Below are 57,671 nucleotides of genomic sequence, written 5' to 3' on the forward strand. Positions count from 1 at the left end.
TGGTGTTGCAATCGATGCTGACGGTACTACTCCGCAGACTCGGTGCAGGGACCGACATCGCGATCGGCGGACCGATCGCGGGCCGCACCGACGACGCGTCGGCCGAGTTGGTGGGGTTCTTCGTCAATACATGGGTGTTGCGCGTCGACGTGTCCGGGAATCCGCGATTCGACAAGGTCCTCGAACAGGTGCGGGGGAAGGCCCTGGGTGCATACGAGAATCAGGACGCGCCGTTCGAGCGGCTGGTGGAGCTCCTGAACCCGACCCGATCGACGGCCTGTCATCCGTTGTTCCAGGTGTCGTTCGCGATGCAGAACAACGCTTTTCCCGACGTCGAGTTCCCCGGCCTGGAATGGGCCACACTGCCGGCGCCGACCGGAACGTCGCGCTTCGACCTGTCCTTCACCCTCACCCCCGACAAGCGGCAGGGCCTGGCCGGGGTCATCGAGTACTCGAGCGATCTGTTCGACCGGGAAACCGTCGAGGGCATCGCAGCCCGGTACGTGCGCTTGTCGGAGCTGATCGTCGCGGATCCGCAGGAGCGGATAGAAGGGTACGAGATCCTCGTACCTCATGAGCGCGAGGTGGTACTCCGGACCTGGAACGACACCGCAGCCCCCTTCTCGGAGACCACCGTCGTGGAACTGTTCGAGCGACGAGCGGCGGCGACACCCGACGCCGCAGCGGTGACCTTCTCCGACCGGAGCTGGACGTACCGAGAAATCAACACCCAGGCGAACCGGCTGGCGCACTATCTGATCGGCGCCGGGGTCGGCCCGGAAACCTTGGTGGCCGTCGCACTGAGACCGTCGGAAGAGTTGGTCGTCGCGTTGTTGGCGGTGCTCAAGGCCGGAGGCACCTACCTTCCCCTCGACCCGAACTATCCCAGTGCTCGTGCCGGGACAATTCTCGCCGACGCCGCTCCGCAGCTGATCCTGTCCGACACAGTCGCCGTGGCCACGCTCCCCGACCACGATAGGGACCAGGTACTGCTCGATGCCGACCTGGACCTCGAAGGGGACGCGACCGTTGTCGGGGGGCGCGCTGATCTCGATCCCGCCGACACCGATCGGATCAGCCCGCTCCGCCCCGGTCATGCGGCGTATGTGACGTACACGTCGGGGTCGACTGGTGCTCCGAAGGGTGTCACCGTAAGCCACCGAAGCGTGGTGTCGTCGGTCGCGGGGACTGGCGACCGTGTGGGTGTGGACGCTACGGATGTGTGGGTCTGGTGCCACTCGGTGGCGTTCGATTTCTCGGTGTGGGAGTTGTGGGGCGCGTTGGTACACGGTGGTCGCGTGGTGGTGGCGCCGTGGGACGTGGTGCGCTCACCGATTGGTTTGTGGGAGTTGGTGGTTCGGGAACGCGTGACAGTGCTCGGTCAGACGCCGTCGGCGTTCTACGAGTTCGCGGAGGTCGAGCGTGTGTACTCTGCGGTGGGGGCTGGTTCGGTGTTGCGGACGGTGGTGTTCGGCGGAGAGGTGCTGGATCCCGCCCGGCTGCGGGGCTGGTATCCGGGCGAGAATTCCCTCCATTCACACGTGAGGTTGGTCAACGGTTACGGCCCGACGGAGACGACGGTCTTCGCGGCACTGTATTCGCTACCCGAATCTCAGGGTGCTCGTGCCCGGGTGAGTGTGCCGATCGGCGATCCGGTGGGCGGGGTGCGGGTGTTCGCGTTGGGTGCCGGGTTGATGCCGGTCCCGGTGGGTGTGGCGGGGGAGCTGTATATCGCCGGGGTGCAGTTGGCGCGCGGCTATCTGGGTCGGCCGGGGTTGACGGCGGAGCGCTTCGTGGCGTGTCCGTTCGGGGAGCCGGGTGCCCGAATGTATCGATCCGGCGATCTGGTGCGCTGGACCGCTGAGGGTGTGCTCGAGTTCGTCGGCAGAGCGGACGAGCAGGTCAAGATTCGGGGATTCCGAGTCGAACCCGCGGAGATCGAGTCGGTTCTCCTGCAGCATCCGGCCGTGTCGCAGGCCGCGGTGATCGCTCGGGAAACCCTGATCGGCATCGAGTTGGTGGGGTATGTGGTTCTCGATTCCGGGACCGGCACCGACTCCGCGGGGTTGCGGGAGTTTGTGGCTGGGTTGTTGCCGGGGTTCATGGTTCCGGCGGTGGTCACGGTGGTCGAGGGGCTGCCGTTGACGGTGAACGGAAAGCTGGACCGGAAAGCGTTGCCGGCACCGGAGTTCACCGGTGAAGTGTTCCGTGCGCCGCGCTCGCCGGTGGAGGAGACGCTGGTCTCGCTTTTCGCTGAGGTACTGGACGTTGCGCGGGTGGGGATCGACGACAGCTTCTTCGATCTCGGTGGGCACTCGTTGGCGGCGACACGTCTGGTCGGCCGGATCCGGTCGGTGCTGGGGGTGGAGGTCGCGATCCGGGTGGTGTTCGAATCCCCGACGGTCGCCGCACTGGCGCCGCGACTCGGTGATGGTCCGGTCCGGGTGCCATTGACTCCGCGGGTGCGGCCCGAGCGGGTGCCGTTGTCGTTCGCGCAGGCCCGGTTGTGGTTCCTGCACCGGTTCGAGGGTCCGTCGGCCACGTACAACATTCCCGTGGCGGTGCGATTGACCGGTGACCTCGACACCGCGGCGGTGGCAGCCGCTGTTGCGGACGTCGTCGCCCGGCACGAAAGCCTGCGTACAGTATTCGACGACCCGGACGGTGCACCGATTCAGCGGGTGCTCCCCGCGGAGGAAGTACCAACTCCGGTGCACGTGGAGATGGTCGACCCGCCCAGCGTGATCGCTGCGGTGACGGCAGCGGCGGGGTACCGGTTCGACATCGCACACGAAATTCCCATCCGAACAACATTGTTGGAGACCGGACCCCGGGAGCACATCCTGGTGATGGTCCTGCACCACATTGCGGGGGACGGGGGCTCGTTGGCGCCGCTGGCCCGGGATGTGGCTGTCGCGTATACGGCCCGGACGGACGGACACGCCCCGGGGTGGGTGCCGTTGCCGGTGCAGTATGCCGATTACACGTTGTGGCAGCGGGAAATTCTGGGGAGCGAGGACGATCCGGACAGTCTCCTGACCGCCCAGTTCGAGTATTGGCGGGCCGAGTTGGCGGGACTGCCCGACTGCATCGAGTTGCCGTCTGATCGTCGACGTCCGGCCCAACCGAGTTACCGGGGCGGGACGGTGGAGTTCGCGATCGACCCGGAACGTGTCGCGGCGGTCACCGAATTGGCCCGCAGCAGTGGGGCGACACCGTCGATGGTGTTGCAGTCGGTGTTGGCGGTGCTGCTCCGCAGGCTCGGTGCCGGGACCGATATTGCGATCGGGTCGCCGATTGCGGGTCGCACCGACGACGCGTTGACCGAGTTGGTGGGGTTCTTCGTCAATACGTGGGTGTTACGGGTGGATGTGTCGGGGAATCCGGGATTCGACGAGGTGCTCGACCGGGTGCGGGGGAAGGCGCTGGGCGCGTATGAGAATCAGGATGCGCCGTTCGAGCGGTTGGTGGAGTTGCTGAATCCGACTCGGTCGACGGCCTACCATCCGTTGTTCCAGGTGTCGTTCGCGATGCAGAACAACGCTTTTCCCGAGGTCGAGTTCCCCGGGCTGGGGTGGGAGGTGTTGTCGGCGCCGACCGGTACGTCGCGCTTCGATCTGTCCTTCACCCTCACTCCCGACGGCAGGCAGGGTCTGGCCGGGGTCATCGAGTACTCGAGTGATCTGTTCGACCGGGGCACGGTGGAGACCATCGCGACCCGGTATGTGCGGTTACTCGAACGCGTCGTCGAGGATCCGCAGGGGCGGATCGAGGGGTTCGAGATCCTCGATCCCGACGAGCGCGAGCGGGTACTCCGGAGCTGGAACGGTACGAGCGTACCGATCCCGGACACGACGATCCCTGGTTTGTTCGGACAGCAGGTCGCCGCGACTCCGGACGCGGTGGCGGTGACGTTCGGTGAGGAGAACTGGTCCTATCGGGAGCTGGCCAGTCGAGCGAATCGGCTGGCGCACCGCTTGATCGGTGCGGGGGTGGGCCCGGAGGTGCTGGTGGCGGTCGCGTTGGAGCGATCAGCGGAGTTGATCGTCGCGTTGTTGGCGGTCCTCGAGGCCGGGGGCGCATACCTGCCGATCGACCCCCGCTATCCGAATGCGCGTACCGAGTTCATCCTCACCGACGCCGCGCCACTGCTGATCCTCACGGACACCCCGACCGCACGCACGCTGCCAGACAATGACATCCCCCGGATACTCCTCGATGTCATCCCGGACGAGGACGGACACGACGAGGACGGACACGGAGAGGGCCTCACCCTCGACGACAGTGATCGCACCACGTCACTGCGACCGGGCAACACCGCGTACGTGATGTACACGTCCGGATCGACCGGTACCCCGAAAGGGGTCACCATCGACCACGCCAATGTGGTCAACCTGGCGTTGCACGGGTGGCCGGATGGACCCGGTGACCGAGTGTTGCTGCATTCGTCGATGGCGTTCGATGCATCGGCGTACGAATTGTGGCCGACGCTGCTCGGAGGAGGCCAGTTGGTTGTCGCTCCGCCCGGATCGCTGGACCTCGAGGTGCTCGAGCGGGTCGTCTCCACTCCTCGCGTGACATCGATGTTCGTGACGACCCCGCTGTTTCACCTGTTGAGTGATGCTTCGGAACATGCGAGGGGAGCGCTCGACCAACCACGTCAGGTGGTGGCCGCGGGCGATGTGTTGTCGCCGAGCGCCGTACGACGTGTCCTCGCTCGCCATCCGCAGGTAACCGTGATCAACGCGTACGGGCCGACAGAGGCCACGGTCTGTGCCACCGCGTACTCGATATCCGGTTCGATGGCGTTGGAGGGCAAGGTCAGCGTGCCGATCGGTGTGCCGATCGGCAATGCCCGGGCATTCGTACTGGGCGACGGCTTGATTCCGGTCCCGGTGGGTGTGGTCGGGGAGTTGTATATCGCCGGATCAGGCGTGGGCCGCGGGTACATCGGTCGGCAGGAGTTGACGGCGGAACGGTTCGTGGGGTGTCCGTTCGGCGAGCCGGGCACACGGATGTACCGCTCGGGTGACCTGGTGCGGTGGACCACCGACGCTGTGCTGGACTTCGTCGGCCGCGCCGACGAGCAGGTGAAGATTCGCGGAATCCGAGTTGAACCCGGAGAGATCGACACGCTGTTGGTCTCGCACCCCGCGGTGGGGTCGGTGGTGACGGTCGACCGGGTAGGTCCGTCGGGGCAGAAGGTGCTCGTGTCGTACGTGGTCCCGGCGCCCGGGGCCGAGGTGGACATCGAGGCGTTGCGGGTGCTCGCGGCCGGGCGGCTACCGGACTACATGGTGCCGTCGGCGATCATCGTCGTCGACCGGATACCTCTCACACCGGTCGGCAAACTCGACCGCAGAGCACTTCCCGAGCCTGACCTCGCATCCGACACGCCGTTCCGGGCTCCACGAACCATTGCCGAGCAGACATTGGCGACGGTGCTGGCCGATGTCCTCGGCGTCGACCGGGTGGGCGTCGACGACGACTTCTTCCGGCTCGGCGGGGACAGCATCATGTCGACCCAGGTGGTGGCGCGGGCGCGGGCCCGAGGCGTGCTGGTGTCGGCCCGAGACGTGTTCGAGCGACGGACAATCGCCGGGCTGGCCTCCGTCGCGCATCCGGTGCGGGATGAAGACTCCGTCCGCTTCGAGGACGTACCGTTGCCGAGTCCGACCCCGGAACAGCTGTCCGCCGTCGCGGCGCGATATCCCGAGGCCGTGGACGTGTGGCCGCTCGCACCACTGCAAGCAGGTTTGGTCTTTCACGCGATGTCGGCGTCGGAAGCGCCAGATGTGTATGCGGTGCAGACGGTTCTGGGTCTGACCGGACAGGTGGATGCGGACCGCGTGAAGGCCGCGGCGCAGGCGATGCTCGATCGGTATGCGAATTTGCGGGTCGCGTTCCTCACCGACGGGGTGGACGAGCCGGCGCAGGTGGTGCTCGAGGGCCTCGCGGTGCCGTGGTGGGAAGCCGACATCAGTGATGTCGAGGCCGGCGAGCGAGACGTCGAGTTGGCGCGGCTTCTGTCGGACGATGCGGACACCGGGTTCGACGTGTCGGCGCCACCGCTCCTGCGTTTCGGGTTGGTCACGATGGGCGACGGTGATGTCCGGCTGGTCGTGTCGTATCACCACGTGCTGCTCGACGGATGGTCGATGCCGTTGCTGATGCGGGAGATGCTGACCGTCTATGGTGCCGACGGGGACGGCGCCGTACTGGAACCCGTGGCCCCGTATCGCCGGTATCTGGGGTGGCTCGCGAGGCAGGATCGGCAGCAGTCGCTGGAGGCGTGGGAAGACGCGCTCGACGGTGTGGAGCCTGCGCTGCTCGTTGCGGGGCGTTCGGAATCGGCACGGGGATCGTCCGTGCTTCGGCGTGAGCTCGACGAGGGTTTGTCTTCGGAGATAACGGAGTTGGCGTCGCGGTTGTCGGTGACGGTGAATACGCTGGTGCAGGTTGCGTGGGCGATCGTGCTGGGCATGCTTACCGGCAGCCGTGACGTGGTGTTCGGTGCGACGGTATCGGGTCGGTCCGGTCTGGTACCCGCCATCGAGTCGATGGTGGGCCTGTTCATCAACACGATCCCGGTGCGGGTCCGGCTCGATCCGGAGGAATCCGTTGCCCGGTTGATCGCCCGGGTTCAGGCGGAGCAGGCGACGTTGATCGAGCATCATCATGTTCCCTTGCCGGAGATCCAGCGGGTCGCCGGCAGGGGGGCCCTGTTCGACACCTTGACGGTGTTCGAGTCGTACCCGATCGACCGGCGGAGCCTCGCGTCCCTTGCCGAATCGATCGGCGCCCCCGCGATCACGTCCTTGGATTCGCATGGGGGAACGAATTATTCGCTGACACTCGCGGTGGAAGCCGGTGAGCGGACGTCCGTATCGCTGTGGCACGATCCAGCCTTGTTCGACGACGACCAGGTGCAGCGGATCGCGGACAGGTTCCACCGGGTTCTGGAATCACTGGTGGCTGCGCCGGAGGCCGCGACGGGAGATGTCGACCTCCTCGCCCCGGAGGAACGAACCCTGCTGGTTCCCGTGCGTGGCGCGGCGGCGGAGGCCGTGAGGACTCTGCCGGAGATCCTCGCTGCGGCCGTCGCACACGATCCGGGTGCGGTGGCGGTCGTGTGCGGGGAGCGCTCGCTCACCTACCGCGAATTGGACGCCGAGACGAGTCGTATCGCGCGGGTGTTGATCGCACACGGGGTCGGTCCGGAATCCACGGTGGCCGTGGCCGTGCCACGGTCGGTGGAGTCGGTGCTGGCGGTGTGGGCGGTGGCGAAAGCCGGTGGTGCGTTCGTTCCTGTGGATCCGTCGTATCCGGCGAGTCGGATCGAGCACCTGATCACCGATTCCGCCGCGGGGTTCGGAATCACGGTCGCCGAGTGCATCGGTACCCTGCCGCGAACACTCGACTGGTGGGTACTCGACGATCCGGAGGTGCGAGCCGAGTATTCCCGTCGGCCCGCTGAATGGGTGACGGATGCGGAACGGGTCGCTCCATTGCGGGTCGATCATCCGGCGTACGTGATCTACACGTCCGGGACGACGGGTGAGCCGAAGGGTGTCGTCGTACCGCATCGGGGCCTGGGCAATCTCGCGGTGGAGATGGCGGAGAAGTTCGATGTCACGGCGGATGCACGCGTGCTGCAGGTGGCGTCGCCGAGTTTCGATGCGTCAGTGCTGGAGTACCTGCTGGCGACGGGTTCGGCAGCGGCGACGGTGGTTGTTCCCGCGGGCGTGGTCGGTGGTGAGGAGTTGGGTGGGGTCATCGAGAGTGCGGCGGTGACACACGCGTTCCTCACCCCGACGATGCTGGCCACGGTACCGGTCGAGCGGATGTCGTCGGTGCGATGCCTGCTCACGGGTGCGGAGGCGGTTCCGGTATCGGTGGTGGAGTCGTTCGCTGCGGGACGGCGAATGCACGACCTGTACGGGCCGACCGAGGCGACGGTGGCGGTGGCGATCTCGCCGCCGTTCACACCGCACGGTCCCGTGACCCTGGGCGGTCCGGTGCGGGGTGCGTCGGTCGTGGTGCTGGACACGTGGCTGCGTCCGGTGCCGCCGGGGGTGCCGGGCGAGTTGTACGTGGCCGGGGACCCGCTGGCCCGGGGATATCACCATCGGGTGGGACTGACCGCGGCGCGATTCGTGGCGAATCCGTTCGGCGGACCGGGCGGGCGGATGTATCGCACGGGCGATGTGGTGCGGTGGGTCGAGTCGGAATCCGATCCAGTGCTGGAGTTCCTGGGGCGCATTGATTTCCAGATCAAGGTGCGGGGTCGACGGGTCGAGCCGGGAGAGATCGACGCCGTGCTCGCGGAGCAGTCCGGGGTCGGATCCGTGGTGACGATCGACCGGAAGGGCCCGTCCGGGCAGACAGTGCTGGTGTCGTACGTGGTTCCCGCACCCGGGGGAGCGGTGGACGCCGAGATCGTGCGGACGGCGGCGGCGGGCCGCATGCCGGAGTACATGGTGCCCTCGGCGATCGTGGTGCTCGAGAAGTTGCCGCTCACACCGGCCGGCAAGCTCGACCGCGGGTCGTTGCCGGAGCCGGAGTTCTCGTCGAACCGGGCGTTCCGGTCTCCGCAGACCGAGACCGAGGAGATCCTCGCCCACGTGTTCGCCGAGGTACTCGGCGTGGAGCAGGTGGGGGTCGACGACGGATTCTTCGATCTGGGCGGCGACAGTATCCGGTCGATCCAGCTGGTGTCGCGCGCGAAGGCGCAGGGTGTGGTGTTCACGGCACGGGATGTGTTCGAGCATCGGACGGTTGCGAGGCTGTCCGAGGTCTCAGTCCTGAACCGCGATTCCGATCACGTCGTGCTCGAGGAGTTGCCCGGTGGCGGAGTGGGTTCGATGCCGTTGACGCCGATCGCGCGGTTCCTCCTCGCGCGGGGTGATGGTTTCCGCCGATTCGCGCAGACGATGGTGCTGGAATTGCCCGACGGTATCGATCGAGCCGGGTTGGTCGCCACCCTCGACGCCGTCCTGGTCCGCCATGACATGTTGCGGTCACGGTTGATCACCGATGACGCCGGGGCGCAGAAACTTCGGGTCGATCCGCCGGACACCGTCCACGTGGACCGTCTGATTCGACGGGTCGAGTGTGATGATGCACCGGGTGATCCGGAGTGGCTGCGGCTGGCATCGGCCGAGTGGGATTCGGCGCTGGGGCGGTTGGATCCGGCGGCGGGCGTGATGGTGCAGTTCGTGTGGCTTGACCGCGTGCCCCGACCCGGCGACGAGCCGGCGGATCGTCCGGGCCGGCTGCTCGTCGTGGCTCACCACCTCGTCATCGACGGCGTGTCGTGGCGAATCGTCATCCCGGACCTGGCGGCGGCATGGGCGCGGGTGCGTACCGGCGAACGGCCCGCACTGCCGGTGACCGGGACGTCGATGCGGCGGTGGGCACACGGGCTGGTGGACGAGGCAGTGCGGCCCGAGCGGGTGGCCGAGTTGCCGTTGTGGCAATCGATCCTGGAGGGCCCCGACCCGACGTTGGGTTCGCGCAGGTGCGACCCGATCCTCGATGTGCTGTCCACAGTGCAGCGCGTGCCGATGCAGGTGCCCGCACACGCGACGGCGTCGCTGCTCACCACGATCCCCAAGGTTTTCCATGCGGGAGTCGACGATGGTCTCCTGGCCGGGTTGGCGATGGCGTTGACCCGCTGGCGCCGTCGCCGTGGGGTGATCGAGTCGTCGTCGTTGATATCCCTGGAGAATCACGGTCGCGAGGCGCACGTCCTCCCCGGGGCCGATCTGTCCCGCACGGTCGGCTGGTTCACGACTGCCTTCCCGATACGTCTCGACATCGCCGGCGCCGATCTCGACGACGCGTTCGCCGGCGGGTCCGCAGCGGGCACCGTGATCAAGGCGATCAAGGAACAGGTGCTGGCCCTGCCCGACCGGGGAATCGGTTACGGGCTACTTCGCTATCTGAATGCGGACACCGCCCCGGAACTCGACAAGTATCCGGGCGGACAGATCAGTTTCAACTATCTGGGCCAGATCTCGGCTGCGGATGTTCCCGAGGAATTCCGCGAACTCGGATGGATGCTCGCGATCGACGGAAACGAGCTCTCCGCGACAAGGGAGCCGGACCTGCCGGCGGTGGCCACAGTGGACATCAACGCGATGGTGACCGATGGTCCGGACGGTCCGCACCTCGGCGCGACGTTCGGATTCCCCACCGGAGTGCTCTCCCGCGACGACGTTCAGGAACTGGCCGACCTGTGGTGCGACGCACTTTCGGCGCTGGCGCGGCACGCGGAGGGGCCCGGGGCCGGCGGGCTGACACCGTCCGATGTGCCGCTGGTGCCGGTGTCGCAGCGCGACATCGAGACCTGGGAGGACCGGTACCCGGGGGTGGTGGATGTCTGGCCACAGACCGCCATGCAGTCCGGCGTGTTGTTCCACTCGATGCTGGCCGGTGCGTCGTTCGACGCGTACACCACCCAACTCGTTCTGCATCTCGGCGGAACGGTCGATCCAGAACGGATTCTCGCTGCGGGGCAGGCAGTGCTGGATCGCCACGCGAACCTGCGGACCGCGTTCGTCCACGAATCCGACGGCGGTCCGGTACAGGTGGTCCTGGACTCGGTCGCGTTGCCATGGTGCGAGGTCGACCTGAGGAACTTCCCGGAAGGCGCGCGGGACAGCCAGTTCGAACAGCTTCTCGTCGAGGATCAGGCTGCACATTTCGATCCCGCGACGCCGCCCTTGATGCGGTTCACGCTCGTGACGATGGCACAGGATCGGTACGAGCTGGTGATCACCCATCATCACGTACTTCTCGACGGATGGTCGATGCCACTGCTGGCCAAGGAAATACTCGCGCTGTACGTTTCGGGAGGCGGCGCCGCCGCGTTACCGAGAGCCGCCGGATACCGGAACTTCCTGGTTTGGCTGGCCGAGCGCGACCGCGTCGAATCTTCTCGAATCTGGGCCGAGGCCCTCGAGGGGGTCGACGAGCCGACCCTACTGGCACCCGCGCACCCGGAGCGGGACACCGCTTCGGGGGAGGAACACGTGTCGGTCGAACTACCTCCCGATCTCTCCGCGAGTGTGTCGGCGCGGGCCACCGAACTGGGTGTCACGCTGAACACCGTCATTCAGGGGGCGTGGGGGATTCTGCTCGGCCAGTTGTGCGCCCGGCGGGATGTCGTGTTCGGCGCGACGGTCTCCGGCCGGCCGGCCGGACTGGCCGGCGTCGAGTCCATGGTGGGCCTGTTCATCAACACGCTGCCGGTGCGCGTGCAGTCCAGACCGGGCGACACTGCTGCGGAGTTGTTGACCCGGTTGCAGGAGCAGCAGGCCACCTTGTTCGACCACCACTACCTCGGGTTGACGGAGATCCACCATGCGGCAGGGGTGCGAGAACTCTTCGACACCCTGGTCGTGTTCGAGTCGTACCCGGTCGATCGCGCCGCGTGGGCAGCCGCAATCCCTATCGACGGAATGACCGTCACCGGTGCCCGTGCGATCGACGCGTCGCACTACCCCATGACTCTGATCGCGAGCGTCGACTCCCAACTTCGGTTGACCGTGGCGTATCTACCGAACCTGTTCGGCGCGGCAGAAGTGGACACGATCGCCCGGAGGCTCATCCGTATCCTGCAGGCAATCGCCGCCGACCCCCAGGGTGCGGTCGACCGCATCGACATCTTCGAAGCAGGTGAGCGTCGGCTGGTGCTGGACGTGCGCAATGACACCACGGTCGCCGTGCCGGAGGTGACACTGCCCGACCTGTTCGCGCTCCAAGCGGCCCGCACACCTGATGCGGTGGCCTTGACGTCCGGCGACGAGCAGTTGACATATCGAGAGGTCGACGAGCGAGCGAACCGGTTGGCTCGCAGACTGATCGCGCACGGAGTCGGTCCGGAATCCCTCGTCGGTGTCGCCGTACGACGTTCGATCGATCTCGTGGTGGGAATCTACGCGGTCGTGACGGCGGGTGGAGCGTATGTGCCGATCGACCCCGACTACCCCATCGAACACACCCGGCACGTGATGGAGTCCGCGGCACCGGTGTGTGTGCTGACACTGTCCACCGATCGCGTGCAGATCCCTGGCGACATCCGCGTCGTGGAGATCGACGGCAGGCAAAGAACTGACATCGACTCCTCACCCGTCCGCAACGAGGATCGCATCGCCCCGTTGAAACCGAACAACACGGCGTACGTGATCTTCACGTCCGGGTCGACGGGTCGTCCGAAGGGGGTCGCTGTCAGCCACGCCGCGATCGTGAACCAATTGCAGTGGATGCGTGACCACTTCGGCTTCGACCACCACGACGTGGTGCTGCAGAAGACTCCCGCGACATTCGATGTCTCCGTGTGGGAGATGTTCCTGCCGCTCCAGATCGGGGCACGTCTGGTGATCGCCAAGGCGGAGGGGCACCGCGATCCGATGTATCTCGCGGAGATGATCAGATCACAGAAGATCACCACCGGTGACTTCTCTCCGTCGATGCTCGCCATGATCCTGGACAAACTCGAACGGGCTGATTGCGAATCGTTGCTGCGCGTCCTCTGCGGCGGTGAGAATCTGTCGCCCGCGACGGCACACAATTTCATCGAGCGAAGTGGCACTGCGGTACACAACGTGTACGGGCCGACCGAAACCGCCATTCAGGTCACTCATCACCGATGCGGTCCTGCGGATGCCACGAGCGTGCCCATCGGTACGCCGGTGCGGAACACGCGGGTGTTCGTGCTGGGTCCGGGGCTTGGCCCGGTTCCGGTGGGTGTGGTGGGGGAGCTGTACATCGCCGGGGTGCAGTTGGCGCGCGGCTATCTGGGTCGGCCGTGGTTGACCGCGGAGCGGTTCGTGGCGTGTCCGTTCGGGGTGGCGGGTGCGCGGATGTATCGGTCGGGGGATGTGGTGCGCTGGACCGCTGACGGTGAGCTCGAGTTCGTGGGGCGTGCGGATGCGCAGGTGAAGGTGCGCGGGTTCCGGGTGGAGCCGGGAGAGGTCGAGACGGTGCTGCTGTCACATCCCGTGGTGGCACAGGCGGTAGTGGTCGCCCGCGCCACCGGCAGCGGCGCCGAGTTGGTGGGGTATGTGGTTCTCGAACCGACCGAGACGGTGACAGGTGCAGGGTTGCGGGAATACCTGGCCGGGAGACTGCCGGAGTTCATGGTTCCGGCGACAGTCATGGTGGTGGACGGGTTGTCGTTGACACCGAACGGGAAGTTGGATCGGCCGGCGTTGCCGGCACCGGAGTTCTCCGGTGGCGCATTCCGTGCGCCGAGTACGCCGGTGGAAAAGACTCTGGCGTCGCTCTTCGGTGAGTTGCTCGACGTTGAGCGGGTGGGGATCGACGACAGTTTCTTCGACCTGGGCGGGCATTCGTTGTCGGCGACACAGTTGGTGAGTCGCATCCGGTCGGTGTCGGGTGTGGAGGTGCCGATCCGGATGGTGTTCGAATCCCCGTCGGTGGCGGAGTTGGCGCCCCGACTGGGCGAGGCAGCGGTGGCAAGGCCGCCGCTGCTGCCGCGGGTGCGACCGGATCGGGTGCCGTTGTCGTTCGCGCAGGCCCGGTTGTGGTTCCTGCACCGGTTCGAGGGCCCGTCGGCCACGTACAACATTCCCGTGGCGGTGCGATTGACCGGCGACCTCGATACCGCGGCGGTGACAGCCGCTGTTGCGGACGTCATCGCCCGGCACGAAAGCCTGCGAACGGTGTTCGGCGAGGACGAGGGTGTGCCGTTCCAGCGGATCCTGCCGGCCGATCAGGTTGCCGCGACACTGCCGGTTCCGATCGTCGATGTCGACGACAGCACTGTGCTGGACGCGGTCGCGGAGGCCGTGGGCTGTCGATTCGACTTGTCCACGGAGATTCCGTTGCGGGCGTGCATTTTCAGGGTTTCCGAATCGGATCATGTGCTGGTGATGGTCCTGCACCACATTGCGGGGGACGGGGGCTCGTTGGCGCCGCTGGCCCGGGATGTGGCTGTCGCGTATGCGGCCCGCGCGGACGGACACGCCCCGGGGTGGGTGCCGTTGCCGGTGCAGTATGCCGATTACACGTTGTGGCAGCGGGAAATTCTGGGGAGCGAGGACGATCCGGACAGTCTCCTGGTGGCGGAGTTCGACTATTGGCGGGCCGAGTTGGCGGGACTGCCCGATTGCATCGAGTTGCCGTCTGATCGTCGACGTCCGGCCCAACCGAGTTACCGGGGCGGGACGGTGGAGTTCGCGATCGACCCGGACCGTGTCGTGGCGGTCACCGAATTGGCCCGCAGCAGTGGGGGGACACCGTCGATGGTGTTGCAGTCGGTGTTGGCGGTGCTGCTCCGCAGGCTCGGTGCCGGGACCGATATTGCGATCGGGTCGCCGATTGCGGGTCGCACCGACGACGCGTTGACCGAGTTGGTGGGGTTCTTCGTCAATACGTGGGTGTTACGGGTGGATGTGTCGGGGAATCCGGGATTCGATCGGGTCCTCGACCGGGTTCGGGGGAAGGCGCTGGGCGCCTATGAGAATCAGGATGCGCCGTTCGAGCGGCTGGTGGAGTTGCTGAATCCGACTCGGTCGACGGCCTACCATCCGTTGTTCCAGGTGTCGTTCGCGATGCAGAACAACGCTTTTCCCGAGGTCGAGTTCCCCGGGCTGGAATGGACCACGCTGCCGGCGCCGACCGGTACGTCGCGGTTCGATCTGTCCTTCACTCTCACTCCCGACGGCAGGCAGGGTCTGGCCGGGGTCATCGAGTACGCGAGTGACCTGTTCGACCGGGGCACGGTGGAGACCATCGCGACCCGGTATGTGAGGTTACTCGAACGCGTCGTCGAGGATCCGCAGGGGCGGATCGAGGGGTTCGAGATCCTCGAGCCCGACGAGCGCGAGCGGGTACTCCGGGACTGGAACGGTACGAGTGTACCGATCCCGGACTCGACGATCCCGGACCTGTTCGACGCGCAGGTCGCGGCAACTCCGGACGCGGTGGCGGTGACGTTCGGTGAGGAGAACTGGTCCTATCGGGAGCTGGCCAGTCGAGCGAATCGGCTGGCGCACCGCCTGATCGGTGCGGGGGTGGGCCCGGAGGTGCTGGTGGCGGTCGCATTGGAGCGATCACCGGAGTTGATCGTCGCGTTGTTGGCGGTCCTCGAGGCCGGGGGCGCATACCTCCCCATCGACCCGAATTATCCGGGCGCACGAATCGGGACCATCCTCACCGACGCCGATCCGCTATTGATCATCAGCGATACCATGACCGAAAACGTGTTGCCCGACAACGGCATCCCGCGATTGCTTTTCGATTCCGTGTCCGACGAGGGCGGGCATTCGGAGGAGGGAAGCCCCGACGCCCACGACCGCGCGAGACCGGACAACACCGCGTACGTGATGTACACCTCCGGATCGACGGGTGTTCCGAAGGGTGTCGCCGTGAGCCATCGAAGTGTGGTGTCGCTGTTCGCCGGCACCGCAGGGTGGGCGGGATTCGAGACTGGGGACGTGTGGGGTTGGTGTCATTCGGTGGCGTTCGATTTCTCGGTGTGGGAGTTGTGGGGTGCGCTGCTACACGGTGGCCGGGTGGTGGTCGCGCCGTGGGACGTGGTGCGCTCACCGATCGAGTTGTGGGAGTTGGTGGTTCGGGAACACGTGACAGTGCTCGGTCAGACGCCGTCGGCGTTCTACGAATTCGCGGACGTCGAGCGTGAGGAGCCCGGCGTGGGGGCGGATTCGGTGCTGCGGATGGTGGTGTTCGGCGGAGAGGTGCTGGATCCGGAAGGGTTGCGGGGCTGGTATCGGGGCGAGCGCCCGAATCCACCGATTCTGGTCAACGGGTACGGGCCGACCGAGACAACGGTCTTCGCGGCAACCTTCGTGCTTCCGGACTGGGCTGAACTCGCCGACCGGGCGAGTGTGCCGATCGGGGCACCGGTGGGCAACACGTCGGTCTTCGTACTGGGCGCGGGCTTGATGCCAGTTCCGGTGGGTGCGGTGGGGGAGCTGTACATCGCCGGGGTGCAGTTGGCTCAGCGGTACGTGGGACGGCCGGGGGCGACGGCAGAGCGGTTCGTCGCGTGCCCGTTCGGGGAGCCGGGTGCACGGATGTATCGATCCGGGGATCTCGTGCGGTGGACTGCCTGCGGTGTCCTCGAGTTCGTCGGCAGAGCGGACGAGCAGGTCAAGATTCGGGGATTCCGGGTCGAACCCGCGGAGATCGAGGCGGCTCTGCTGCAACATCCGGCCGTGACTCAGGCCGTGGTGGTTGCCCGGGACACCGCCACCGGCACCGGCCTGGTCGGCTACGTGGTCTCCGACACCGCCGGCCCCGACACCGGTGTCGAGGTCCGTCGATTCGTGGCCGGGATGTTGCCGGACTTCATGATTCCGGCGGCGATCATCGCCATCGACCACCTGCCCTTGACGGTGAACGGGAAACTCGATCGGAGAGCGTTGCCGGCACCGGAGTTCACCGGTGAGGTGTTCCAGGCACCACGGTCACCGGTGGAGGAGACGCTGGCGTCGTTGTACGCCGAGGTGCTCGGGGTTTCCGGGGTGGGGATCGATGACGGATTCTTCGACCTGGGTGGGCATTCGTTGTCGGCGACGCGGTTGGTGGGACGGATTCGGTCGGTGCTGGGCGTGGAGGTTCCGATCCGGATGGTTTTCGAGTCCCCGACGATTGCCGAACTCGCACCCCGACTGGGTGAGGACATCGAACCCGGCCTGCTCGACCCGTTCGCGGTGATCCTGCCGATCCGAAGTGAAGGAACCGGACCGCCGCTGTGGTGTATCCACCCGGGTGGCGGTCTGAGCTGGTGCTACATGGGCCTTCGCGCCCACCTCCCCGACAGGCCCGTCTACGGTCTGCAAGCGCGGGGATTCGATGGAGTCACGCCGCTGCCGGACTCGATCGAGGAGATGGCCGCCGACTATCTCGACCAGATCCTCACCGTTCAGGAAGACGGCCCGTTCCTCCTGCTGGGATGGTCGTTCGGTGGCCTTGTCGCCCATGCGATCGCCACCGCACTGGAACGCCGAGGGCTCGAGGTTGCGCTCCTCGCGATGATGGACAGCGTGCCCGGTGCCGGGGATCTCCCCACCGGCGAGGCGGTGCCGTCGGATGAGGACATTCGACGGTCGATCCGGTCGTGGGCGCAGAGCCGCTACGGTGAGATCGTCGATTCGCCCGACTACGCGCCAATCTGGGACGCCGCACGGGCAATCTATCGGAACGACCTGCGGCTGTCCGTTGACCACGCACCGCAGATCTATCACGGTGACGTGGTGTTTCTCCATCCGACATCGACGGATGACGGATCGATTTCGGACGAGTCCGCGTCCGATAGGTGGCATGCATACGTCACCGGCGACATCGTGACTCACGACATTCACAGCACGCATGCCGATATGGACCAGCCCCGTCCCCTCGCCGAGATCGCGCGGATCATCAACCACGACTTGGCCACACCGGGTCGGCGCACACGACAACCGGAAGGCTGATGACGGGAGGGCCGCTACCGGAGTGCGTGCAGGTTCGATTGGGCAGCCGTATGCGGAATTCTCCGATTTCAGCTGGTTGTAGCGTTGTATCGCACCGTGTACGCCCTGTCCTTGATTTCGCTCGAAACTGATGGATTCCATGAGTTACGCGTGTAATCTGCGAGTTCATGACGGATTCCGACACTCGTCGGTTCTCTGTGATCCATGGCGGCTCGTCTCCGTCGCGAAATGTTGACGCCGACCTGCTGGCCGATCACGACCGCGCCGATGTCGTGGCTCTGCACCGGGTGCGGTTTCGCGGCAGCGGTGGGGATGACGACGAGTATCGGTTCTTCGTCGACACGGTCGCGGAGTACCAGTGGGCGCGTGACGCCGCGGGACTGGCACGCAGAACGCTGGATCACTCGGTGAGTCCGCTCATCGAGGTATGCGACTTTTTCGGTGTGGTGGCGTGGCACCTGACACCACAACAGTCGGACCGCTACTTCTCGGGTCCGGGGAAGGGCTCGCCGAGCACGGTGCGCTCGAAGGTCAGCCGGATCGATGGATACTTCGTGTTCCTCGAACAGCGCTACGCGGGCGAGATCGGCCGCCGATTCGGCGTGTTGGTGGAGTCACCGGTGGACGAGTTCAATCGGCCGGTGCATCGAGGCGACTTCGGCCTGCGTATCCCGCCGTCTCAGGGCGGGCACGCTCACCGTCCCCCGCACACGCAACTGAACGCACACCCTCTACCTCAACGACGTCACTCGCGTGCTGATGCGCCGCTGGCTCTCTCATCGACAGGACAAATGGCCGACCAGCCCCCATCCGCATCTGCTCATCTCGATGTGCGGCGCCCACGCGCCGAACACTCCGCCCCTGGCGCAGCGCACCATCACCCTCATCTTCCGCGGACTGGACCTGCAGGCGCACCGCGTTCGCAGTGACCGCATTCTGTACGAGGCATCCGTCACCGAATATCCCGTCCTCCTGATGCGGGTTTTCGGAATCAGCACTGTGACCGCGATGCGCTACCTACACGCCGCGCATCCACACCGCTCTCAGCCACCCCACTGAACTTCGGAACCGATTCTGGCTGCGACATCTCATGAGTGATCCGGGCACAAGAGATCGGGCGTGACCGTCCATCCGGCTGCGGTGAGCCATCGTTGCACCGGTTTGGTCAGGTCGCCGCTCTTCGCTTTCTCGGCGAGAGTTCCGGCGAGGATGGGTCCGTCGCCGCAGATGCTGCAGGCGATGTCGAATGTTGGTTGTCCGGGTTCGCAATGCCGGCAGTGGTGGCGGCTGGTGACCGTTCCGTGGTGGTCGGGGTCGGGGTGGAGCCAGCCACCGCGAGGTCGGCACGTTGGTGTGCTGCCTCAGCGCGTGTGGTGGGCTCGTGACCGCAGGTTGGGCACGTCCGGGACGTGGGTGCCGCTGGATCCGCGACCAAGGCGATGTCTTGCGTGGCCGGTGCGATGCCCACCCTTCGCTTGTTCAGATGCCCATAGACCGTGGTGCGCGGCACTTTCAGCATGTCGGCGATCTGCGCGACGGTGTGATCGCCTGCGTCGTATAGCCGTTGAGCGAGTTCGATCTGGTCCGGGCTGAGCTTCGAGGGGGCCGGCCGCCCTTCCGGCCGCGGGCCCGGGCATCGGCGAGGCCGTCGCGGGTGTTGGCCACGATCAGCTCGCGCTGGAACTCGGCCAGGACCGACAGCATGCCGAACATCGCGCGCCCCTCGGCGTCGCGGAGTCGATGCCCCGCTCGAGCACCTGCAGGCCGATGCCCCGCTCGCGCAGTTCGGCGCCGAGCGTGATCAGGTGCAGCATCGACCGTCCGAGGCGGTCGAGCCGGGTGATCACCAGGACGTCGTCCTCGCGAAGCCGCCCCAGCACCAGATCGAGTTGGGGCCGTGACGCTTTGGCACCGCCCGCGTGGTCGACATGGGTGTTCTCGGCGGCCACCCCGGCGCGGCGCAATGCGTCGACCTGATGGTCGGGGTTCTGGTCTGTGCTGGAGACCCGTGCGTAGCCGATCAGCATGTGTCGAAAATATCTCACCAAGGGGTTTTTCGACATACTTTCTCGACACGGGCTGTCGACGCCTTTTCAGGCAATTTCCGCATTTCGGAGCGGTTGTCGAATAACCAACAATTCTCGACAGGAATGCACCGAGCACCCATCGGACACCCAGGCCGCCGGAGGGCTGGCAGCGGCCGACGGGGCGGCCACGAATGAACGCTTCGATCCACTAGATGATTTATGTAGACCGCCTGACGGTTTATGTGCTAGCTTCGTGTTATCGGAACATGACCTGGATCACTCCCCACCCCAGCCGGTGGGGGTCCGTCACAGACATGACTTGTCGGGCTGTTTTTACGGAGGAGCACCATGCACTCGACCATCGATCAATCGTCGCTCTCGTCGTCGTCCTTCGAGGCGCCGGTTCTGGTTCGCATGGAGGGCGTGAACAAGTACTTCGGCACCCACCACGTGCTGACGGACGTCGACCTCGACATCACCACCGGCGAGGTGCTGGTGGTGATCGGCCCGTCCGGGTCGGGAAAGTCGACCCTGTGTCGCACCATCAACCGCCTCGAGCCGATCAGCTCGGGCCGGATCCTGCTCGACGGCGTCGAACTGCCCCAGGAAGGCAAGCACCTCGCGCGGCTACGTGCCGAGGTCGGAATGGTGTTCCAGTCGTTCAACCTGTTCTCGCACATGACGATCCTGCAGAACGTCATGCTCGGGCCGACCAAGGTTCTCGGCGTTCCGAAGAAGGAGGCCGAGGCCACCGCCCGCCGGCTCCTCGACCGGGTCGGGGTGGGAAATCAGGCGGAGAAGATGCCGGCCCAGCTGTCGGGCGGGCAGCAGCAGCGCGCGGCGATCGCGCGCGCCCTGGCGATGAAGCCGAAGGTGCTGCTCTTCGACGAGCCGACGTCCGCCCTGGACCCGGAGATGGTCAACGAGGTCCTCGAGGTGATGAAGGAACTCGCCGAGACCGGTATGACGATGGTCGTGGTCACCCACGAGATGGCCTTCGCGAAGTCGGCAGCGAACCGGGTGATCTTCATGGACGCCGGACGCATCGTCGAAGAGGCCGATCCGCACGAGTTCTTCGCCAATCCCCAGACCGAGCGAGCCAAGGACTTCCTGTCGAAGGTCCTGCACTGACCGCCGCACCGTCGACACGAAAAAGGTTGTCTGTCATGAGGTTTTCCCGTAAGGCGATCGTGCCGCTGGTGGCCGTGGTCGCCATCGCCGGCATCGCCCTGTTCGGTACCCGCTCGACCGTGACCACGGGCATCACCCCGGCGGTTGCTCAGTCCCCGCAGTTCGCACCCGGCACGACGATGGACAAGATCGCTCGTGAGGGGGTGTTGCGGGTGGGAACCCGGTTCGATCATCCCGGGCTGTCGGCGCGCAACCTGCGCGGCGAGCAGGAGGGATACGAGATCGATCTGGTCCGGTACATCGCCGGCAAACTCGGTGTCCCCGCCGACCGGATCGAGTGGACCGAGGCAAACTCCGCCAGCCGCGAGCAACTACTGCAGCAGGACAAGGTCGACGTCGTCGTCGCGACGCTGTCGATCAACGACAAGCGACGTCAGGTGATCAGCTTCGGCGGCCCCTACCTCGACATCAACAACGACCTGGTGACGGTGAAGGGCAATCCGAAGAACATCACCGATCCCCAGACCCCGAACGGGGTGACGGTGTGCTCGACCCTCGGTGGGGCGGTGTCGGCGTCGCTGCGCAAGAACTTCCCACAGACGAACCTGATCGAGTTCGACGTCTCCTCCAAGTGCATCGATGCCCTCAAGAACGGGTCGGTCGACGCGCTCGCCACACAGGGGCCCATCGGCGCCGGGTACGTCAGTAAGGATCAGAAGGACATCGAGCTGATCAACAAGCCCTTCGCGGTCGAGTCGTGGGGGGTGGGCATTGCCAAGGGCGATGTCGCGTTCTGCGAGTTCCTCAACAGCGCGATCACCGATTACTACAGCGACGGCTCCGCTGAGGAAGCCTGGGCCGACAGTCTCGGCCGTTACACCAAGCAGCAACCGGTCATGCCGGAACTGCAGCCCTGCACCTAGATCTCTCGTCTCACTTCCGAGGACATCCCATGCACACCGTAGTCGACCATTTCGGCGCCCTGATGGAGGGTTTCGCGGTCACGCTCGCGCTGATCGGCGTCTCCACCGTCCTGGCGCTGATCGGCGGAACGATCCTCGCGTCGTTCCGTGTCTCCCCGATTCCACTCCTGAAATCGATCGGGTCCGGATACGTCGAGACGTTCCGTAACGTCCCCACCGCCGTCATCTACTTCATGACCCTGTTCGCGTTCCCCCAACTCGGCATCAAGATCCCGTTCTTCTGGGCGGCCGTCGCCGCCCTGGCGATCTACTACTCCGCATTCTTCTGCGAGGCCGTCCGCTCGGGCATCAACGCGATCCCGGTCGGGCAGTTCGAAGCAGGACGCTCCATCGGACTCACCTTCGGCGGCTCCTTGCGCTACATCGTGCTCCCGCAGGCGTTCCGCAGTGTCGTGCCCCCGCTGATCAACGTCTTCATCGCACTGACCAAGAGTTCGGCGATCGCCAGCGCGTTCGGTGTCGCGGAACTGCTCACCCGCGCCGAAGGCGTGATCGCCGAGGAGAGCCAGGCGGTGCTGTGGATCCTCGCGGCCACCAGCCTCCTGTACCTGGTGATCACCATCCCCGCCGGGACCATCGCCAACATCGTCGAGAAGAAAGTTGCGGTGGCGCGATGACAACGACAGCAACCAAACCGGCAGCTACCAAACCCATGATCGCCATGTACGACGTACTCGGACCGCAAGGTCAACGGAAAGTCCGCAACGCCACCTGGGTCGGTGCCGCCGTGGTCGCGATCATCGTGGCCCTGGGGCTCTACCAGCTCGGCTCCCACGGTCAGCTCAGTCCCGATCTGTGGTCGGTGCTGCTCGACCGGGACCTGATGCGCAGCGTCCTGAAGGGTCTGCTCGCCACGATTCAGTGCGCGATCGTCTCCATCGTGCTCTCGGTGGTGTTCGGCATGATCCTCGCGGCAATGCGGATGTCCGACAGCAGACTCCTGCGGGGCGTTGTGCGGGTATGGGTGGAGATCTTCCGCGGTCTGCCGCTGCTGGTGCTGATCTTCTTCATCTTCCTCGGCGCACCCCAATTCGGGGTCATCGTCCCGACGTTCTGGGCATTGGCCCTCGGCATCTCGCTCTACAACAGCGCCGTGATGAGCGAGATCTTCCGCGCCGGCATCGCGTCGTTGCCCCGCGGGCAGGCCGAAGCGGCGGCCGCGATCGGCATGCGCAAGACCCAGATCTTCCGCATCATCCTGCTGCCGCAGGGCATCCGGATCATGCTGCCCGCCCTGATCAGCCAGGTCGTGACGATCGTGAAGGAAACCTCCCTCGGCTTCGTCATCGGCTACACCGAACTGCTGCGCAGCGGCCGGGTCGCAGTGGAATACCTCGGCGGACAGTATGCCATCCCGGTCTATGTCTTGATCGCGATCATCTACCTGCTGATGAACGTCGGGCTGTCGAAGCTGGCGCGCCGAATCGACGCCCGCTCGTGAGGTAGGAGCAGCCCTTTCCCTCGGCCGATATTTCCGGGTGGAGAGCGCGATCAGTGCCGGTATCTCGACCGCCCGTACCCCGGTCGAGATACCGGCATTTGTTCTATGCGGAGCCGACGGGGGATGAGCGCAGTACCGGCATCACCTGCCGTGACGCGAATGCGCAGAAGCGACGCATCGAGGCTCGCGCTGGCCGTTGGCGACTCTCGGGGGCCGGGCGCCGTGCCCGGACGGGTTCAGTCCAAACCGGGCAGGCCGATGGCCGAAATCTCCTCTGCCGCGGCCCGGGTGCATTCGATGTAGTGGGGTGTCCGGTCCTCGGTGAACCGGCCGGTGGGACCGCCCAGCGTCAACGCGGCCACGACCGTGCCGTGGAAGTCGATGAGCGGGAAGGACAGCCCCGACGAGCCGAGCTCGCGCTCACCGTGGACGAGCTGATATCCGCGTTCGCGCCCGGCCTCGACCGTCTCACGCAACTGGTCGGCGAAGTCGGGGCCGTGCGGGGAGTCCGCGGCCACCTCGTCGATCAGTTCGGGGGCGGCCAGCAGCAAAATCTTGCCGGCGGCGCCGGCCCACAGCGGGTACGGCACTCCGAGCGGGATGACGCTTCGCACGGTCGCGGTGCTCTCGCACTGGGCGACCACCACCCGGGACAGGCCCTGCCGGATGTACAGGTTCACCGTCTCGCCGGTGTCCGCGCTGAGCTGACGCATGATGTCGACGACCTCTTCCGGCGGCGCCCAGGTCTTGCCCGCCAGACGCACCCAGCGCAGCATCTCCGGGCCGAGGCTGTAGGACCCGTCCGTGCGGCTGGTCAGGACGCTGCGCGCACACATCGTCGCCACCAGGCGGACGACGGTCGTTTTCGGCAGTTTCGTCCCCTCGACGAGTTCCTTGAGGCTGCGGGAGGGGTGCGCTGCGTCGAACAGTTCGAGCAGGTCGATCACCCGGGTGACGCTGCGGACACCCGCGTCGGCGACGGCCGGCTTCTCTGCTGAATCCGTAGGTACTGCAGTCACCCTCTGGTCCTCCCTGCTCAGCGACTCTTCCGATGCACCACTCTACGGTTCGGAGAAACCGATCACCACGGATACGGGCGAATCAACGACCGGGCTAAACCATCAGGCGGTGTACGTAGACCGCTAGATGGTTTGAGTGGTAGGGTTAGGCACGTCACATAACGACACCTTTTGTTTGGTGGGATTCGCCCACGGAAAGGATCTTCCGATGAAGCTGCTCGACGGAATCCGAGTCTTGGATCTCACCAACGTCCTTGCCGGCCCTTACGCGAGCTACCAGCTCTCACTGATGGGTGCCGACGTCATCAAGGTCGAAGTACCCGGCAGCGGCGACCTGGCTCGACAGCTCGGTGCCGACACCGCGCTGTCGAGCCAGATGCTCGGCGCCTCGTTCGTGGCCCAGAACGCCGGTAAGCGCTCGATCACGGTCAACCTCAAGAGTGCGGCCGGCCGGAACGTGTTCGACCGGTTGATCGCCGGCGCCGACGTCCTCGTCGAGAACTTCCGCCCGGGCGTGCTCGCCCGGCTCGGCTACTCCTGGGACGAACTGCACGCGATGAACCCGCGGCTGGTGTACTGCGCGATCTCCGGTTTCGGGCAGACCGGGCCGATGCGCGAACGCCCCGCCTACGACCAGATCATCCAGGGCCTGTCCGGGATGAGCGCGGTCACCGGCACACCCGACACCGCACCGTTGCGCGTCGGTTTCCCCGTGTGCGACACCCTCGGCGGGATGACCGCCGCCATGGCCATCAACGGCGCTCTCGCGTCCCGCGCCCGGACCGGCGAGGGCGTCTACCTCGACGTGTCGATGCTCGAAAGCTCACTGACCGCACTGGGCTGGGTGGTCTCGGACTACCTCATCGCCGGCCGGCAACCCAGCGCGAACGGCAACGAAAACCCCACCGGCGCACCGTCGGCGACGTTCCAGACCGGATCCGGCGCCCTCAACATCGCGGCCAACAAACAGGAACAGTTCGAGATCCTGTGCAAGCTGATCGGCCGCGAAAACCTCATCGACGACCCCCGGTTCGCCCTGCGCGACGACCGCAAGAACCGTCGCCCGGAACTGCGCGTCGAGATCGAGTCCGCCCTCGCCGCCAAGTCCGCCCGCGAGTGGGAGCCCCTTCTCAACGAGGCAGGGGTGCCTGCGGGACTGGTCCTCGACGTCACCGCTTCCCTCGACCTCGACCAGATCACCGAGCGTGAACTGGTCCACCAGGTCGACCTGCCCGACCGCACGGTCAGCGTCCTCGGCACCGGCTTCCACGTCAACGGCCGCCCCCTCGCCCCGGCGTCGGCGCCCCCGACGCTGAGCGAACACACCGACGAACTGCTCACCGATCTCGGCTTCACCGCCGACGAGATCACCGACCTGCACACGGAAGGCGCGGTATGACCACCACCGAACGCCGCCCGGTCCCCGGCGCGGATCAGACCACCATCGACGACGTCACCGGCTGGTGGCGCACCGATATCAGCGACATCTCACCCGGCGTCATCCGCTACCGCGGCTACGCCATCGAGGACCTGATCCCGACCACCTCCTACGCCGGCATGGTCTGGCTGATGATCCGCGGGCAGCGCCCCACCCCCTGGCAGGAACGACTCCTCGACGCCGCCCTGGTCGCTGCCGTCGACCACGGCCCGCAGGCACCCTCGATCGCGGCCTCCCGCATGGCCGCCACCTGCGGGGTCGGCCTCAACAACGTGATGGCCACCGGCGTCGGAATGCTCGGCGACGTCCACGGCGGCGCAGGGGAGCAATGCATGAGTGTGCTCGCCGACATCGTCGAGCAGGCCACCGACCCCACCGATCTGCGCCCCGTCGCCGACCGCATCGTGGCCGACTACCGTTCCGCCAAAAGGTACGTGCCCGGGTTCGGGCACCGATTCCACCCCCGCGATCCGCGCCGCGACCCGCTGCTCTCGCTGGTCGCCGCGGCCCGCGACGAAAGCGCGGTGTCCGGCCAGTACCTGCACGCCGCCCTCGCCCTCGAGCAGTCCCTCGCCGCGGGACGGACCCGACCGGTCCCGATGAACATCGACGGCGCCACCGCCGTGGTGTACGCCGAACTCGGCTTCCCGCCGCCCCTCGGCCGCGGACTGTTCGTCCTGTCCCGCTCGGTCGGCATCCTCGCCCACGGCTGGGAACAGACCCAGCAGGGCGGCCGCAACAAGGGACCGATTCCCCGCACATTACTGCCCACCTACACCGGCCACCCCGCCCGCGCCGTCGATGACACCACCCATGCCGATCGATAACCCCACCACCGGCATACCGGCCGCGCCGACGCGCTCGACCTGGGGACAGTTCCAGACCACGCCCGACCGGGGAATGGCCAACTACGCCGGCCCCGACCACGTTCGCGACGCCGCCACCCTGATCCAGCGGGGAACTGTCTTCGGCCTCGACTACCCCCTCGACGCGTTCGTGCCCTCGCTGGCGACGCTGCGCAGCGCCCCCGAACATCACGTGGTCTCCCGGCACCGCGACCACCGCGACGACTACCTGGACGGATTCTGGCCGCAGGCCGCCAGCCACCTCGACGGGTTGCGGCACCGCCGCCACGCCGAGCACGGCTTCTACAACGGCACCCCCGACGATGCGATCGTCGCCGGCAATCCGGCCCTCGGCATCAACCACTGGTCCCAGCACCCGATCGCCGGCCGAGGAGTCCTCATCGACATCGGCCGCCACCGCACCCACCTCGGAAAACCGATCGATCATGCCGGCGGCGAAGCCCTCGACATCTGCGAACTCGACGACACCTTGGCCGCCCAGGACGTGCAACTGCGCACCGGTGATCTGCTGCTGATCCGCACCGGCTGGGCACAGTGGTTCCTCGACGAGGCCACCGCCGACCAGCGCGCACGGATCCACACCAGCAAGACCTGCACCGGCCTCGCGCAGTCGCAGGCCGCGATCGACTGGTTCGCCGACCATCAGGTCGCCCTCGCCGCCTCGGACACCTTCGCGCTCGAACGCCTGCCCGCAGTAGCTGATTCACCGTTCGGCGGCGACACCGACCACGGCATGATGCACCAGGAACTCATCGCCCTGCTCGGTCTGCCCATCGGCGAGCTGTGGAAACTCGACGAACTCGGCGAGGACTGCGCCCTCGACGGCCGTTACGAATGCCTGCTGACCGTCAAACCCCTCAACCTCACCGGTGGCGTCGGCTCACCCGCCAACGCCACCGCCATCAAGTGACCACCGGGTACCGTGCCGCGGCGCTGTCAACCGAGGACGGATGGACCGAGGTGATCGACGACGGGTTCATCGCGCTGGTCGGCCCCTTCGACACCCGCTCCGACCGCGGAGGCACCGAGGTGGCGGTCGTGTGCCCGGACAAGCACCGCAACCGGCGAGGGATCGTCCAGGGCGGGCTGGTGATGACGTACGCCGCTCCCATCCACGTCGGCGACGTCCTGCGCGCCCGCCCCCACACCGCACCCGGGACCCGGTCGCTGCTGTTCATGCGAACCGACCTCACCGTGGAGGACACCCTGGTCGCGACCGCCACCGGGGTATTCAAACCCCTACGGACCGCACCCCTCGTCGAGGAGTGAGATTCGGCACGACCCTGAGCCCGCAGAAACCATCCGAAGGAGGTGTCGTGGTGCAACCCGACAAGCTCGTCGCAGCGTTCGCCCGTATCCCCACCGCCACCATTGGTGACGCCCAGGACCGCTTCGGCTGCCCGACCGGAATACGGCCCATGTGGCCGGGAGCGACCATCACCGGGCGAGCGTTCACCGTCTGCACCCGAGCCGGAGACAACCTCTACATCCACAAGGCGCTCGACCTCGCCGCCCCCGGCGACATCCTCGTCGTCAACGGCGGCGGCGACGAAACCCGCGCACTCATCGGCGATCTCATCGGAACCCGCGCACGAGCCATCGGGCTGGGCGGCTTCGTGATCGACGGCGCGGTCCGTGACGTCGCCGCCCTCGAGCAAATGGGCATGCCCGTCTTCGCCCGCAGCACCACCCCCGCCGGACCCTACAAACACGGACCAGGCCGACTCGGTGAACCCGTAGCCATCGGCGGAACCGTCGTCCAGGCATCCGACATCGTGATCGGCGACGCCGACGGGATCGCCGTCGTCGCAGCACGCGTCGCGGACGACGTGCTAAACAACGCCAGACAGATCGCCGACAACGAGATCGTCAAACGCACCCGGTACGCGATGTCAGGCGAGGATCGGCAGCGTCCGCCGAGTCCTTGAACGGTAAAGTCAAGGGCTTGCTAACCCAGCCATATTTGGTGGGTTGCGCACCGAATCCGTACGGGTTCATGGTGACGTACGACCGAGAATCCGGGAACTCGCGCGGGTTTCATTACTGGCGATCGCATGGGAATCCAGTGCGAACACCCTCCCGAACAGGAACACTCACACGATGGACACTGTCAGGTTCTTCGAACTCGCAACCGAAGTGTTCGAAGTCCTCGGCGTCCTCGCGATGGTTGTCGGGTTCGTCTTCGCCTTCTTCCTCGCGGTGCGCGCGTGGAGGAGGACCGGCGACGGTGCTCAGGCGTTCAAGACCCTGCGGGAATCGCTCGGGGGCGCGATCCTGCTCGGCCTGGAACTGCTCGTCGCGGCTGACATCGTCAAGACGGTCACCTCCACGCCGTCGCTGACCGATGCCGCCGTCCTGGGAGTGATCGTGCTGATCCGTACCGTGCTGAGCCTGTCCATCGAGATCGAAATCGACGGTGTCGCACCGTGGCGGAAGGCGTTGGTGACCGGTCCGCAGGTGCTCGCCCGCGCGGCACGTTCGTCCGCTGGTCAGGAGCCGGCTTCGGACCGGTGAGTTGCCGGCCCGAACCGGTCACACGGTCTGCGGCCGCTTGCGCAGCCGGGTGTTGAGCACACCGAGCGCCGCGATGACGAGGAACAGGACGCACGTCGAGATCAGCTGGGTGCGGGCATCGGAGTCGAAGAGCATGAGCACGACGAAACCGGCGAGCATTGCGAGCGTGAGGTAGCTCAGCCACGGGAACAGCCACATCCGGACGGTCAGCTTGCCCTCGCGTTCGAGCCGGGGGCGCAGCCTCAGATGCGACACGACGATGAAGATCCAGATGACCAGGAGCGCCGAACCGACGGCGTTCAGGAGAAGTCCCAGGAGGTCGTCCGGCAGCCACCAGTTGAGCAGCACGCTGACGAAACCGAAGAACACCGACAGCAGAACCGCATTGAGGGGCACCCCGGAATTCGAGATCCGCGCCATGAACGCGGGACCGTCGCCGCGCCGGGACAGTGAATACGCCATCCGCGACGTGCCGTAGATGTTGGCGTTGAACGCCGACAGCAACGCGACCACGACTACCAGTTCCATGAACCCGGCCACGTACGGGATGTGCGCCTGGTTGAGGACCGCCACGAACGGTCCGCTCTTCAGGTCCGAGGAATCCCACGGAAGAACGAGGACCATGATCGAGATCGAACCGAGGTAGAAGACGCTGATTCGCCAGACGACGCTACGCACCGCCACGGCGATCGAGCGCTCGGGATCCTCGGATTCGGCGGCGGCGATGGTCACGATCTCGATGCCGCCGAAGGCGAACGCCACGACCAGCAGGCCCGCGGCGACACCGGCGAAGCCTTCGGGCATGAAGCCGCCGTGGCCGAAGAGGTTGGTGGTGCCCACCGGCTCGGTGTCCGGCAGCAGGCCGAACACCAGCAGCACACCGATCACCAGGAACGCGATGATGACGGTGACCTTGATGGCGGCGAACCAGAACTCGAACTCGCCGAAGTTACTGACCTTCGCCAGGTTGACGGCCGCGAAGAAGATCACGAACACGAGGGCGACGACCCATTGCGGAACGCCGGGCAGCCAGCCGCTCACGATGCCGGAGGCGCCGGTGATCTCGGCGCCGAGCACCATGATCAGCATGAACCAATAGAGCCAGCCCATGACGAATCCGGCCCATTCGCCGATGCCGATCCGCGCGTAGTGCGAGAAGGACCCGCTGGCGGGGATCGCCGCTCCCATCTCGCCGAGCATGCGCATCACGAAGACGACGATGATGCCGGCGAGCAGGTAGGAGACGAGGACGGCGGGACCGGCGGTCGCGATACCGACACCGGTACCGAGGAACAGCCCGGCACCGATCGCGGAACCGAGGCCCATCATCGTGAGATGACGGACCTTCAGGCCCCGGCCCAGTGTGCTGGTCGAATCGGTCATGGTGCCGGGTGTTCGCGTACCGCTCACGGGATCAGTCGTTTGCGTGCAGAGCGGCGTTCAGTTCCACGCCGGTGCCCTTCCACGGCACGACCTCGACGGCTCCCGACACGGAGTTGCGACGGAACAGCAGGTTGGACTGGCCGTTGAGTTCCTTGGCCTTCACGACGGTGCCGTCCGGCCCGGTGACCTTGGTTCCCGCGGTCACGTACAGGCCGGCTTCGAGGACGCAGTCGTCGCCGAGCGAGATGCCGAGACCGGCGTTGGCGCCGAGCAGGCAGCGCTTGCCGACGGAGATGGTTTCCTTGCCGCCACCGGACAGGGTGCCCATGATCGAGGCGCCGCCGCCCACGTCGGATCCGTCGTCGACGACGACGCCCGCGGAGATACGGCCTTCGACCATGGAGTTGCCGAGCGTGCCGGCGTTGAAGTTGACGAAGCCCTCGTGCATCACGGTGGTACCGCTGGCCAGGTGAGCGCCGAGGCGGACGCGGTCGGCGTCGGCGATGCGGACGCCGGACGGGACGACGTAGTCGACCATGCGCGGGAACTTGTCGACACCGAACACGGTGACCACGCCGCGGATGCGCAGGCGCGACCGCACCTTCTCGAAGCCCTCGACCGCGCAGGGACCGAAGTTGGTCCACACCACGTTGGACAGCAATCCGAACAGACCGTCGAGGTTGACGCCGTGCGGGGTCACGAGGCGATGCGAGAGGAGGTGAAGGCGCAGGTAGGCGTCGTGGGCGTCGACCGGCGGCGCCGACAGGTCGGCGATGGTGGTGCGCACCACGACCTGGTCGACCTCACGCGCTTCGTCGGGTCCGGCGAGGAGTGCCAGATCGGAGGGGATGTCGCCACCCTCGATCCGCACGGTGCCCGCGGCGTCGAAGTTTCCCAGCTCGGGCGCCGGGAACCAGGTGTCGAGGACCGTGCCGCCGACGGTCACGTTGGCGATGCCTACTGCTGATGCTCCCTGTGTGCTCACGGCAGTAAAGGTTACTGCCTCATTACTCGGGCATTCCCAGCGGTCGTTATCGGGGCGTGATCGAATCGAAACCGAGCGGGTTCCGGCCATGTGGGGGACCATGCACGGGGCACGTGAGACACACCGGGAAAGGTAGTGGGAATGCGCATTTCGCACTGGGGTCGATTCATCGGAGGAGGCGTGCGGGCCGTGGCCGCGGGCGCACTGCTCGCCGGGGCCGTGTCGGTGGTGGCGCCGCAGACCGCGTCCGCCGCTCCGGTGTGCCCGGGCGCCGGCCAGGCACCGGTTCTCGTCGGGCGGGTGCCGGGAGCGGCGCTCGAGGGCGTCGCCGTGGACGGCGGCGGCCGCCTCTACACGACGGACCTTCTGAGCGGGCGGGTGTTCCGCCTCGACGCCCCCGGAGCCCCCGCGGTCCCGGTCGCGACGGTGCCGGACGGCGGCGCCGGGGCGCTGGCCTGGGCGTCGGACGGTTCGCTGCTGGTGGGGTACGGCGCGGACGCCCGCGTGTTCCTCGGCGACATCCTGCGTCCGGGTGCGATCGCGAAGCTGAACACCGCAACGAACGTGCTCACACCGTTCGTCTCGGGCCTGAGCGCGGCGAACGGACTCGACGTCGCCGCCGACGGAACGGCATACGCCACCAACGACTTCGGCACCCAGATCGGGCGGGTGTTCCCCGACGGGCGGGTGGAGCCCCACTGGGCGACTCTGCCCAGCGCCAACGGGGCGGTGCTCGGCGCGGACGACCGGTACCTCTACGTGTCGCGGACGTTCGTGAATCCGGGCGTGAGCCGGATCCCGCTCGCGAACCCCGGGGCGCCCGAGAGCATCCTCGACCTGTCCGGACTCGACAACTTCGCCGCACCCGACGGCCTGGCCCTGGACTCGCGAGGCCGTCCGGTGGTCCCGGCCAACGTGCGCGGCGAGATCTGGCGCCTCGACTCGCCGGGGCAGTACTGCGTGCTCGCGTCCGGTCTGCCCACGTCGAGCATGGTCGTGTACGGGCAGGGATCCGGCGGCTTCTCGGCGGGACGGCTGTTCCGCATCGGCTTCGACGGTGCGATCTACGAGATCCCGGGTGGCTTCGACGGGTAGCAACGCCCGAGCGGGCTGACTGGTCGGCTTAGGGTGGACGGGTGAGCCCACTCGACCTCCACGCCGATCCCATCGACCTCACCGCCGCCCTGGTGGACATCCCGAGCGTCTCGCACGACGAGTCGGCGATCGCCGACGCCGTCGAGTCGGCGCTGCGGGAGCAGACCACCGGTTTCGAGGTCATCCGCAACGGCAACGCCGTGCTCGCCCGGACCGATCGGGGACTGCCGAGCCGGGTGATGCTCGCCGGTCACCTCGACACCGTGCCGATCGCGGACAACGTCCCCTCGCGCCGTGAGGGCGACCTGCTGCACGGATGCGGAACGGTCGACATGAAGTCGGGCGACGCGGTGTTCCTGCATCTCGCCGCCACCACCCGGAACCTCGCGCACGATCTGACCCTGGTCTTCTACGACTGCGAGGAGATCGCGGCCGTCCACAACGGGCTCGGACGGATCGAACGCGAGATCCCCGAGTGGCTGCGCGCGGACGTCGCGATTCTCGGCGAGCCGACCGGAGGTCTCATCGAGGCGGGGTGCCAGGGCACGTTGCGGGTGACGCTGACCACCCGCGGCACCCGCGCGCACTCCGCGAGATCGTGGCTGGGCGACAACGCGATCCACCGCTTCGCCCCGGTCCTGCAGCGCCTGTCGGACTACACCGCGCGGTCGGTGGACATCGACGGCTGCGTGTACCGGGAAGGGTTGTCCGCCGTGCGGATCTCCGGCGGCGTCGCGGGCAACGTGGTTCCCGACGCGGCGGAGATGGACGTGAACTTCCGCTTCGCCCCCGACCGCAGCGCCGAGCAGGCCATCGACCACGTGCGGGAGGTCTTCGACGGTCTCGAGCTGGGTTTCGAGGTCACGGACCTGTCGCCGGGGGCCCTGCCCGGGTTGGGCGATCCGGCGGCTGCGGCCCTGATCGAGGCGGCGGGCGGCGAGTTCCGCGCCAAGTACGGGTGGACCGACGTCTCGCGGTTCTCCGCCCTCGGCATCCCGGCCGTCAACTACGGCCCCGGCGACCCGAACCTCGCCCACAAGCGGGACGAGCACGTGCCCGTGCATCAGATCACCGATGTGACGACGGTGCTGCGCGCCTATCTGAGCGCCCCGTGACTGCCCGGTGCCCCGAACGGGCCACCCGCTAGCCTGGGGCGCATGGCACCCGAGAAGAACACTCACGGCCGGAAGTCCTCGTCCGTGAAGCACCGGGGTCCGGTGCAGTTGAGGCGCGCCCGCAAGGACGACACCACCACCACCGACGAGCGGTTGCTCGACGAGCGGGGCTCGACCGACTGGGTGCACACCGACCCCTGGCGGGTACTGCGGATCCAGAGCGAGTTCATCGAGGGGTTCGGTGCCCTGGCCGAGGTGCCGCGCGCGGTCACCGTCTTCGGTTCCGCTCGCACACCGGACGGTCACCCGGAGTACGAGGCGGGACGAGCGCTGGGTGCGCGCCTGGCCGAGGCCGGCTACGCCGTCATGACCGGCGGCGGTCCCGGCGTCATGGAGGCGGCCAACCGCGGTGCCAGCGAATCGGGTGGTTACTCCATCGGCCTCGGTATCGAGCTGCCGTTCGAGGAGGGCCTGAACGAGTGGGTCGACCTCGGCATCAACTTCCGCTACTTCTTCGCGCGCAAGACGATGTTCGTGAAGTACTCGCAGGCGTTCATCTGCCTGCCCGGCGGGTTCGGGACGCTCGACGAGCTGTTCGAGGCGCTGACTCTGGTGCAGACACGGAAGGTCACGAGGTTCCCGATCGTCCTGTTCGGCACCGAGTACTGGTCCGGGCTCGTGGACTGGTTACGAGGAACTCTCCAACGCAGCGGCAAGATCTCGGAAGGTGACGTCAACCTCTTGCACGTCACGGACGATGTGGAGGAAGCGGTGCAGATCGTCATACGGTCGCAGCAGGGTGTCGACGAAGCTGCCCTGCTCGGGACGGAGGACCAGTGGTGATGCCGGAAACTGTTCCGACACAGACGTTCTCGGTGTGCGTCTACTGTGCGTCCGGCCCCGTGGACGACCACTTCCTGGAACTCGCGGCCCAGGTCGGCGCCGAAATCGGTAAGCGCGGTTGGCAACTCGTGTCCGGCGGCGGCAACGTCTCGATGATGGGCGCGGTCGCCGAGGCCGCCCGCGCCGCCGGGGCGACCACTGTCGGTGTCATCCCGAAAGCCCTGGTGCACAGGGAGGTCGCCGACGTCGACGCGGACGAGCTGGTGGTCACGGACACCATGCGCCAGCGCAAGCAGATCATGGAGGACCGGGCCGACGCGTTCGTCACGCTGCCCGGCGGTATCGGTACGCTCGAGGAGCTGTTCGAAACGTGGACCGCGGGCTATCTCGGCATGCACGAGAAACCGGTGGTCCTCCTGGATCCGCACGGTCACTACACGGGCCTGCTCGACTGGCTCGACGGACTGCGGGGCGGCGGTTTCGTGGCGCAGCGCGCCCTCGACAGGCTGCTCGTCCGGACCGATGTCGCGGAGGCGCTGGACGCCTGCGTCTCCTGAGGCGCCGTCCGGTCCGCGTCGTGGCGCACGTTGTTACCGTGCAGTAAGGTGACCTGACTCATACTGCAGGCCTGAGGGGATGTCATGCGTTCTGAAGCTCGTTCGACGATCGGGGTGGTCGACCTCGCGAAGCGGCTGCCGGCCATGATTCCGGAGCTGCCGATCATGGCGAAGGGGGTCCTCGGCCTGATCCGGACCCCCGACGCGAAGGAGTCGATCGGCCTCGTCTTCCAGCGCGCTGCCGCAGCGCACCCGCGCCGCACGTTCCTGCGGTTCGAGGGCGAATCGCTGAGCTACCGGAATGCCAACATCCGCGTGAACCGCTACGCCCACGTGCTCGCCGACCTCGGAGTGGCACGCGGGGACGTCGTCGGGATCCTGGGCAAGAACTCGCCCGAGACGCTGCTCATCGCACTCGCCGCGGTCAAGCTCGGGGCCGCCGCCGGGATGCTGAACCACAACCAGCGCGGAGACGTGCTCGCGCACAGCATCTCGCTGCTCGACAGCCAGGTCCTGGTGGTGTCCGAGGCGTGCGGCGAGGCCATGGACTCGCTCGACGAACCGCCCGCCGTGCCCTCGGTGCTGTACTTCGACGACCTCGATCGCCTCGCCGAGAAGGCCGGAGACGGCGACCCCGAGGTGTGCGAGCAGATCCAGGCCCGGGAGAAAGCGTTCTACATCTTCACCTCCGGCACCACAGGACTGCCGAAGGCCAGCCTGATGAGCCACTTCCGCTGGCTCAAGAGCATGTCCGGACTCGGCAACATGGGGGTCCGGCTGCGCGGAAGCGACGTCCTCTACTGCTGCCTGCCGCTTTATCACAACAACGCGCTGACGGTGTCCCTGTCCTCGGTGCTCGGGTCGGGTGCGACGCTCGCACTGGGCAAGCAGTTCTCGGCGTCCAAGTTCTGGGCCGACGTCGAACTGAACCGGGCCACCGCGTTCACCTATATCGGTGAGCTGTGCCGGTACCTGCTGAACCAGCCCGAGAAGCCCGGCGACCGCGACAACTCCATCCGGCTGATGGTCGGGAACGGTCTCCGTCCGGAGATCTGGTCCGAGTTCACCACCAGGTTCGGGATCTCCCGGGTGGCCGAGTTCTACGGCGCCAGCGAGTGCAACATCGCGTTCGTCAACGCCCTCAACGTCGACCGGACGGCAGGCATCTGCCCCCTGCCGCACGCCGTGGTCGAGTACGACGAGGACAGCGGATCGCCCCGGCGGCACTCCGACGGCAAGCTGCGGAAGGTGCGCACCGGCGACGTCGGCCTGCTGCTGTCGAAGGTGACGGACCGGGCGCCGTTCGACGGATACACCGACGAGGAGGCCACCGACAAGAAGCTCGTCCGCGACGGCTTCGACGACGGCGACTGCTGGTTCGACACCGGAGACCTGGTGCGCCGCCAGGGCTGGTCGCACGTCGCGTTCGTCGACCGGCTCGGCGACACGTTCCGCTGGAAGGGGGAGAACGTCGCGACCACCGAGGTCGAGGGCGCACTCCTCGCGCATCCCGCGGTCGAGCACGCCGTCGTCTACGGCGTCGAGATCCCCGGGACCGACGGTCGCGCCGGGATGGCCGCGGTGACGTTGCACGAGAACGAGAAGTTCGACGGCTCCGACGTCGCCGAGTTGCTGTTCCAGCGGCTGCCGTCGTACGCGGTGCCGCTGTTCGTCCGCGTCGTCGACTCGTTGGAACAGACATCGACGTTCAAGAGCCGCAAGGTGGAACTCCGCAAGGAGGGCTACGACGTCGAGGACACCGACACGTTGCACGTGCTGTCCGGGCGCGGCGACGGCTACAAGCCCTCGTACGACGGGTACGTCGACGAAGTGGCGAAGGGTTTGCTGCCGAAGGGGTAATGCGGCTACGCCGCCCGTGAGTACTTGTTAACCGCCCGCGGTTAACAAGTACTCACGGGTGGTTTCGATAGTGCTGCGTGCCAATATTGGTGACATGGCCGAGACAGACGTACCGCCCGCGCCCGACCACCCGTCGCCCACGCTGTGCGGGCGCCCCGTGGCGGTCGATCGAGCGCTCGTGATGGCCATCGTGAACCGGACACCCGATTCGTTCTACGACCGCGGTGCCACGTTCACCGACTCCGCTGCCATGTCGGCGGTCGAGCGGGCTGTGGACGAGGGGGCCGACCTCGTCGACATCGGGGGTGTGAAGGCCGGACCGGGTGACGTCGTCGACTCGGCGGAAGAAACCCGGCGGGTGGTGCCGTTCGTGGCCGCGATCCGCGAGCGCTATCCGGAATTGCTCGTCAGCGTCGACACCTGGCGCAGCGACGTGGCCCGGCTGGCCGTCGCCGAGGGCGCCGATCTCATCAACGACACGTGGGCAGGCGCCGACCCTGCGCTCGTCGAGGTGGCCGCGGAGACGGGCGCAGGCATCGTCTGTTCCCACACCGGGGGAGCGGTCCCGCGGACCCGGCCGTTCCGTGTCCGCTACACCGACGTCGTCGCGGACGTCCTCGCGGAAGTCGTGTCGGCCGCCGAGAACGCGGCCCGGCTGGGTGTGCCCGCCGACTCGATCCTCATCGATCCGACCCACGATTTCGGGAAAAACACCTATCACGGGCTCGAGTTGTTGCGGCGAGTGGAAGATCTTGTAAATACCGGATGGCCAGTGCTCATGGCGCTGAGCAACAAGGACTTCGTCGGGGAGACTCTAGGGGTAGATCTCGTCGAGCGGTTGGAGGGAACATTGGCAGCGACAGCGATGGCCGCCGCAGGAGGCGCCCGTGTCTTCCGTGTCCACGAAGTTGCCCCCACGCGTCGAGTGGTGGACATGGTGGCCGCGATTCAAGGCCGGCGCGCACCGTCCCGCACCGTGCGGGGGCTGGCATGAGTGCCGTGGGGGCCCGGGCGGCCCGCACGATGGTGGCGGAGGAGCGAACCCCGCGCAGCTGGGCCGAGGCGAACAGCTGGGACCAGCCGTCGTGGAGCATCGCCGAACTCGAACGGGCGAAGGCCGGACGCACCGTGTCGGTGGTCCTGCCCGCGCTCAACGAGGAGGAGACCGTCGCCGCGGTGGTGGACACGATCCACCCGCTGCTCGGTGGCCTGGTGGACGAGTTGATCGTCCTCGATTCCGGATCGACGGACCTGACGGCGGAACGCGCACGCGCCGCGGGCGCCACCGTCATCAGCCGGGAGGAGGCGGTGCCGGCGTTCCCGCCGGTGGCGGGCAAGGGTGAGGTGCTGTGGCGTTCCGTCGCCGCGAGCACCGGTGACCTCATCGCCTTCGTCGACTCGGATCTCATCAACCCGGATCCGGCCTTCGTCCCGAAGCTGCTGGGACCGCTGTTGACGGCCGACGGCATCCATCTCGTGAAGGGCTACTACCGCCGTCCCCTCCGCCTCAGCGGCACGGAGGACGCCAACGGGGGTGGCCGGGTGACCGAACTCGTGGCGCGCCCCATGCTGGCCTCGCTCCGGCCGGAGTTGACGTGCGTGCTGCAGCCGCTGGGCGGCGAGTACGCGGGCACCCGGGAGTTGCTGTCGGCGGTTCCGTTCGCGCCCGGCTACGGCGTCGAGATCGGGCTGCTGCTCGACACGTACGACCGTCTCGGACTCGGTGCGATCGGCCAGGTCAATCTGGGGGTGCGCAAGCACCGCAACCGTCCGCTGTCCGAACTCGGGGTGATGAGCAGGCAGATCATCGGCACGATGATGCGGCGCTGCGGGGTGCCGGATTCCGGGGCGGGTTTGACCCAGTTCCTGGTGGACGGCGACTCCTTCGTTCCGACGACGACGGACGTCGCGCTGGCCGATCGCCCGCCGATGAACACGGTGTGCCCCTGACCGCGCGCCCCTGAGGGAGGTTGCTGTCGGACGTCCGTGACAGGATCGGGGCATGGTGACAGCCCTGCTCTATCTGCTCGTCATGGCGTTCGTCGGCGCGATGCTGTTCCTCGCCGCCAGTGCGGTGTTCGGCCGTTCCGAGGAACTCGCGCCCCTGCCGCCCGGCACCACACTCACGGCCCTGCCCGCCGAAGGTGTGACGGGCGCCGACGTGGAGGCGTTGCGCTTCCAGCAGACGCTGCGGGGTTACAAGGCCAGCGAGGTCGACTGGGCGCTGTCCCGGCTTGGACGTGAAATCGATTCGCTGCGTGAGCAGTTGGCGGCGGTCGAAGCCGCGTCCGAGCGGCCGGGTGACGCCTCGTGACGGCCGTCGAGGACCGCGTGCGGTGCGCGTGGGCGGTCGACACCGACGGGTCCCGGCTGTACCGGGACTACCACGACCTCGAATGGGGTCGTCCGCTGCACGGCCGTGACGAGTTGTACGAACGGCTGTGCCTCGAAGCGTTTCAGTCGGGACTGTCGTGGATCACGATTCTCCGCAAGCGGGAGGCCTTCCGGGCCGCGTTCGCCGGTTTCGATCCGGAGGCGGTGGCGCGGTACACGGAACGGGACGTGGCGCGCCTGCTCGAGGACTCGTCGATCGTGCGGAACCGGGCCAAGATCGAGGCGTCGGTGAGCAATGCGCGGGCCCTCCTCGAGTTGTCGGACACCGACCTGGACACCCTGCTGTGGTCGTTCGCCCCGCCGCCGCGCCCGAGCCGCCTGGCCACCGTGAACGACGTCCCGGCCGTCACACCGGAGTCCACCGCGATGGCGAAGGAATTGAAGCGCCGAGGGTTCAAGTTTGTGGGCCCTACCACTGCTTATGCACTCATGCAGGCCACTGGGATGGTGGACGACCACGTGGCCGCCTGCTGGGTCCCGATCACTGCCTGAACTGCCGGTGGACCTGCCTATTTGTGACTCAGGTTCCCGGTACTCGTGTCCATAGGGAAGAATGGATGTCACAAGCCTCGCCGAGTGTTGGCGGGGTGCCAAAATTTGTCGAGGCGCAAGCAGGCAGCGCAGATCTGGAGGGAGCAGAGGATGGCGGCCATGAAGCCCCGGACCGGGGACGGTCCCCTCGAAGCAACCAAAGAGGGACGAGGAATCGTCATGCGGGTTCCGCTCGAGGGTGGTGGACGTCTGGTTGTCGAGCTCACCCCGGAGGAAGCTGCCGCACTCGGTGAAGAGCTCAAGGGCGTCACCAGTTAGTCGAGTGCGGAGAGAACCTCACAGGGCAGGCCCCGTCGCCGTTCTCGGTGCGGGGCCTGTTCCGTGTCCGGAACCGGGAGGCGAACGTTCGTGCTGGCCGATGTGACCGACCTGCTGGCGTGCCCGCAGTGCCGGTCCCGCGTGGAACTCGACGAAGGCGCGATCCTGTGCGACCAGGGCCACACCTTCGATGTGGCGCGGCAGGGTTACGTGAGCCTGATGACCGGGGCCGGTGGCAAGTTCGACGGCGACAGCCCCGAAATGATCGCCGCACGTGCAGACTTCCTCGGCGGCGGCAGCTTCGACCCGCTGATGGACGCTGTCGCCGATGCGGTGGTGGCGGGCACCGGGCCCGGCGACGATCCCCGGATCCTCGAGATCGGCGCGGGCACAGGCCACTACCTGGCGCGCGTGCTCGACGCCGTCCCGAGGGGCCGGGGGATCGGCCTCGACGTGTCCAAGTACGCGGCCCGGCGCATCGCCAAGGCACACCCCCGCGCCGGAGCGGTGGTTGCCGACGTGTGGCAACACCTTCCGGTGCGGGACCACGTGCTCAGCCACGTCCTGTGCGTGTTCGCGCCGCGCAACGCCGACGAGGCGCACCGGGTGCTCGCCGAGCGCGGCTCCCTGGTGGTCCTCACCCCCACGGAGCGGCACCTGGGGGAGCTCGTGGACCTGCTCGGCATGGTCCGGGTGGACGACCGGAAGGTCGAACGGCTCGGGGCGGCGATGTCCGGGCGGTTCGAGCGCACCGGCCACGTGGCGGTGGAGCACCCGATGTCGTTGTCGCACCTCGACGTGGCCCGGCTCGTCGGGATGGGGCCGTCGGCGCGGCACCTCACCCCCGACCGGCTCGCGTCCTCGATCGCGGCGCTGCCGCAGGAGTATCCGGTGACGGCGTCGGTGACGGTGTCCACCTACGCCCGGCTCTGAGCTCCTCGGTCAGCGCCGGGACAGCGCGTCCTGGTAGACGTCGAGGGTCTGCTGCGCGATGGCCGCCCAGGAGAACTCGGCGATCGCCCGCGCCCGTCCGGCCTTGCCCATCGCCTGGGCTGTGCCGACGTCGGCGGCGATTGCGTTGACCGCCTCGGCCAGCGCCTGTTCGAACGCCTCGGGCTCGTACGAGTTGTAGTGCACCAGACGGCCGGTCACCCCGTCCTCCACCACCTCCGGGATACCGCCGACGTCGGACGCCACGACCGCGGTCTCGCAGGCCATGGCCTCGAGGTTCACGATCCCCAGCGGCTCGTACACGGACGGGCACACGAAGACGGTTGCGGCCGACAGGATCTCCCGCACCTGGTCGGTGGGGAGCATTTCCCGCACCCAGAACACGTTGCCCCGGTGCGCCGCGAGCGCGGCCACGGCCTGCTCGGTCTCGGCGGCGATCTCCGGGGTGTCGGGGGCTCCCGCGCACAGCACCAACTGGATCTCGGGCGCGAAGTGGTGTGCTGCGGCGATCAGATGACCGACGCCTTTCTGCCGGGTGATACGGCCGACGAACGCGACCATCGGCTGGTCCGGATCGACGCCGATCTTCGCGAGGGCGGAGTCCCTCGGACCTGCGGGGCCCGCGTGCCAGACCGACGTGTCGATCCCGTTGCGCACCACATGGACCCGGTGCGGGTCGACGAACGGATACGCGTCGAGGACGTCGAGGCGCATCCCGGCGCTCACGGCGATCACCGCGTCGGCGTGCTCGACGGCGTTGCGCTCGGACCACGAGGAGATGCGGTAGCCGCCGCCCAGCTGCTCCGCCTTCCACGGCCTCCGCGGCTCGAGGGAGTGGGCGGTGAGGATGTGGGGCACGTCGTACAACGCGGACGCCAGATGGCCCGCCAGGCCGGTGTACCAGGTGTGGGAGTGCACGACGTCGGCGCCGGTCGCGGCGTCCGCCATGCGCAATTCGGCGGACAGCGTCGCGAGTGCCGGATTGGCCCCGGCCAACGCGGGGTCGGGGGTGTGCACGACCGCTCCGACGCGCGGAGCGCCCATACAGTGCACGTCCACCTCACACAGCTGCTTCAACTGAGCAACCAGTTCGGTGACGTGTACACCCGCACCGCCATAGATCTCCGGTGGGTATTCCTTGGTCATCATCGCCACCCGCACCGGCCTAACGTAACCGTCCGGACGGCTTCGGGCCACCGCTCTCGGACACATTCAGGTATCGGAGAAACGGTGACTCGGCGCTTCGCTGGCGGGGGGAGTGGCCGCCCGATAGGTTGACAGGGTGAGGAGCCAGCCACATGTGCTTGGAATCGTGCTCGCCGGCGGCGAGGGCAAACGTCTCTATCCGCTCACCGCGGATCGGGCGAAGCCCGCTGTGCCTTTCGGAGGCGCCTACCGGCTGATCGATTTCGTGCTCAGCAATTTGGTCAATGCGGGATACCTCCGCCTGTGTGTTCTGACGCAGTACAAGTCGCACTCGTTGGACCGCCACATCTCTCAGACGTGGCGACTGTCCGGGTTCGCGGGTGAATACATCACTCCCGTTCCCGCGCAGCAACGTCTGGGCCCGCGCTGGTACACCGGTAGTGCGGACGCGATCCTGCAGTCGCTGAACCTCGTCTACGACGAGGATCCCGAGTACATCGTCGTGTTCGGTGCCGACCACGTGTACCGGATGGACCCGGAACAGATGGTGCAGCATCACATCGAGTCGGGTGCCGGGGTGACGGTGGCCGGGATCCGGGTGCCGCGCAGCGAGGCGTTCGCGTTCGGCTGTATCGACAGCGACGAGTCGGGCCGCATCGTCCAGTTCCTCGAGAAGCCGGCGCATCCGCCGGGAACCCCGGACGACCCCAACATGACGTTCGCGTCGATGGGTAATTACGTGTTCACGACCAAGGTGCTGGTCGACGCCATCCGGGCCGACTCGGAGAACTCCGACTCCGACCACGACATGGGCGGCGACATCATCCCCGCGCTCGTCGAGGCGGGCGAGGCGTCCGTGTACGACTTCAAGGACAACATCGTTCCCGGGGCCACCGACCGCGACCGCGGCTACTGGCGCGACGTGGGAACGCTCGACGCGTTCTACGACGCACACATGGATCTCGTGTCGGTCCACCCCATCTTCAACCTCTACAACCGCCGGTGGCCGATCCGCGGTGAGACGGAGAACCTGGCGCCGGCCAAGTTCGTGCAGGGCGGCCTCGCGCAGGAGTCCGTGGTCGGGGCCGGGTGCATCCTGTCGGCGGCCACGGTGCGCAACTCGGTGCTCAGCTCCAACGTGATGGTCGACAGCGGCGCGACGGTGGAGGGCAGTGTCCTCATGCCGGGTGTGCGCATCGGCAAGGGCGCCGTCGTGCGCCGCGCGATCCTCGACAAGAACGTGGTCGTCGGCGACGGCGAGATCATCGGCGTCGACCTCGAGCGCGACAAGCAACGGTTCGCCGTCAGCAACGGCGGCGTCGTCGCCATCGGCAAGGGCGTCTGGATCTAGCGGGTGGATCCCCGGAGACGGGGCTCTCAGAGTTTGGAGGCGCAGAGCAGGCCGTCGCCGATCGGCAGGAACACGCGGATCAGCTGGTCGTCCTCGGCGAGCGCCTTCGCGGCCTCGCGGACGGCGACGGTCGCCGCGTCACGCTGGCTCGGGTCGACGACCCGGCCGCCGTGCAGGGCGTTGTGCAGCACGATGGCGCCGCCCGGACGCAGCAGGCGAACCCCTTCGCGGACGTAGTGCGGGTGATCGACCGGTGCGCTGTCGACGAACACCAGGTCGTACGCCCCGTCGGCGAGCCGCGGCAGGACGTCGAGCGCACGGCCGTTGATCAGCCGGGTCCGGGCGGGTGCGATGTCATTGGTCCGGAACGACAGCTTGGCGGCCCGCTGGTGCTCGGGTTCACTGTCGATGGTGGTGAGGACGCCGTCCTCGCGCATGCCCCGGAGCAGCCACAAACTGCTCACACCCGCGCCGGTGCCGACCTCGACGACCGTCTTGGCGTCCAGCATGCGGGCAAACAGGGCTAGAGCAGCACCGACCGCGGGAGGTACCGGTCCGGCACCGAGGTCGTCCGCCCGCTCCCTGGCCGCACCGAGGGCCTCGTCTTCACGGACAGCCCCTTCTGCGTGGGTGAGTATCCGTTCGGCGTTTGTCTGCACGCACATGAGGCTATCGGGGTCTCGTCATCGCCGCTGCGAGGCGCGCTCGACAACAATGCCGCGACCTGCCCGGCCGCGATTCTCAGGAATACCTCAGCTTGCTCACACCGCACACATATCGCGGTGGGAAAGAGTATGTCCAACGCCAGATCCGAAGACCGCCCGGCGGGGAGATCACGACGACGGAGGAAAGTCCGAGAATCCGGGAACAAATCCCGGCCCTCGGGAGTTGACGCCTATACCACGTCCAGTGATCTGCGGTCCTGAGTAGGAGGATCCACTTAACTCGATGAGCAACAACACGATGGCTCCAGACGAGAGAAACACCGACGAGCAGCTGTCGGACGCCGAGCTGACGGGCACCGCTGTGTTCGATGCCACAGGCGAGAAGTCCGCCATGCCGTCCTGGGACGAACTCGTCCGCGAGCACGGCGACCGAGTCTACCGACTGGCGTACCGGCTGTCGGGCGACGCGCAGGACGCCGAGGACCTCACTCAGGACACGTTCATCCGCGTGTTCCGTTCCCTGTCCGATTACCAGCCCGGCACGTTCGAGGGCTGGCTGCACCGCATCACCACCAACCTCTTCCTCGACATGGTCCGCCGTCGCAACCGCATCCGCATGGAGGCGCTTCCGGAGGACTACGATCGGGTCCCGGCCGACGGGCCGAACCCCGAGGAGATCTATCACGACGCCCGCCTGGACGCGGATCTGCAGGCAGCGCTCGACTCGTTGGCCCCGGAGTTTCGCGCCGCGGTCGTGCTGTGTGACATCGAAGGACTGTCCTACGAGGAGATCGGTGCCACACTGGGTGTGAAGCTCGGAACCGTGCGTAGCCGCATTCACCGCGGCAGGCAGGCTCTGCGTGAGCATCTGGCTGTGAACGGAAAGGTTGACTCCGATCAGATCGGCGTCGGGTAGTTACCAGGAGGGACGAATGACGCAGGGGCGTGTACCTCGCCAGTTTGGCTCCACCGAACACCTGGCGAGTGAGGCGATCGCCGCCTACGTCGACGGTGAACTCCGCATGTCCGCTTATCTGCGCGCCGCCCACCACCTGTCGATCTGTCCCGAGTGCGCGTTCGAGGTGGACTCGCAGCAGCAGGCCCGGCGTGCCCTCCGCCGCAGCGGCGACGTCGCCATGCCGTCCGGCCTCCTCGGTCTGCTGAGCCAGATCCCCAGTTGCAACCAGGGCGATCCCGCCGACAAGTCCCCGTTCGACTCCCACACCCCGGATTCACCGCTCACGAGCGCGTACTCGATCACGAGCCGGATCTGGTCCCGGCGCCGGCGCCGTTGAGCGCATCCGGACCGACGACGGCGGTGTCCGTGCTCAGCGGGGCATCGGTGATACTGGGGCGCGTGACTGACGCACACGAGGGGGACACGACAGCGTGACGGCGGATTACAAGACTCCGGGTTCCGACACGACGGCACCCGACGGTCCCGTGGCGGACGAGTCGGGCACGCTGCGCCCGGCGGACGCCCCACGACTCGATCCGAGGCCCGTCTACCGGCCGAAGATCGACGCAGCGTCCAGCCGCGCGTTCGGCCGGCCCGGTGGCGTCACCGGTTCTTTCGCCCCGTCGGACGCCCGGCGTGAGCGTGAACCCTCGGTGAAGGTCGGTGCCCCCGACCCCGTGCTGGCGGAGGCGTTCGGCCGGCCCGACGGCGAGGTCGACACCATTCAGCGTGATCCCCACGAGAAGCCCGCGACCACGGCGGTCGCGGCACCGCCCGCCGACCCCTGGCGTGATCCCGACGCCGGCGTCGAGCTCGGCTCGCCGGCGTTGCACGTCGAAGAACATTCCCGCCCGCCCGCCCCGGCGCTCAGCGCCCGCGAGGTCCTGTTCGGCGGCAAGGTGGCGCCGAAGGCGCTCGTCGCGCTCGGCGGAATCGCCCTCGCGATCGGTCTGGTCGGCGGCCTTCTCGCCGCCGTGATCACCGCCGATCGCAGCTCGCTCACGAGCCAGAGCGTCACCCTCGTCCAGGGCGGCGGCGAGGAAGACCTCGGCCAGTCGCCCGTCGCGCAGGTCGCGGATGCCGTGCTGCCCGCCGTCGTGTCGATCCAGGTGGCGGTCGGCGACCAGGGCAGTACCGGTTCCGGTGTCGTCATCGACGGCGCCGGCTACATCGTCACCAACAACCACGTCATCTCCGCCGCGGCCACCGCCCCCGACGGCGGCAAGATCCAGGTCATCTTCTCCGACGGGACCAAGGCCGAGGCCCAGATCGTCGGTCGCGACATCAAGACCGACCTGGCCGTACTCAAGGTTGCGGCCGACAACCTGACGGTCGCGGAACTCGGCAAGTCCGGGGACGTACAGGTCGGCGAGGACGTCGTCGCCGTGGGATCGCCCCTCGGGCTCAGCAAGACCGTCACCCGCGGAATCGTCAGCGCCTTGCACCGTCCGATGCGACTGTCCGGCGAGGGCTCCGACACGAACGCCGTCATCGACGCCGTCCAGACCGATGCCGCCATCAACCACGGCAACTCGGGCGGCGCGCTCGTCGACGACACCGGCCGGGTGATCGGCATCAACACCGCCATGCTCAGCGAGTCCGGTGGCTCGGTGGGTCTCGGCTTCGCGATTCCCATCGACGACGTCACGACGGTCGCTCAGACCCTCATCCGGGACGGCCGGATGCACCACCCGGACATCGGCGTCAACGCCCGCACCGTCGTCAACGACGACACCAGCGGCGCCCAGGTGGCCAATGTCCGTTCGGACAGCCCGGCCGCGCGGGCCGGGATCGTCGAGAACGATGTGATCGTCAAGGTCGGCGACCGCACGGTCACCAGCGCCGACGAACTGGTCGTCGCCGTCAACCTGCAGAAGATCGGCGAACCCGTCCGGGTTCAGCTGATCCGCGAGGGCCGGCTCGTCGATGTCGACGTGACCCCGGCCTCCGATTGACTCGAGAGGTTGCTGTGAGATCGCTCCGTCACCTGGGCACACGCCCTCGCCGCACAGTAGGCTGACCACGTGTTCGGCAACATTGGTTGGGGCGAGTTCATGGTCCTCCTCGTCGCGGCTCTGGTCATCTTGGGACCCGAGCGGCTTCCGGGTGCGGTCAGCTGGGTAACGAAATCACTGAGGCAGGTCCGTGAGTATGCGAGCGGCGCCAGCCAGCAGCTCAAGGACGAGCTCGGTCCGGAGTTCGAGGATCTGCGCAAGCCGCTGTCGGACCTCAATCAGCTGCGCGGCATGACACCGCGCGCGGTCATCACCAAACATCTGCTCGACGGTGACGATTCGATTCTCACCGGCAACTTCGACAAGCCGAGTCCGGTGTCGTTCGACAAGTCGGGGACGAAGGCGGTCAGCGCCGATCCGTCGACGCCCACTCCGCCGCAGAACAAGCCGCTCGCGAACGGCGAGCGCCCCCCGATCGACCTCGACGCAACATAGGCCCTCCGGGCTCGTGCGCCTTTCCGGTTGCTCCAGCAACCAGAAAGGCGCACGGGCGCGGGGCGCCTAGAGGTGGCGGGTGGTGTCGATCCCCAGCGACATTCCGGCGAGTCCCCGCTTGCGGACGGCGAGTTTGTCCGCGATGTCGACGAGTGCCGTCGCGGCCGGCGAATTCGGGTGGCCGAGGACGATGGGAACGCCGCCGTCGCCGCCTTCACGGACGGCCTGCTCGAGCGGGATCTGTCCCAGCAGCGGAACCTTCGCGCCCACAGCTTTGGTGAGACGGTCGGCGACGGCCTGCCCGCCGCCGGATCCGAAGATGTCCATCCGGGTGCCGTCGGGCATGTCCATCCAGGACATGTTCTCGACGACTCCGACGATGCGCTGACGGGTCTGCAGCGCGATGGCGCCTGCGCGCTCGGCCACCTCGGCGGCCGCCTGCTGCGGGGTGGTGACGACGAGGATCTCCGCACCGGGGATCAGCTGTGCGACGGAGATGGCGACGTCGCCGGTGCCGGGCGGCAGATCGAGCAGCAGAACGTCCAGGTCGCCCCAGAAGACGTCGGCGAGGAACTGCTGCAGCGCGCGGTGCAGCATCGGGCCACGCCACACGACCGGGGTGTTGCCCTGGGTGAACTGGGCGATGGAGATCATCTTCACGTCGTGCGCCACGGGCGGCATGATCATGCGTTCCACCTGCGTGGGCTTGGCGTCGGTGCCGAGCATGCGGGGAACGGAGTGTCCGTAGATGTCGGCGTCGAGAACACCCACCGACAGTCCGCGGGCGGCGAGTGCGGCGGCCAGGTTGACGGTGACACTGGACTTGCCGACGCCGCCCTTGCCGGACGCGACCGCGTAGACGCGGGTCAGGGAACCCGGCTGGGCGAACGGGATGACGGGCTCGGCCGAGTCTCCGCGCAGTGACTTGCGGAGTTCGGTGCGCTGCTCGTCGCTCATCACGTCGAGTTCGACGCGGATCGCACCGACACCGGGGACGTCCGCCACGGCCTTGGTGACACGGTCGCTGATCTCGGTCCGCATCGGGCAGCCTGCGGTGGTCAGGTAGATCGCGATGTCGACGCTGTCGTCGGACGCGATGTCGACGCTCTTGACCATCCCGAGTTCGGTGATCGGTTTCCGGATCTCGGGATCCTGGACGCGCGCCAGGGCGCTACGTACAGCGGACTCGCTCAGGACTGGCATGACTCAATGGTAAGGATGCGCGCTCAGTGGATGCGCGGCAGGTCCGCGGCCGCCGGGATGATTCCGCTGGAGTAGCCGGCGGACCAGGCGAGCACGTTGGCCACGTAGGCGGCGGAGTTGTTGTAGCGGTGCACGGCCTTGGCGGCCTGAATCGGATCCTTGACGTTCAATCCGCCGTCGCACAGGTATTTTCCGGTGGTCAGCGCGGAGTCGAAGAGGTTCTGCGGATCGGCGACGCCGTCGCCGTTGCCGTCGCCCGCGTAACGATTCCACGTCTCGGGGAGGAACTGGGTGGGTCCGACGGCGCGGTCGTAGTTGGCGTCGCCGTCCAGCTTGCCGCCGTCGGTGTCGCGGATCACGGCGTTGCCGCCGAGGGTGCCGTCGAGGACGGGGCCGAGGACGGGCTTGAGCATGTTGCCCTTGTCGTCGGCCTTGCCGTCGTAGGCGTGAGTGGACTCGACGCGGCCGATTCCGGCGATGAGCGTCCAGTACATGCCGCAACCCGGCTGTTCGACGGCGAGCATGCGTTCCGCGTTCTGGTAGGCGGCGACGCTGATGGACGGGATGCCGAGCGCGCCCTGGGCGATGCTCGCCGGGAGGGGCGGGGTGGCCTGGACGGGTGCGAGTGCCGGCGCAGCGGGCGCCGCTTCGGCCGCGGGTGCGGCTTCGGCGGCGGTCTCGGCCACGGGGGTGACGGCTTCCGCGGCCTCGGGTGCGGTGTCGGTCGCCTCCTGGGCGACGTCGGCGACCTCCGACGAGGAGCTCGTGGAAAGGAAAGGGACCTTGGGTGCGGCGCCGGCCGTGTTGGCTGCGGTGATCAGTCCGATGGGGACGAGTCCGGTAAGCGCGATGACCGAATTGCGGCGGATATGGGAATCCGTCTTCTTGTTGTGCCGACCCACTCGATTGCCTCCTGCGACCCCCGTCTTGGGGTGTTCCGTTCAACTGACCGGATCGAGGCTACCTGATTCGATATGTTTCCGTTATCCAACCGTGATCAAACAGGCTTGTATCGCACGGTTCCGTTACTCCGAAGGCACGTGAGCGAGGGTAACCAACACGGCAAGGTCACGCCAGGACGTGGACGTGCCGGGGGTGTCGGACGGATCGGGCCGGTCGCTCAGTCAGGGGCCCAGGCGCCGGAACGCGCCGCCGCGCGCCCTGCAAGCAGAGCGCGCGGCGGAAGAGGGGGTGATTACCGGGGGACGGCGTCGGCCGAAGGGGCGCCCGGGACGGGCTCGGCCGGGGCGGGTGTGGCGGATGCCGGTGCCCCGGGGTCGGCGGGCGGGCAGAAGATCAGACAGGGCAGTTGCGGCAGCGGCGGGAGTCCGGGAATCGGCGGGGGCGGAGCGGGCGTCGTGGGAGTGGCCGCACCGTCCGTGGACGGCTGTGGGGTGGTCGCGAGATCGTGTGGGAGGTCCGCTTCGGCCGCGGCGGCGTCGGCGAGACGTCCGGGGGAGGGTGAGGCCGACTCCGACAACTGGCTCGGCGTCGGCGTTCCACCGTTCCTGTAGGCGTTCGACCAGGTGATGACGTTGGCCGCATACGCAGCAGAGTTGTTGTACCGCAGGACCGCGCGGGTCTCCTGGAGCGGATCGCGGAGGTCGAGACCGCCCGAGCAGAGGTACCGGGCGGCCGCCAGCGTCGCATCGAACACGTTGTTGGGATCGGCCACGCCGTCCGCGTTGCCGTCGGAGGCGTACTTGGCCCACGTGGACGGAATGAACTGCATCGGTCCGACGGCGCGATCGTGCCCGGGGTCGCCGTCCGTGGCGCCGCGGTCGGTGTCCCGGATGACCTCGTTGCCCGCCAGCCGGCCGTCGAGAACGGGGCCCAGAATCGGGGTGATCGTGGTGCCGACCGAGTCGGTCCGGCCGCCGCCGGCGTGACCCGATTCGATGCGGCCGATACCGGCCAGCAGATGCCACGGCAGACCGCATTTCGGGGACTCCGCCATCATTTCGAGTTCCGCGGACCGGTACGCGTTGAGCACGATCTCCGGGATGCCCAGAGCGCTCAGGATCACCGGTGCGGCGATGAGCCCGGTGCCGGACGGCGACGTCGGAGATGTGGGATTTGTCACCGCGGGCAGCGGTGCGGGCGCGGGCGCCGGGGGAGCAGCCCTCTGGGACCGCGCGATCCGGGGTGTGGGTGCCACGATTCCCGACGGCGGGAAGTACGCGGCCTGGGGCGTGGTTCCCGGCGTGATCGAGGCTGCTCCGAGCGTCGTCGCCCCGCCGGTGGAAGAGACGGCACTGGTGCCGACGGATGCGCCGCTGACAGCAGAACCGCCGGTCGAGGACCCGAGGGTGGCAACTGCGCCCACTGTCAGGGCAGTCACCGTCAACAGTCCACGTATCCGCACTCGATCACCCCCTGCGGTGCTCTTCGTTTCGCACACCGCATACATCCGAGAAGATGTGAGTGACGTTACATATACGTGATCGACCCTGCCGGAGTTTGCGGGGATTCGCCGACCCTCATTTGCGCCGGGTACGGGTGTCTTCCTCGTCGCCCAGCAGCGACTTGATCTCGTCGAGTTCGCGCCGCAGGTAGTCGCGGGTGGCGACCTCACCGATCGCGATGCGCAGAGCCGCCAGTTCCCGGGCGAGGAACTCGGTGTCCGCCTTCGTCTGCTCCGCGCGCGAGCGGTCCTCTTCGAGGGAGACGCGGTCGCGGTTCTCCTGACGGTTCTGCGCCAGCAGGATGAGCGGCGCCGCGTACGCGGCCTGGGTGGAGAACGCCAGGTTGAGCAGGATGAACGGGTACGGGTCCCACTGCAATCGGACGGCGAAGACGTTGATGAGGATCCAGACGATCACGATCACCGTCTGAATCATCAGGTAGCGGCCCGTGCCGAGGAACCGGGCGAAGTTCTCGCTGGCCCGCCCGACGGCCTCCACGTCGTACGTGACCCGGAAGCGGCGGGTACCCCGCGGGGTGTCGAGGCGCTGCCGGTCGGACAGGCTCCGGGCGGCTGCGCTGGCTGACTTCTCGCTCATCCGTCGATCTCCTCTTCACGCCAGTCCTCGGGGAGGAGATGGTCCAGGACATCGTCGACGGTGACTGCCCCGATCAGATGGTCCTCGTCGTCGACCACCGGCCCGCACACCAGGTTGTACGTCGCGAAGTAGCGGGTCACCGACGTCAGGGAATCCTCGGGTGCCAGCCGCGGCATGTCGGTGTCGAGCAGTCCGCCGACCAGGCTTGCGGGCGGCTCTCGCAGTAACTTCTGCAGGTGCACGCAGCCGAGGTAGCGGCCCGTCGGCGTCGCGGTGGGTGGGCGGACGACGAACACCATGCTCGCGAGAGCGGGGGTGACGTCCGAGATCCGGGCACGGGCCAGCGCTTCGGCGACCGTCGTCGACGCGGTGAGGACCACCGGCTCCGGAGTCATCAGACCACCTGCGGTGTCGGGCGAGTGCTCGAGCAGCCGGCGGACCGGCTCGGAGTCCTGCGGGTCCATCAGCTGCAGCAGCGATTCGGCCTCGGTCTCGGGAAGTTCGCCGAGGAGGTCGGCGGCGTCGTCGGGATCCATGGCCTCGAGGACGTCCGCGGCGCGCTCGACCTCGAGGTGCATGAGCAGGTCCGTCTGGTCGTCGGAGGGTAGTTCCTGGACGACGTCGGCGAGGCGTTCGTCGTCGAGTGCGAGGGCGAGTTCGTGTCGGCGTTTCTCCGGCAGGAGCCGCATCGCGTTCGCGACATCGGCCGCGCGCATGCCCTCGAACTGGGTGAGCAGTGCCGAGACGCCCTGGCCGGGCATCGCCAGGTCGGTCTGCGTGAGGCCCTGGACGTGCTGCCACTCGACGACGTGCATGGCGGCGCGGCGACCGAGGCGGCCGCGGTGCCCGCGCACTGCGACCTTCGACACCACCCAGTCCCGGGTGCGGGTCTGCTCGATGCCCAGATCGACGACGATGATGTCGGCGTCCCGCAGTTCCTCGAGTTCCGGGTCGTCCACGCGCACGTGGGAATCCGCCACCTGGGCGAGGGCGAGTACCTCGCCGGGCCGCTGCTGGAATCGGCGCAGACTGACGTTGCCGGTGGTGAGTGTCACCGAGCTCGGTTCGATGGCGGTGACGCGGAGCATCGGGACGAAGATGCGTTTGCGCGTGAACAATTCGATGACCAGTCCGAGGACGCGCGGCTGCTGCCGGCCGACGCGCGCGGTGATCACGACGTCCCGGACGCGGCCGATCGACTCCCCGTCGGGGCCGAGCACCACCAGGCCGGCCAGCCTGGCTGCAAAAACCTTGTTCGCAGCTGCCATGATTGCCAGGCTAGATCCTTGTACAGAAATACAGGGAATCGAACACCTGCGAAAGTGGAGGATCGTCCGTCATGAGTTCCGTCTACAGGCCACGGCGATCGGTGCTCGCCGTTCCGGGCAGCAGCCGCAAGATGATCGACAAGGCGAAGGGGCTGCCCGCGGACGAGATCTTCCTCGACCTCGAGGACGCGGTGGCGCCGCTCGCCAAGCAGGAAGCGCGCGGCACCATCGCCGAGGCGCTCGCCGAGGACGGGTGGGGCGACCAGATCAAGGTGGTGCGGGTCAACGACTGGACCACCGAGTGGACGTACGCCGACGTCGTCGAGGTCGTCGGACGCGCGGGCGCCCACCTCGACGCGATCCTGCTGCCGAAAGTGCCGGACGCCAGCCATGTTCAGGCCCTCGACCTGCTGCTGACCCAGATAGAGAAGGCCAACGGGCTCGAGGTCGGCCGGATCGGCATCGAGCCGCAGATCGAGAATGCGATCGGGCTCACCAACATCGATGCCATCGCGACGGCCAGCCCTCGCGTGCAGACCCTGGTGTTCGGGCCCGCTGACTTCATGGCGAGCATCAACATGCGCACGCTGGTCGTCGGGGAGCAGCCGGACGGCTACGACCGCGGCGACGCCTACCACCACATTCTGATGACCATCCTGATGGCCGCCCGCGCGCACGGGGTGCAGGCCATCGACGGTCCCTACCTGCAGATCCGCGACGTGGAGGCGTTCCGCCGGTCGGCGCAGCGCACGGCCGCGCTCGGCTTCGACGGCAAGTGGGTTCTGCATCCCACCCAGATCGAGGCGGCGAACGACGTGTTCAGCCCCCGCCAGGACGATTACGACCGGGCCGAACTGATCCTGGACGCCTACGAGTTCCACACCTCCGCGGCAGGCGGCGGGCGCGGTGCCGTCATGCTCGGCGACGAGATGATCGACGAGGCGAGTCGCAAGATGGCGCTCGTGATCTCCGCCAAGGGGCGCGCCGCGGGTATGAAACGGACCACCGAGTTCGTCCGACCTGACGAGAAATAGCCTCAGCAGGCAGAATGGTTCTCACAGGACCGATCCTGAGAGAACCACACGAGGAGACCAGCTGACGATGACGAATCCACTCGGACAGTCCAACGGGGCGCGGCGTGGGGCTCTGCCGGAACCCCCCACGGGCTGGCCCATCGGTTCGTATCCCACCTACGCGGAGGCGCAGCGCGCCGTCGACTACCTCTCCGATCAGGAATTCTCGGTGGAGGACGTCACCATCGTGGGTGTCAACCTCATGCAGGTCGAGCGGGTGCTGGGCCGCCTCACCTGGGCGAAAGTGATTGGCGGGGGCATTGTTTCGGGCGCCTGGCTCGGCGTGTTCTTCGGTTTGCTACTGGGTATCGTCACGGGCGGTTTCCTGGCGCCGCTCGTCGTCGGCATCGTCGGCGGCATCATTTTCGGGCTGATCTCCACGACGATCCCGTACGCGGCGACGCGGGGGACCCGGGACTTCGCGTCGACGATGCAACTGGTCGCCGGACGGTACGACGTGCTGTGCGAGCCGAAGTCGGCGGAGAAGGCCCGGGACATGCTGGCCAAACTGGCGCTCTGATCGGCGCGCTCGCCTCGACCTGCGGGTTGCGGTCGGGTCACGGATTGCGTCCTATTCGCGACGTTCGCGGCGATTTCACCCAGTTCGCCGACGATGTCGGATAGGTTTACGGCGCAATGCGTGGGCCCCGGCCCTCGCCGAAACCGTGACCTGTCGGTGGAGTGCGCGTTCCGGCAGGAACAAATGTGCGGGCCCGCGTGCCCAGCCGTACCGCGACTGGATCCGTGAGGGCCGCTCGAGGAGGCGGCTGTGCTGCATCGCACCAAGCCCGGACGCTCGCTGAAGTGGGGACTGATCGGTGCGGCCACCGTCCTCACCGTTCCTCTGCTGGCTGCGTGCGGGTCGTCCGAAGAGGGCATCGTCCTCAGCTTCTACACGGCTGCCGACGGCGCCGAACAATATGCGGAGGCCGCGGCCAACTGCACGGCCGCGGCCGGCGGCCGGTACACCGTGGAGCAACGCACGCTGCCGAAGGGCGCGGACGATCAGCGGCTCCAGCTGGCCCGCCGGCTCACCGGAAACGACACGTCGCTCGACATCATGACACTCGACGTGGTGTGGACCGCCGAGTTCGCCGAGGCCGGCTGGGCGGTGCCGCTTCCACCCGGCATCGCGGCGGAGGTCAGCGAGGGCACGCTCGAAGGCCCCCTCGAATCCGCGAAGTGGCAGGACCAGTTGTACGCCGCGCCGCTGAACACCAACACCCAGTTGCTCTGGTACCGCAAGGACCTCATGCCGGACGGGCAGCCGCCGCAGACGTGGGATCAGATGATAGACATCGCGGAGGGCCTCGCGGCGGAGGGCCGGCCCAGTTGGATCGGGGTGCAGGGCAAGCAGTACGAGGGCCTGATGGTGTGGTTCAACACCCTGCTCGCGAGCGCGGGCGGGTCCGTCGTCGCCGAGGACGGGACCACGGTGACGGTTGCCGACGGCGACGCCGCGCTGAAGGCGCTCGAGGTCATGAAGCGGGTGGCCACCGCGGAGGGTGCCGACCCGTCGGTTTCCCAGGGCGACGAGGCGTCGTCCCGGCTGGGGATGGAGAGCGGAAAGGCTGCGTTCGAGGTCAATTGGCCGTTCGTGCTGCCGGGCATGATCGAGAACGCGGAGAAGGGGGACCTGCCGTTCATCGACGAGAAGGGCAACCCGACGTCCGTGGACACGGGCAACACGGTGCTCACCGTCGACGGTCAGCAGAACTTCCTCCCGGCGCCGTACCCGTCGGTGATCCCCGGGCGACCGGCCGAGGTGACGATCGGCGGGTTCAACATCGCGGTCGCGAAGACCAGTCAGCACCCGGACCTGGCGTTCGAGGCGGTGTCGTGCCTGCGGAACGAGGAGAACCAGCGCAACAACGCTGTCAACGGTGGTGTGCCGCCGACGTTGGCGAGCCTGTACGACGACCCGGCGTTCCAGGAGGCGTACCCCGCGTGGCGTGAGGTGCGGGAGAGTCTCGAGACGGCCTCCGTCCGCCCGGTGTCACCGGCGTACCAGAGCATTTCGACCCTGATCACCGACACGCTGAATCCGGTCGGTGACATCGACCCGCCGCGCACCGTCGACGAACTCGCCGAACAGGTACGCAAGGCGGTCAACTCGGAAGGGCTGATCCCGTGACGAGCGAAACCGTGCAGGCGGACCGCGCCGAAGAGCCGAAAGTCGCGTCGAAGAAGCAGATCTCGGAGGGGAAGAAGGCCGAACGCCGGCTGGGTTTGTGGTTGGTGGCTCCCGCCGCGATCCTCATGGTCGCGGTCACGGCCTACCCCGTCGTCTACGCGGTGTGGCTGAGCCTGCAGCGTTACGACCTCCGCTTCCCCGACGACCGCAAATTCGTGGGCCTCGCGAACTACGTGTCGGTGTTGTCGGACGCGTACTGGTGGCAGGCCTTCGCGGTGACGGTGGGCATCACGGTCGTGTCGGTGGTCATCGAGTTCGTCCTGGGCCTGATCCTGGCGCTCGTGATGCACCGGACGCTGGTCGGGAAGGGCATCGTGCGGACGGTGGTGCTGATCCCGTACGGCATCGTCACCGTGGCCGCCGCGTACAGCTGGTACTACGCGTGGACCCCGGGCACCGGGTATCTCGCCAACCTGCTGCCCGACGGCAGCGCCCCGCTGACGCAGCAGATTCCGTCGCTGGCGATCATCGTGCTCGCCGAGGTGTGGAAGACGACGCCGTTCATGGCGCTGCTGCTGCTCGCCGGGCTGGCCCTCGTCCCCGACGACCTCCTCAAGGCCGCGCAGGTCGACGGCGCCGGGGCGTGGACGCGGCTGGTGCGGATCATCCTGCCGCTGATGAAACCCGCGATCCTCGTGGCGCTGCTGTTCCGCACCCTCGACGCGTTCCGGATCTTCGACAACATCTACGTCCTCACCAAGGGCGCCAACGACACCGGATCGCTGTCGATCCTCGGCTACGACAACCTGTTCAAGGCGTTCAACCTCGGTATCGGCTCGGCGATCAGCGTCCTGATCTTCCTCTGCGTCGCACTGCTCGCGTTCGTGTTCATCAAGCTGTTCGGCGCCTCGGCTCCCGGGTCCGACACGGAAGGAAACCGATAGCCATGGCCGTCGTCGACACACCTCGCCGCAAGATCAGCTGGTCCGTGGTCAATCTGCTCGTCCTGCTCTACGCACTGGTCCCGGTGCTGTGGATCGCCAGCCTGTCGTTCAAACCCGCGGGAACGATCAAGGACGGCAAGTTCATTCCGCAGAAGTGGACACTCGACAACTACCGCGGGATCTTCCAGACCAACGCGTTCACCAGTGCGCTGATCAACTCGATCGGCATCGGGCTCATCTCCACGGTGATCGCCGTCGTCATCGGCACCATGGCCGCCTACGCCATTGCCCGGCTGGATTTCCCGGGCAAGAAGCTGCTGGTCGGTGTGGCTCTGCTGATCGCCATGTTCCCCCAGATCTCCCTCGTGAGCCCGCTGTTCGACATCGAGCGCAGACTCGGGTTGTTCGACACCTGGGCGGGTCTGATCCTCCCGTACATCACGTTCGCGCTCCCGCTGGCCATCTACACGTTGTCCGCCTTCTTCAAGGAGATCCCTTGGGAGCTGGAGAAGGCGGCCAAGATGGACGGTGCCACACCGGCTCAGGCGTTCCGGAAGGTCGTGGCACCGCTGGCGGCGCCGGGCATCGTCACCGCCGCGA

Annotated in this window: 44 protein-coding genes and 1 pseudogene (1 of these 45 running past the window's edge); 33 read left to right on the plus strand and 12 right to left on the minus strand. The window is 67.3% G+C overall.

Going from position 1 to position 57,671, the window contains the following annotated elements; all coding sequences use genetic code 11:
- Positions 1-14: 14 nt before the first annotated feature.
- Both DTA22_RS32010 and DTA22_RS32020 read left to right on the plus strand, forming a co-directional pair.
- On the plus strand, positions 15-17,465 hold the full coding sequence (locus DTA22_RS32010) for a non-ribosomal peptide synthetase (protein WP_255309547.1): 17,451 nt from the start codon (positions 15-17) through the stop codon (positions 17,463-17,465).
- 759 nt (positions 17,466-18,224) lie between these two features.
- On the plus strand, positions 18,225-18,524 hold the full coding sequence (locus DTA22_RS32020) for a hypothetical protein (protein WP_146777809.1): 300 nt from the start codon (positions 18,225-18,227) through the stop codon (positions 18,522-18,524).
- Between the two features lie 106 nt (positions 18,525-18,630).
- Here the strand turns inward: DTA22_RS32020 and DTA22_RS32025 are convergent, their stop codons facing one another.
- Both DTA22_RS32025 and DTA22_RS37230 read right to left on the minus strand, forming a co-directional pair.
- Positions 18,631-19,044: a helix-turn-helix domain-containing protein gene (locus DTA22_RS32025; RefSeq protein WP_245973516.1), complete on the minus strand. Its 414-nt coding sequence runs from the start codon at positions 19,042-19,044 to the stop codon at positions 18,631-18,633.
- A pseudogene (locus DTA22_RS37230) lies at positions 18,978-19,528 on the minus strand (recombinase family protein). Before DTA22_RS37230 ends, DTA22_RS32025 begins: the two are co-directional and overlap by 67 nt.
- 378 nt (positions 19,529-19,906) lie before the next feature.
- On the opposite strand from DTA22_RS37230, the gene DTA22_RS32035 reads away from it, so the two are divergent.
- Genes DTA22_RS32035 through DTA22_RS32050 form a run of 4 tightly spaced genes read left to right on the plus strand, consistent with a single transcriptional unit; the run spans position 19,907 to position 23,047 of the window.
- Positions 19,907-20,623 (plus strand): amino acid ABC transporter ATP-binding protein, encoded by a 717-nt coding sequence (locus DTA22_RS32035; RefSeq protein ID WP_281272526.1) that lies wholly within the window; start codon positions 19,907-19,909, stop codon positions 20,621-20,623.
- A gap of 35 nt (positions 20,624-20,658) precedes the next feature.
- Positions 20,659-21,546 (plus strand): glutamate ABC transporter substrate-binding protein, encoded by an 888-nt coding sequence (locus tag DTA22_RS32040; RefSeq protein WP_112302117.1) that lies wholly within the window; start codon positions 20,659-20,661, stop codon positions 21,544-21,546.
- A gap of 29 nt (positions 21,547-21,575) precedes the next feature.
- Complete coding sequence (locus DTA22_RS32045; protein ID WP_112302118.1) at positions 21,576-22,223, plus strand: amino acid ABC transporter permease; 648 nt, start codon at positions 21,576-21,578, stop codon at positions 22,221-22,223.
- On the plus strand, positions 22,220-23,047 hold the full coding sequence (locus DTA22_RS32050; RefSeq protein ID WP_112302119.1) for an amino acid ABC transporter permease: 828 nt from the start codon (positions 22,220-22,222) through the stop codon (positions 23,045-23,047). Before DTA22_RS32045 ends, DTA22_RS32050 begins: the two co-directional genes overlap by 4 nt.
- Before the next feature lie 236 nt (positions 23,048-23,283).
- Here the strand turns inward: DTA22_RS32050 and DTA22_RS32055 are convergent, their stop codons facing one another.
- Entirely contained in the window at positions 23,284-24,066 is a 783-nt protein-coding gene (locus tag DTA22_RS32055; protein WP_112302120.1) for an IclR family transcriptional regulator, read from the minus strand.
- A 208-nt stretch (positions 24,067-24,274) separates the two neighbouring features.
- On the opposite strand from DTA22_RS32055, the gene DTA22_RS32060 reads away from it, so the two are divergent.
- The 6 genes from DTA22_RS32060 to DTA22_RS32085 all read left to right on the plus strand — a co-directional run bounded on the left by DTA22_RS32060 (position 24,275) and on the right by DTA22_RS32085 (position 28,884).
- Positions 24,275-25,465 carry a CaiB/BaiF CoA transferase family protein gene (locus DTA22_RS32060; RefSeq protein ID WP_112302252.1) on the plus strand — a complete coding sequence of 397 codons (1,191 nt, stop codon included), beginning with the start codon at positions 24,275-24,277 and terminating at the stop codon, positions 25,463-25,465.
- Positions 25,462-26,331 (plus strand): citryl-CoA lyase, encoded by an 870-nt coding sequence (locus tag DTA22_RS32065; protein WP_112302121.1) that lies wholly within the window; start codon positions 25,462-25,464, stop codon positions 26,329-26,331. The genes DTA22_RS32060 and DTA22_RS32065 overlap by 4 nt, the downstream gene beginning before the upstream one ends.
- A complete protein-coding gene (locus DTA22_RS32070; protein WP_112302122.1) occupies positions 26,318-27,280 on the plus strand; it encodes a cyclase family protein in 963 nt (320 codons plus the stop codon). Before DTA22_RS32065 ends, DTA22_RS32070 begins: the two co-directional genes overlap by 14 nt.
- Positions 27,277-27,639: a hotdog family protein gene (locus DTA22_RS32075; protein WP_112302123.1), complete on the plus strand. Its 363-nt coding sequence runs from the start codon at positions 27,277-27,279 to the stop codon at positions 27,637-27,639. Before DTA22_RS32070 ends, DTA22_RS32075 begins: the two co-directional genes overlap by 4 nt.
- A 47-nt stretch (positions 27,640-27,686) precedes the next feature.
- Positions 27,687-28,298 carry an RraA family protein gene (locus tag DTA22_RS32080; RefSeq protein ID WP_112302253.1) on the plus strand — a complete coding sequence of 204 codons (612 nt, stop codon included), beginning with the start codon at positions 27,687-27,689 and terminating at the stop codon, positions 28,296-28,298.
- Positions 28,299-28,470: 172 nt separating this feature from the next.
- Positions 28,471-28,884 carry a DUF1622 domain-containing protein gene (locus tag DTA22_RS32085; RefSeq protein WP_112302124.1) on the plus strand — a complete coding sequence of 138 codons (414 nt, stop codon included), beginning with the start codon at positions 28,471-28,473 and terminating at the stop codon, positions 28,882-28,884.
- Between the two features lie 18 nt (positions 28,885-28,902).
- Here DTA22_RS32085 and DTA22_RS32090 read toward each other — a convergent pair whose 3' ends face one another.
- Together DTA22_RS32090 and dapD are read right to left on the minus strand one after the other, a co-directional pair.
- Positions 28,903-30,267 carry an amino acid permease gene (locus tag DTA22_RS32090; RefSeq protein WP_037244319.1) on the minus strand — a complete coding sequence of 455 codons (1,365 nt, stop codon included), beginning with the start codon at positions 30,265-30,267 and terminating at the stop codon, positions 28,903-28,905.
- Between the two features lie 31 nt (positions 30,268-30,298).
- Positions 30,299-31,252: a 2,3,4,5-tetrahydropyridine-2,6-dicarboxylate N-succinyltransferase gene (gene dapD / locus DTA22_RS32095; RefSeq protein ID WP_112302125.1), complete on the minus strand. Its 954-nt coding sequence runs from the start codon at positions 31,250-31,252 to the stop codon at positions 30,299-30,301.
- A 141-nt stretch (positions 31,253-31,393) separates the two neighbouring features.
- On the opposite strand from dapD, the gene DTA22_RS32100 reads away from it, so the two are divergent.
- From DTA22_RS32100 to DTA22_RS32150, 11 genes are all read left to right on the plus strand, one after another.
- Positions 31,394-32,347 (plus strand): SMP-30/gluconolactonase/LRE family protein, encoded by a 954-nt coding sequence (locus tag DTA22_RS32100; protein WP_112302126.1) that lies wholly within the window; start codon positions 31,394-31,396, stop codon positions 32,345-32,347.
- 41 nt (positions 32,348-32,388) lie between these two features.
- A complete protein-coding gene (dapE, locus tag DTA22_RS32105; RefSeq protein ID WP_037244325.1) occupies positions 32,389-33,462 on the plus strand; it encodes a succinyl-diaminopimelate desuccinylase in 1,074 nt (357 codons plus the stop codon).
- 42 nt (positions 33,463-33,504) lie between these two features.
- The gene (locus tag DTA22_RS32110) at positions 33,505-34,305 is read left to right on the plus strand and encodes an LOG family protein (RefSeq protein ID WP_037244330.1); all 801 of its coding nucleotides are present in this window, start codon (positions 33,505-33,507) and stop codon (positions 34,303-34,305) included.
- Positions 34,305-34,862, plus strand: coding sequence for an LOG family protein (locus DTA22_RS32115; RefSeq protein WP_037244969.1), 558 nt, complete (start codon positions 34,305-34,307; stop codon positions 34,860-34,862). Before DTA22_RS32110 ends, DTA22_RS32115 begins: the two co-directional genes overlap by 1 nt.
- A gap of 84 nt (positions 34,863-34,946) precedes the next feature.
- Positions 34,947-36,722: a long-chain-acyl-CoA synthetase gene (locus tag DTA22_RS32120; RefSeq protein ID WP_112302127.1), complete on the plus strand. Its 1,776-nt coding sequence runs from the start codon at positions 34,947-34,949 to the stop codon at positions 36,720-36,722.
- A gap of 94 nt (positions 36,723-36,816) precedes the next feature.
- Positions 36,817-37,716: a dihydropteroate synthase gene (folP, locus tag DTA22_RS32125; protein WP_112302128.1), complete on the plus strand. Its 900-nt coding sequence runs from the start codon at positions 36,817-36,819 to the stop codon at positions 37,714-37,716.
- Positions 37,713-38,672, plus strand: coding sequence for a glucosyl-3-phosphoglycerate synthase (locus tag DTA22_RS32130; RefSeq protein WP_011598038.1), 960 nt, complete (start codon positions 37,713-37,715; stop codon positions 38,670-38,672). The genes folP and DTA22_RS32130 overlap by 4 nt, the downstream gene beginning before the upstream one ends.
- A gap of 52 nt (positions 38,673-38,724) precedes the next feature.
- The gene (locus tag DTA22_RS32135; protein WP_005239244.1) at positions 38,725-39,036 is read left to right on the plus strand and encodes a DivIVA domain-containing protein; all 312 of its coding nucleotides are present in this window, start codon (positions 38,725-38,727) and stop codon (positions 39,034-39,036) included.
- On the plus strand, positions 39,033-39,608 hold the full coding sequence (locus DTA22_RS32140) for a DNA-3-methyladenine glycosylase I (protein ID WP_037244339.1): 576 nt from the start codon (positions 39,033-39,035) through the stop codon (positions 39,606-39,608). The genes DTA22_RS32135 and DTA22_RS32140 overlap by 4 nt, the downstream gene beginning before the upstream one ends.
- A gap of 150 nt (positions 39,609-39,758) precedes the next feature.
- Positions 39,759-39,926, plus strand: a complete 168-nt coding sequence (locus tag DTA22_RS32145) for a DUF3117 domain-containing protein (RefSeq protein ID WP_003936084.1) — start codon at positions 39,759-39,761, stop codon at positions 39,924-39,926.
- A gap of 90 nt (positions 39,927-40,016) precedes the next feature.
- On the plus strand, positions 40,017-40,859 hold the full coding sequence (locus DTA22_RS32150) for a putative RNA methyltransferase (RefSeq protein ID WP_112302129.1): 843 nt from the start codon (positions 40,017-40,019) through the stop codon (positions 40,857-40,859).
- Positions 40,860-40,868: 9 nt separating this feature from the next.
- On the opposite strand, the gene glgA is transcribed toward DTA22_RS32150, so the two are convergent.
- Complete coding sequence (gene glgA, locus DTA22_RS32155) at positions 40,869-42,038, minus strand: glycogen synthase (RefSeq protein ID WP_037244345.1); 1,170 nt, start codon at positions 42,036-42,038, stop codon at positions 40,869-40,871.
- A gap of 121 nt (positions 42,039-42,159) precedes the next feature.
- Here glgA and glgC point away from each other — a divergent pair, with 121 nt between their 5' ends.
- On the plus strand, positions 42,160-43,374 hold the full coding sequence (gene glgC, locus DTA22_RS32160) for a glucose-1-phosphate adenylyltransferase (RefSeq protein ID WP_005239253.1): 1,215 nt from the start codon (positions 42,160-42,162) through the stop codon (positions 43,372-43,374).
- Between the two features lie 26 nt (positions 43,375-43,400).
- On the opposite strand, the gene DTA22_RS32165 is transcribed toward glgC, so the two are convergent.
- Positions 43,401-44,039 (minus strand): O-methyltransferase, encoded by a 639-nt coding sequence (locus tag DTA22_RS32165; protein WP_005239255.1) that lies wholly within the window; start codon positions 44,037-44,039, stop codon positions 43,401-43,403.
- 283 nt (positions 44,040-44,322) lie between these two features.
- On the opposite strand from DTA22_RS32165, the gene sigE reads away from it, so the two are divergent.
- The 4 genes from sigE (at position 44,323) to tatB (ending at position 47,447) form a co-directional block, all read left to right on the plus strand.
- A complete protein-coding gene (gene sigE / locus DTA22_RS32170; RefSeq protein WP_037244349.1) occupies positions 44,323-44,955 on the plus strand; it encodes an RNA polymerase sigma factor SigE in 633 nt (210 codons plus the stop codon).
- Positions 44,956-44,971: 16 nt separating this feature from the next.
- Entirely contained in the window at positions 44,972-45,334 is a 363-nt protein-coding gene (locus DTA22_RS32175) for a DNA-directed RNA polymerase sigma-70 factor (RefSeq protein WP_037244352.1), read from the plus strand.
- A gap of 94 nt (positions 45,335-45,428) precedes the next feature.
- Positions 45,429-46,952, plus strand: a complete 1,524-nt coding sequence (locus DTA22_RS32180; protein ID WP_112302130.1) for a S1C family serine protease — start codon at positions 45,429-45,431, stop codon at positions 46,950-46,952.
- Positions 46,953-47,021: 69 nt separating this feature from the next.
- Positions 47,022-47,447: a Sec-independent protein translocase protein TatB gene (gene tatB, locus DTA22_RS32185; protein ID WP_112302131.1), complete on the plus strand. Its 426-nt coding sequence runs from the start codon at positions 47,022-47,024 to the stop codon at positions 47,445-47,447.
- A gap of 66 nt (positions 47,448-47,513) precedes the next feature.
- Here the strand turns inward: tatB and DTA22_RS32190 are convergent, their stop codons facing one another.
- From DTA22_RS32190 to DTA22_RS32210, 5 genes are all read right to left on the minus strand, one after another.
- Positions 47,514-48,650: an Mrp/NBP35 family ATP-binding protein gene (locus DTA22_RS32190; protein ID WP_112302132.1), complete on the minus strand. Its 1,137-nt coding sequence runs from the start codon at positions 48,648-48,650 to the stop codon at positions 47,514-47,516.
- Between the two features lie 23 nt (positions 48,651-48,673).
- Positions 48,674-49,552, minus strand: coding sequence for a lytic transglycosylase domain-containing protein (locus DTA22_RS32195; protein ID WP_037244364.1), 879 nt, complete (start codon positions 49,550-49,552; stop codon positions 48,674-48,676).
- A 293-nt stretch (positions 49,553-49,845) separates the two neighbouring features.
- Positions 49,846-51,015, minus strand: a complete 1,170-nt coding sequence (locus tag DTA22_RS32200) for a lytic transglycosylase domain-containing protein (RefSeq protein WP_112302133.1) — start codon at positions 51,013-51,015, stop codon at positions 49,846-49,848.
- Between the two features lie 115 nt (positions 51,016-51,130).
- Positions 51,131-51,652: a DUF1003 domain-containing protein gene (locus tag DTA22_RS32205; protein WP_037244369.1), complete on the minus strand. Its 522-nt coding sequence runs from the start codon at positions 51,650-51,652 to the stop codon at positions 51,131-51,133.
- Positions 51,649-52,920, minus strand: a complete 1,272-nt coding sequence (locus DTA22_RS32210) for a magnesium transporter MgtE N-terminal domain-containing protein (protein ID WP_005264648.1) — start codon at positions 52,918-52,920, stop codon at positions 51,649-51,651. The genes DTA22_RS32205 and DTA22_RS32210 overlap by 4 nt, the downstream gene beginning before the upstream one ends.
- Positions 52,921-52,991: 71 nt before the next feature.
- Between DTA22_RS32210 and DTA22_RS32215 the strand changes: the two genes are divergently transcribed.
- The 5 genes from DTA22_RS32215 to DTA22_RS32235 form a co-directional block, all read left to right on the plus strand.
- Positions 52,992-53,954, plus strand: a complete 963-nt coding sequence (locus tag DTA22_RS32215; RefSeq protein ID WP_005573471.1) for an HpcH/HpaI aldolase/citrate lyase family protein — start codon at positions 52,992-52,994, stop codon at positions 53,952-53,954.
- 67 nt (positions 53,955-54,021) lie between these two features.
- On the plus strand, positions 54,022-54,513 hold the full coding sequence (locus DTA22_RS32220; RefSeq protein WP_005239275.1) for a general stress protein: 492 nt from the start codon (positions 54,022-54,024) through the stop codon (positions 54,511-54,513).
- Between the two features lie 249 nt (positions 54,514-54,762).
- Positions 54,763-56,127 carry an ABC transporter substrate-binding protein gene (locus DTA22_RS32225; protein WP_172650345.1) on the plus strand — a complete coding sequence of 455 codons (1,365 nt, stop codon included), beginning with the start codon at positions 54,763-54,765 and terminating at the stop codon, positions 56,125-56,127.
- Positions 56,124-57,071 (plus strand): carbohydrate ABC transporter permease, encoded by a 948-nt coding sequence (locus tag DTA22_RS32230; RefSeq protein ID WP_037244372.1) that lies wholly within the window; start codon positions 56,124-56,126, stop codon positions 57,069-57,071. The genes DTA22_RS32225 and DTA22_RS32230 overlap by 4 nt, the downstream gene beginning before the upstream one ends.
- 2 nt (positions 57,072-57,073) lie before the next feature.
- A protein-coding gene (locus DTA22_RS32235) for a carbohydrate ABC transporter permease (RefSeq protein ID WP_005239292.1) crosses the window boundary here: on the plus strand, positions 57,074-57,671 show its 5' portion. The gene runs 239 nt beyond the window's last position; only the first 598 of its 837 coding nucleotides appear in the window; it begins with the start codon at positions 57,074-57,076; its stop codon lies beyond the right edge, outside the window.

Origin of the sequence: Rhodococcus wratislaviensis (assembly GCF_900455735.1) — a bacterium.
Taxonomy (GTDB): Bacteria; Actinomycetota; Actinomycetes; order Mycobacteriales; family Mycobacteriaceae; genus Rhodococcus_F; species Rhodococcus_F wratislaviensis.

Coding starts and splice junctions, on each gene's coding strand:
- DTA22_RS32010 (WP_255309547.1), top strand. CDS start 15: ATGCTGACGGTACTACTCCGCAGACTCGGTGCAGGGACCGACATCGCG.
- DTA22_RS32020 (WP_146777809.1), top strand. CDS start 18,225: ATGCGCCGCTGGCTCTCTCATCGACAGGACAAATGGCCGACCAGCCCC.
- DTA22_RS32035 (WP_281272526.1), top strand. CDS start 19,907: ATGGAGGGCGTGAACAAGTACTTCGGCACCCACCACGTGCTGACGGAC.
- DTA22_RS32040 (WP_112302117.1), top strand. CDS start 20,659: ATGAGGTTTTCCCGTAAGGCGATCGTGCCGCTGGTGGCCGTGGTCGCC.
- DTA22_RS32045 (WP_112302118.1), top strand. CDS start 21,576: ATGCACACCGTAGTCGACCATTTCGGCGCCCTGATGGAGGGTTTCGCG.
- DTA22_RS32050 (WP_112302119.1), top strand. CDS start 22,220: ATGACAACGACAGCAACCAAACCGGCAGCTACCAAACCCATGATCGCC.
- DTA22_RS32060 (WP_112302252.1), top strand. CDS start 24,275: ATGAAGCTGCTCGACGGAATCCGAGTCTTGGATCTCACCAACGTCCTT.
- DTA22_RS32065 (WP_112302121.1), top strand. CDS start 25,462: ATGACCACCACCGAACGCCGCCCGGTCCCCGGCGCGGATCAGACCACC.
- DTA22_RS32070 (WP_112302122.1), top strand. CDS start 26,318: ATGCCGATCGATAACCCCACCACCGGCATACCGGCCGCGCCGACGCGC.
- DTA22_RS32085 (WP_112302124.1), top strand. CDS start 28,471: ATGGACACTGTCAGGTTCTTCGAACTCGCAACCGAAGTGTTCGAAGTC.
- DTA22_RS32090 (WP_037244319.1), bottom strand. CDS start 30,267: ATGACCGATTCGACCAGCACACTGGGCCGGGGCCTGAAGGTCCGTCAT.
- DTA22_RS32100 (WP_112302126.1), top strand. CDS start 31,394: ATGCGCATTTCGCACTGGGGTCGATTCATCGGAGGAGGCGTGCGGGCC.
- DTA22_RS32110 (WP_037244330.1), top strand. CDS start 33,505: ATGGCACCCGAGAAGAACACTCACGGCCGGAAGTCCTCGTCCGTGAAG.
- DTA22_RS32115 (WP_037244969.1), top strand. CDS start 34,305: ATGCCGGAAACTGTTCCGACACAGACGTTCTCGGTGTGCGTCTACTGT.
- DTA22_RS32120 (WP_112302127.1), top strand. CDS start 34,947: ATGCGTTCTGAAGCTCGTTCGACGATCGGGGTGGTCGACCTCGCGAAG.
- folP (WP_112302128.1), top strand. CDS start 36,817: ATGGCCGAGACAGACGTACCGCCCGCGCCCGACCACCCGTCGCCCACG.
- DTA22_RS32130 (WP_011598038.1), top strand. CDS start 37,713: ATGAGTGCCGTGGGGGCCCGGGCGGCCCGCACGATGGTGGCGGAGGAG.
- DTA22_RS32135 (WP_005239244.1), top strand. CDS start 38,725: ATGGTGACAGCCCTGCTCTATCTGCTCGTCATGGCGTTCGTCGGCGCG.
- DTA22_RS32145 (WP_003936084.1), top strand. CDS start 39,759: ATGGCGGCCATGAAGCCCCGGACCGGGGACGGTCCCCTCGAAGCAACC.
- DTA22_RS32165 (WP_005239255.1), bottom strand. CDS start 44,039: ATGTGCGTGCAGACAAACGCCGAACGGATACTCACCCACGCAGAAGGG.
- sigE (WP_037244349.1), top strand. CDS start 44,323: ATGAGCAACAACACGATGGCTCCAGACGAGAGAAACACCGACGAGCAG.
- DTA22_RS32175 (WP_037244352.1), top strand. CDS start 44,972: ATGACGCAGGGGCGTGTACCTCGCCAGTTTGGCTCCACCGAACACCTG.
- DTA22_RS32190 (WP_112302132.1), bottom strand. CDS start 48,650: ATGCCAGTCCTGAGCGAGTCCGCTGTACGTAGCGCCCTGGCGCGCGTC.
- DTA22_RS32205 (WP_037244369.1), bottom strand. CDS start 51,652: ATGAGCGAGAAGTCAGCCAGCGCAGCCGCCCGGAGCCTGTCCGACCGG.
- DTA22_RS32210 (WP_005264648.1), bottom strand. CDS start 52,920: ATGGCAGCTGCGAACAAGGTTTTTGCAGCCAGGCTGGCCGGCCTGGTG.
- DTA22_RS32215 (WP_005573471.1), top strand. CDS start 52,992: ATGAGTTCCGTCTACAGGCCACGGCGATCGGTGCTCGCCGTTCCGGGC.
- DTA22_RS32220 (WP_005239275.1), top strand. CDS start 54,022: ATGACGAATCCACTCGGACAGTCCAACGGGGCGCGGCGTGGGGCTCTG.